51 protein-coding genes are annotated in these 55810 nt (G+C 70.9%); 29 read left to right on the top strand and 22 right to left on the bottom strand.

The genetic code is table 11. The annotated features are described in order from the left end of the window. Positions 1-327 precede the first annotated feature (327 nt). On the bottom strand, positions 328-744 hold the full coding sequence (locus ACWGIS_RS01975; RefSeq protein ID WP_453360472.1) for a carbohydrate-binding module family 20 domain-containing protein: 417 nt from the start codon (positions 742-744) through the stop codon (positions 328-330). Positions 745-1256: 512 nt separating this feature from the next. On the opposite strand from ACWGIS_RS01975, the gene ACWGIS_RS01970 reads away from it, so the two are divergent. Then, entirely contained in the window at positions 1257-1583 is a 327-nt protein-coding gene (locus ACWGIS_RS01970; protein ID WP_453360471.1) for an STAS domain-containing protein, read from the top strand. A gap of 75 nt (positions 1584-1658) precedes the next feature. Here ACWGIS_RS01970 and ACWGIS_RS01965 read toward each other — a convergent pair whose 3' ends face one another. Together ACWGIS_RS01965 and ACWGIS_RS01960 are read right to left on the bottom strand one after the other, a co-directional pair. Continuing rightward, on the bottom strand, positions 1659-3731 hold the full coding sequence (locus ACWGIS_RS01965; RefSeq protein ID WP_453360470.1) for a SpoIIE family protein phosphatase: 2073 nt from the start codon (positions 3729-3731) through the stop codon (positions 1659-1661). A 606-nt stretch (positions 3732-4337) separates the two neighbouring features. Next, entirely contained in the window at positions 4338-5675 is a 1338-nt protein-coding gene (locus ACWGIS_RS01960; protein ID WP_453360469.1) for a hypothetical protein, read from the bottom strand. A gap of 173 nt (positions 5676-5848) precedes the next feature. On the opposite strand from ACWGIS_RS01960, the gene ACWGIS_RS01955 reads away from it, so the two are divergent. From ACWGIS_RS01955 to ACWGIS_RS01945, 3 genes are all read left to right on the top strand, one after another. Continuing rightward, entirely contained in the window at positions 5849-6271 is a 423-nt protein-coding gene (locus ACWGIS_RS01955) for a DUF6325 family protein (protein ID WP_453360679.1), read from the top strand. Positions 6272-6299: 28 nt separating this feature from the next. Then, positions 6300-6605: an SHOCT domain-containing protein gene (locus ACWGIS_RS01950; RefSeq protein ID WP_453360468.1), complete on the top strand. Its 306-nt coding sequence runs from the start codon at positions 6300-6302 to the stop codon at positions 6603-6605. Between the two features lie 464 nt (positions 6606-7069). Further along, positions 7070-8203, top strand: coding sequence for a Rieske 2Fe-2S domain-containing protein (locus tag ACWGIS_RS01945; protein ID WP_453360678.1), 1134 nt, complete (start codon positions 7070-7072; stop codon positions 8201-8203). Between the two features lie 121 nt (positions 8204-8324). On the opposite strand, the gene ACWGIS_RS01940 is transcribed toward ACWGIS_RS01945, so the two are convergent. Beyond that, on the bottom strand, positions 8325-9932 hold the full coding sequence (locus ACWGIS_RS01940) for an FAD-dependent monooxygenase (protein WP_453360467.1): 1608 nt from the start codon (positions 9930-9932) through the stop codon (positions 8325-8327). Positions 9933-9987: 55 nt separating this feature from the next. On the opposite strand from ACWGIS_RS01940, the gene ACWGIS_RS01935 reads away from it, so the two are divergent. After that, positions 9988-10692, top strand: coding sequence for a TetR/AcrR family transcriptional regulator C-terminal domain-containing protein (locus ACWGIS_RS01935; RefSeq protein ID WP_453360466.1), 705 nt, complete (start codon positions 9988-9990; stop codon positions 10690-10692). Between the two features lie 216 nt (positions 10693-10908). Here ACWGIS_RS01935 and ACWGIS_RS01930 read toward each other — a convergent pair whose 3' ends face one another. After that, positions 10909-11946: a DUF6215 domain-containing protein gene (locus ACWGIS_RS01930; RefSeq protein WP_453360465.1), complete on the bottom strand. Its 1038-nt coding sequence runs from the start codon at positions 11944-11946 to the stop codon at positions 10909-10911. A gap of 356 nt (positions 11947-12302) precedes the next feature. Between ACWGIS_RS01930 and ACWGIS_RS01925 the strand changes: the two genes are divergently transcribed. Continuing rightward, a complete protein-coding gene (locus ACWGIS_RS01925; protein ID WP_453360464.1) occupies positions 12303-12725 on the top strand; it encodes a hypothetical protein in 423 nt (140 codons plus the stop codon). A gap of 155 nt (positions 12726-12880) precedes the next feature. On the opposite strand, the gene ACWGIS_RS01920 is transcribed toward ACWGIS_RS01925, so the two are convergent. Both ACWGIS_RS01920 and ACWGIS_RS01915 read right to left on the bottom strand, forming a co-directional pair. Beyond that, the gene (locus ACWGIS_RS01920) at positions 12881-13327 is read right to left on the bottom strand and encodes a GNAT family N-acetyltransferase (protein ID WP_453360463.1); all 447 of its coding nucleotides are present in this window, start codon (positions 13325-13327) and stop codon (positions 12881-12883) included. A gap of 158 nt (positions 13328-13485) precedes the next feature. Continuing rightward, the gene (locus tag ACWGIS_RS01915) at positions 13486-14307 is read right to left on the bottom strand and encodes an AfsR/SARP family transcriptional regulator (protein WP_453360462.1); all 822 of its coding nucleotides are present in this window, start codon (positions 14305-14307) and stop codon (positions 13486-13488) included. Positions 14308-14640: 333 nt separating this feature from the next. Here ACWGIS_RS01915 and ACWGIS_RS01910 point away from each other — a divergent pair, with 333 nt between their 5' ends. The 3 genes from ACWGIS_RS01910 to ACWGIS_RS01900 all read left to right on the top strand — a co-directional run bounded on the left by ACWGIS_RS01910 (position 14641) and on the right by ACWGIS_RS01900 (position 17969). Next, complete coding sequence (locus ACWGIS_RS01910; protein WP_453360461.1) at positions 14641-15321, top strand: hypothetical protein; 681 nt, start codon at positions 14641-14643, stop codon at positions 15319-15321. Positions 15322-15615: 294 nt separating this feature from the next. Continuing rightward, complete coding sequence (locus ACWGIS_RS01905) at positions 15616-16173, top strand: PadR family transcriptional regulator (RefSeq protein WP_453360460.1); 558 nt, start codon at positions 15616-15618, stop codon at positions 16171-16173. Between the two features lie 71 nt (positions 16174-16244). Further along, positions 16245-17969, top strand: a complete 1725-nt coding sequence (locus ACWGIS_RS01900) for an acyl-CoA dehydrogenase family protein (RefSeq protein WP_453360459.1) — start codon at positions 16245-16247, stop codon at positions 17967-17969. Positions 17970-18120: 151 nt separating this feature from the next. Here ACWGIS_RS01900 and ACWGIS_RS01895 read toward each other — a convergent pair whose 3' ends face one another. Continuing rightward, entirely contained in the window at positions 18121-18498 is a 378-nt protein-coding gene (locus ACWGIS_RS01895) for a fic family toxin-antitoxin system, toxin component (protein WP_453360458.1), read from the bottom strand. Next, positions 18498-18737, bottom strand: coding sequence for a hypothetical protein (locus ACWGIS_RS01890; RefSeq protein WP_453360457.1), 240 nt, complete (start codon positions 18735-18737; stop codon positions 18498-18500). The genes ACWGIS_RS01895 and ACWGIS_RS01890 overlap by 1 nt, the downstream gene beginning before the upstream one ends. Before the next feature lie 251 nt (positions 18738-18988). Between ACWGIS_RS01890 and ACWGIS_RS01885 the strand changes: the two genes are divergently transcribed. Then, positions 18989-20425 (top strand): FG-GAP repeat protein, encoded by a 1437-nt coding sequence (locus ACWGIS_RS01885; RefSeq protein ID WP_453360456.1) that lies wholly within the window; start codon positions 18989-18991, stop codon positions 20423-20425. 221 nt (positions 20426-20646) lie between these two features. Here ACWGIS_RS01885 and ACWGIS_RS01880 read toward each other — a convergent pair whose 3' ends face one another. Next, positions 20647-22590, bottom strand: coding sequence for a BTAD domain-containing putative transcriptional regulator (locus ACWGIS_RS01880; protein WP_453360455.1), 1944 nt, complete (start codon positions 22588-22590; stop codon positions 20647-20649). A gap of 111 nt (positions 22591-22701) precedes the next feature. Here ACWGIS_RS01880 and ACWGIS_RS01875 point away from each other — a divergent pair, with 111 nt between their 5' ends. Further along, positions 22702-23580: an alpha/beta fold hydrolase gene (locus ACWGIS_RS01875; protein WP_453360454.1), complete on the top strand. Its 879-nt coding sequence runs from the start codon at positions 22702-22704 to the stop codon at positions 23578-23580. A 63-nt stretch (positions 23581-23643) separates the two neighbouring features. Here the strand turns inward: ACWGIS_RS01875 and ACWGIS_RS01870 are convergent, their stop codons facing one another. Beyond that, complete coding sequence (locus tag ACWGIS_RS01870) at positions 23644-24675, bottom strand: DUF4331 family protein (protein ID WP_453360453.1); 1032 nt, start codon at positions 24673-24675, stop codon at positions 23644-23646. A gap of 550 nt (positions 24676-25225) precedes the next feature. Between ACWGIS_RS01870 and ACWGIS_RS01865 the strand changes: the two genes are divergently transcribed. The 3 genes from ACWGIS_RS01865 (at position 25226) to ACWGIS_RS01855 (ending at position 27564) form a co-directional block, all read left to right on the top strand. Continuing rightward, a complete protein-coding gene (locus ACWGIS_RS01865) occupies positions 25226-26242 on the top strand; it encodes a PP2C family protein-serine/threonine phosphatase (RefSeq protein WP_453360452.1) in 1017 nt (338 codons plus the stop codon). A 247-nt stretch (positions 26243-26489) separates the two neighbouring features. Next, the gene (locus tag ACWGIS_RS01860) at positions 26490-27134 is read left to right on the top strand and encodes a GAP family protein (RefSeq protein WP_453360451.1); all 645 of its coding nucleotides are present in this window, start codon (positions 26490-26492) and stop codon (positions 27132-27134) included. A 58-nt stretch (positions 27135-27192) separates the two neighbouring features. After that, the gene (locus tag ACWGIS_RS01855) at positions 27193-27564 is read left to right on the top strand and encodes a thiol-disulfide oxidoreductase DCC family protein (protein ID WP_453360450.1); all 372 of its coding nucleotides are present in this window, start codon (positions 27193-27195) and stop codon (positions 27562-27564) included. Between the two features lie 58 nt (positions 27565-27622). Here the strand turns inward: ACWGIS_RS01855 and ACWGIS_RS01850 are convergent, their stop codons facing one another. After that, positions 27623-28459, bottom strand: a complete 837-nt coding sequence (locus tag ACWGIS_RS01850) for a hypothetical protein (RefSeq protein ID WP_453360449.1) — start codon at positions 28457-28459, stop codon at positions 27623-27625. A gap of 314 nt (positions 28460-28773) precedes the next feature. Between ACWGIS_RS01850 and ACWGIS_RS01845 the strand changes: the two genes are divergently transcribed. After that, positions 28774-29223 (top strand): spore-associated protein, encoded by a 450-nt coding sequence (locus ACWGIS_RS01845; RefSeq protein WP_453360448.1) that lies wholly within the window; start codon positions 28774-28776, stop codon positions 29221-29223. A gap of 185 nt (positions 29224-29408) precedes the next feature. Here the strand turns inward: ACWGIS_RS01845 and ACWGIS_RS01840 are convergent, their stop codons facing one another. Continuing rightward, positions 29409-31130, bottom strand: a complete 1722-nt coding sequence (locus ACWGIS_RS01840) for an MOSC domain-containing protein (RefSeq protein WP_453360447.1) — start codon at positions 31128-31130, stop codon at positions 29409-29411. A gap of 251 nt (positions 31131-31381) precedes the next feature. After that, on the bottom strand, positions 31382-31843 hold the full coding sequence (locus ACWGIS_RS01835) for a MarR family transcriptional regulator (protein ID WP_453360446.1): 462 nt from the start codon (positions 31841-31843) through the stop codon (positions 31382-31384). Positions 31844-32108: 265 nt separating this feature from the next. Between ACWGIS_RS01835 and ACWGIS_RS01830 the strand changes: the two genes are divergently transcribed. Next, positions 32109-34961: a multifunctional oxoglutarate decarboxylase/oxoglutarate dehydrogenase thiamine pyrophosphate-binding subunit/dihydrolipoyllysine-residue succinyltransferase subunit gene (locus tag ACWGIS_RS01830; RefSeq protein ID WP_453360445.1), complete on the top strand. Its 2853-nt coding sequence runs from the start codon at positions 32109-32111 to the stop codon at positions 34959-34961. 93 nt (positions 34962-35054) lie between these two features. On the opposite strand, the gene ACWGIS_RS01825 is transcribed toward ACWGIS_RS01830, so the two are convergent. Beyond that, complete coding sequence (locus tag ACWGIS_RS01825; protein WP_453360444.1) at positions 35055-36200, bottom strand: TDT family transporter; 1146 nt, start codon at positions 36198-36200, stop codon at positions 35055-35057. Positions 36201-36603: 403 nt separating this feature from the next. Here ACWGIS_RS01825 and ACWGIS_RS01820 point away from each other — a divergent pair, with 403 nt between their 5' ends. Further along, positions 36604-37626 carry a GlxA family transcriptional regulator gene (locus ACWGIS_RS01820; protein ID WP_453360443.1) on the top strand — a complete coding sequence of 341 codons (1023 nt, stop codon included), beginning with the start codon at positions 36604-36606 and terminating at the stop codon, positions 37624-37626. A 178-nt stretch (positions 37627-37804) separates the two neighbouring features. After that, on the top strand, positions 37805-38383 hold the full coding sequence (locus ACWGIS_RS01815) for a DUF4383 domain-containing protein (RefSeq protein WP_453360442.1): 579 nt from the start codon (positions 37805-37807) through the stop codon (positions 38381-38383). 160 nt (positions 38384-38543) lie between these two features. Here the strand turns inward: ACWGIS_RS01815 and ACWGIS_RS01810 are convergent, their stop codons facing one another. After that, positions 38544-38723: a DUF6480 family protein gene (locus ACWGIS_RS01810; protein ID WP_355786206.1), complete on the bottom strand. Its 180-nt coding sequence runs from the start codon at positions 38721-38723 to the stop codon at positions 38544-38546. Between the two features lie 168 nt (positions 38724-38891). Beyond that, the gene (locus tag ACWGIS_RS01805; protein WP_453360441.1) at positions 38892-40316 is read right to left on the bottom strand and encodes a pre-peptidase C-terminal domain-containing protein; all 1425 of its coding nucleotides are present in this window, start codon (positions 40314-40316) and stop codon (positions 38892-38894) included. 331 nt (positions 40317-40647) lie between these two features. Here ACWGIS_RS01805 and ACWGIS_RS01800 point away from each other — a divergent pair, with 331 nt between their 5' ends. The 5 genes from ACWGIS_RS01800 to ACWGIS_RS01780 all read left to right on the top strand — a co-directional run bounded on the left by ACWGIS_RS01800 (position 40648) and on the right by ACWGIS_RS01780 (position 45967). Further along, positions 40648-41604: an ABC transporter substrate-binding protein gene (locus tag ACWGIS_RS01800; RefSeq protein ID WP_453360440.1), complete on the top strand. Its 957-nt coding sequence runs from the start codon at positions 40648-40650 to the stop codon at positions 41602-41604. Continuing rightward, complete coding sequence (locus tag ACWGIS_RS01795) at positions 41601-42563, top strand: amino acid ABC transporter permease (protein WP_453360439.1); 963 nt, start codon at positions 41601-41603, stop codon at positions 42561-42563. The genes ACWGIS_RS01800 and ACWGIS_RS01795 overlap by 4 nt, the downstream gene beginning before the upstream one ends. Further along, the gene (locus tag ACWGIS_RS01790; RefSeq protein ID WP_453360438.1) at positions 42560-43324 is read left to right on the top strand and encodes an amino acid ABC transporter ATP-binding protein; all 765 of its coding nucleotides are present in this window, start codon (positions 42560-42562) and stop codon (positions 43322-43324) included. The genes ACWGIS_RS01795 and ACWGIS_RS01790 overlap by 4 nt, the downstream gene beginning before the upstream one ends. Next, the gene (locus tag ACWGIS_RS01785; RefSeq protein WP_453360437.1) at positions 43321-44541 is read left to right on the top strand and encodes a M20 family metallopeptidase; all 1221 of its coding nucleotides are present in this window, start codon (positions 43321-43323) and stop codon (positions 44539-44541) included. Before ACWGIS_RS01790 ends, ACWGIS_RS01785 begins: the two co-directional genes overlap by 4 nt. Positions 44542-44677: 136 nt before the next feature. Beyond that, the gene (locus ACWGIS_RS01780; RefSeq protein ID WP_453360436.1) at positions 44678-45967 is read left to right on the top strand and encodes a cyanophycinase; all 1290 of its coding nucleotides are present in this window, start codon (positions 44678-44680) and stop codon (positions 45965-45967) included. A 125-nt stretch (positions 45968-46092) separates the two neighbouring features. Here the strand turns inward: ACWGIS_RS01780 and ACWGIS_RS01775 are convergent, their stop codons facing one another. Continuing rightward, entirely contained in the window at positions 46093-46968 is an 876-nt protein-coding gene (locus ACWGIS_RS01775; RefSeq protein ID WP_453360435.1) for a MurR/RpiR family transcriptional regulator, read from the bottom strand. Positions 46969-47322: 354 nt separating this feature from the next. On the opposite strand from ACWGIS_RS01775, the gene ACWGIS_RS01770 reads away from it, so the two are divergent. Continuing rightward, positions 47323-48555 carry a PP2C family protein-serine/threonine phosphatase gene (locus tag ACWGIS_RS01770; RefSeq protein ID WP_453360677.1) on the top strand — a complete coding sequence of 411 codons (1233 nt, stop codon included), beginning with the start codon at positions 47323-47325 and terminating at the stop codon, positions 48553-48555. A gap of 161 nt (positions 48556-48716) precedes the next feature. Here ACWGIS_RS01770 and ACWGIS_RS01765 read toward each other — a convergent pair whose 3' ends face one another. Further along, positions 48717-48962 carry a hypothetical protein gene (locus ACWGIS_RS01765; RefSeq protein WP_453360434.1) on the bottom strand — a complete coding sequence of 82 codons (246 nt, stop codon included), beginning with the start codon at positions 48960-48962 and terminating at the stop codon, positions 48717-48719. A gap of 189 nt (positions 48963-49151) precedes the next feature. Beyond that, the gene (locus ACWGIS_RS01760) at positions 49152-49574 is read right to left on the bottom strand and encodes a helix-turn-helix domain-containing protein (protein ID WP_453360433.1); all 423 of its coding nucleotides are present in this window, start codon (positions 49572-49574) and stop codon (positions 49152-49154) included. A gap of 356 nt (positions 49575-49930) precedes the next feature. On the opposite strand from ACWGIS_RS01760, the gene ACWGIS_RS01755 reads away from it, so the two are divergent. Genes ACWGIS_RS01755 through ACWGIS_RS01740 form a run of 4 tightly spaced genes read left to right on the top strand, consistent with a single transcriptional unit; the run spans position 49931 to position 52567 of the window. Beyond that, positions 49931-50521: a sigma-70 family RNA polymerase sigma factor gene (locus ACWGIS_RS01755; protein WP_453360432.1), complete on the top strand. Its 591-nt coding sequence runs from the start codon at positions 49931-49933 to the stop codon at positions 50519-50521. Next, a complete protein-coding gene (locus ACWGIS_RS01750) occupies positions 50518-51339 on the top strand; it encodes a BN159_2729 family protein (RefSeq protein ID WP_453360431.1) in 822 nt (273 codons plus the stop codon). The genes ACWGIS_RS01755 and ACWGIS_RS01750 overlap by 4 nt, the downstream gene beginning before the upstream one ends. Further along, positions 51336-51947 (top strand): WhiB family transcriptional regulator, encoded by a 612-nt coding sequence (locus tag ACWGIS_RS01745; RefSeq protein ID WP_453360430.1) that lies wholly within the window; start codon positions 51336-51338, stop codon positions 51945-51947. The genes ACWGIS_RS01750 and ACWGIS_RS01745 overlap by 4 nt, the downstream gene beginning before the upstream one ends. Then, positions 51947-52567, top strand: coding sequence for a hypothetical protein (locus tag ACWGIS_RS01740; RefSeq protein WP_453360429.1), 621 nt, complete (start codon positions 51947-51949; stop codon positions 52565-52567). The genes ACWGIS_RS01745 and ACWGIS_RS01740 overlap by 1 nt, the downstream gene beginning before the upstream one ends. 304 nt (positions 52568-52871) lie before the next feature. Here the strand turns inward: ACWGIS_RS01740 and ACWGIS_RS01735 are convergent, their stop codons facing one another. Together ACWGIS_RS01735 and ACWGIS_RS01730 are read right to left on the bottom strand one after the other, a co-directional pair. After that, the gene (locus ACWGIS_RS01735; RefSeq protein WP_453360428.1) at positions 52872-54230 is read right to left on the bottom strand and encodes a HEAT repeat domain-containing protein; all 1359 of its coding nucleotides are present in this window, start codon (positions 54228-54230) and stop codon (positions 52872-52874) included. Between the two features lie 243 nt (positions 54231-54473). Continuing rightward, a complete protein-coding gene (locus tag ACWGIS_RS01730) occupies positions 54474-54803 on the bottom strand; it encodes a WhiB family transcriptional regulator (RefSeq protein ID WP_453360427.1) in 330 nt (109 codons plus the stop codon). 457 nt (positions 54804-55260) lie between these two features. Between ACWGIS_RS01730 and ACWGIS_RS01725 the strand changes: the two genes are divergently transcribed. Continuing rightward, positions 55261-55719: a DUF4383 domain-containing protein gene (locus ACWGIS_RS01725; protein ID WP_453360426.1), complete on the top strand. Its 459-nt coding sequence runs from the start codon at positions 55261-55263 to the stop codon at positions 55717-55719. Positions 55720-55810 lie beyond the last annotated feature (91 nt).

The raw sequence follows: 55810 nt of genomic DNA, 5'->3' as shown, positions 1-55810 counted from the left end.
CGGACCAGGCCACGCTGTATCGCTGCCCGGCGGAAACCGTCGCGCCATCGGGCAACTCCCTCCGTCCTCAGCGGCTTTCCGCCCTTCCTCGGCGAGTCGACAAAGCGCCTTGTGGTCCAGGAGCGCCAACTCCCGGATCAGCACGCCCGCGAGGATCGGCGGCAGCGTCCCGTGGAGGTCGGCTGTGCGCAATGCGCGCACGAGCGACAGGCCGGCGCCCGCGATGACTGGCGAGGGGGGCCTGCCGTCTCACGGTCCTGGGCCGGTCGCCGTGGCCACGGTGGTGTGGGGCCGGGCAGCGAGCACGCCCGGCCCCCTTGCTGACGGTCAGTTACGGAACGCGTCGTGGGTGAGGTAGGTGCCGGTGGGCGGGGTGATCGTGGTGCGGTTGGGGCCGCTCTCCCAGACGACGGGGGCGTTCGGGGTCTTGACGATGTACTTGTACTCCACGCCGGTGTTGGCGGGCAGGACCACGGTCGCCGACCAGGTCGGGTATGCGGCCGAGGAGAGCGGCACGGCCTTGTCGGGGTTCCAGGAGCCGAGTTCCGGGCGGTTCCCGGTCACGTAGACCTGCTGACCCCATCGCGTGTACGCCGTGGCGTTGAACGTCGCGACGACTGAGTTCTCCCTCGCCGCGGCGGAGGGGGCGGCGAGCGCCGGCGGGGCGATGAGCGCCCCCAGAAGGAGCGCCAGTACGGCTGCGAACCCCAGACGCAGGCGGGTTCCGGAACGGGTGTGCGGCATGAGAAGCGTCCTTTCGGATGACGGTGTGAGGGTCTGTCGGTCCGACGGACGCCATCCTCGTGACGTGGACACACCTTGCGCAAATGGGTGAAGGAATTTTCAGACGTGGTGGAACAGTGAAGCAAGTTGCCTGTTCAGAGTCGCTTCATCGCGATGAAAGACTTGCAGGACAGTCCGCCGACATGTCGAGCCGCCGGCCCCACGCACAGGACCGACGGCGGTGCCCCCGCACTGCCTCGTGTCCCTATTTGCCCCGATGGAGCGGATCGGCCGCAGCGACCAGCGGTAATCACGTCGGCTGCCCGAGTCGACAGGCAATGTCTCAATGCGCGCGATGGCCTCTGCCGCACTGCCCGTTCGATGCGATGGCTCCGAGCTCCCTCATTCACCCCTGGGCCCCCGCCCGGCTCCCCGCTCAGGCTGCACCGCTCACCGACCGCCGGGCCCGCTGGCGCGAAGAGGCACACTGGAAGGACGTATGCAGCGAGTGGCGAATGGCGAAGAAGGTCACTATGGCAGGTGCATCCGAGTCTTCAGGGTCGAGCGTGATGATCACCGAACTGGACGACCGACGTGCCGAGGTGACCCTCACCGGAGATGTCTGCGCCCCGATGCTGCGCGAGATGGAGGGATTGTTCGCGGACCCGGGCTTGCGGGACGTCAAACAATGGGTGGTGGATCTGCACGCCGTACCGCGTATCGAGCTGGCGTGCGCCTACGCGCTGCTGGGGGCCGTCACCCGGCACTCCGGGACGTCCACGGTCCGCGGTGCGCGCCGCGGCGTGCTGCGTACGTTGCGGCATGCCGGCCTTGACCGGGCGGCGGTCATCGAGGAGTAGCGGCAGCACCGGCCCACGACGGCGGGGACGGCGTGATGCCCCGAGGTCGTTCCCGGCGCGTCAGGCGCCACCGCGTCACGTACCCGACGGCTGGGGGCTCAGCAGGAGCAGGGCGATGTCGTCGCCCGGCGCCGGGGCATGGCGGATGAGGGTGTCGGCCATGGCGTCGAGGTCGGTCGGGTCGGTGCCCGCCAAGAGGGCGGCGAGAGCCGTCGTCGCGTCGTCGAGGTCGACCCCGGGGGCTTCGACGAGCCCGTCGGTGTAGAGGGCGAGGACGCAGCCGGGAGGCATGGCGAACTCCCGGGTGGGATACCGGGCGGCCGGATCGATGCCGAGGAGCAACCCCGGTGGCACGCGCAGGAGTTCGGTGCGTCCGCCCGGGTGCCGCAGCAGGGGCGGCGGGTGGCCTGCGACAGCGACGCAGGCACGCCGGCGGCCCAGGTCGAGGTGGACGTAGGCGCAGCTGGTGAACAGTCCGGGGTCCAGGTCGGTCAGCAGACGGTTGGCGGCGGCCAGGACGTGGTCGGGGGGTGCGCCCACGGTGGCGTGTGCGTGGACGGCGGTGCGGACCTGTCCCATGAGGGCCGCGGCATCCACGTCGTGGCCCTGGACGTCGCCGATGGTCGCGGCGGCGGTGCGTTCGTCGAGGCGGATGAGGTCGTAGAAGTCGCCGCCGATGTCCAGGCCGCGCGCGGCGGGAAGGTAGCGGGCGGCCACCTTCAGGCCGGGGACGTCGGGGAGTGTGTGGGGCAGCAGTGCCGACTGCAGGCGGTGGGCGACGTCGTAGTTGGCGTCGTAGAGACGGGCGCGGTCGAGCGCCTGCCCGACCAGGCCGGCCAGGGAGACGAGCACGGCGCGTTCACCGGGCGCGAAGGTGTGGGGCCGTGCGTACGCGAGCAGCAGGGACCCGACGGGGCGGCCGGAGGCGATCAGCGGCAGGAAGGCCCACGCCGCCATCCCGTCCTCGTGGACGGTGGACGGATAGGCCCGCTGCAGCTCGGTGAAGTCCGCGAAGAATCCCGGGACGCCGTCGGCGAGCACCTTGACGCCGGGAATGTCCGAACTCAGGGGAACGGCATCGAAGTCGGCCAGCACATCCGCCTGGTACCCCCGGTGTCCGATGATCTTCAGGCGGCCTCCCTCCGCGGCCATGACGACCATGCCCTGCGCCCCGAGGGCAGGCAGCAGCTGGTCGGCCGTCTGCTGGACCACGTCCTGCACGCTGGCGGCTTCGGTGAGCGTGGCCGCCAGATGCATCAAGTGGTAGAGCACGGTGGCGCGGCCCGGCCCCGCGGCCGTCTCCGGGAGACGCACCTGAGCGCCGTCGTCCGCGGCGCCGGGTCTGATGCGGACGCTGACGCCGGAGGAGTCCGGATACAGCTCGAACGTCAGCCAGGCGTCCGGTGGCCGCACCACCGTGAAGACCTGGGGCCGGCGGCTGATGAGGGCGGCGCGGTAGCGGTCCTCGACCTGCGGGACGTCCATCCACGGCAGGACCTCCCACGGCAGCGCTCCCAGCAGGTCGTCCCTGCCGACACCGACGAGATCGGCCGCCGCCTGGGTGATGAAGGTGATGCGACCGTTGAGGTCCATCGCGCATGCGCCCTCGGGCAGGCGGTCGAGGAACGCGGCGACTTCGGTGGCCTCGCCAGGGGAAAGGCTGCGCCCGCCCGATGCGGGCAGAGCCCGGGGCCGGCCGGCGGGCAGCAGCGGCTCGCCGCGGTCCGCCTCCTCCTGCAAGCGGTTGCCCAGGCGGCGGCAGCCGGCCTCGATGACGTCCCGCTCGTGCGGACTGAGCTCCTGCGGCCTCGTGCCGGGCCACAGCAGCACCACCCCGCCCAGGACACCTGCGTCGCTGCTGAGAGGAGCGGCGGCCAGGGCGAAGTCGTACGGCAGTACGAGCGCCGGTCGCGGGTAGCGGCTCGCCATCGCCTCCTGCCCGCCGATCCACACCAGGCGCCGTTCCCGGACGGCGTCCGCCACGGGGATCGGATCAGTCAGGGCCACCCGTGTCCAGGGGGCGAACGTCTCCTGCGGCGCCCCCGTGGTCACCGTCAGCCACACAGCGTCGCCCTTCGGCGACAGCACATACAGCAAGGCCCCGGAAGCACCGCTTTCCCGCACCAGATCCAGCAGTGCCGCGTCCATCAAGGGCCTGCCTCGGCCAGTAGGGGCGGGGAGGACGGTGGAATGTCAGCCGCTGCGGGCCTGTCCGGCGGCCGCCGGGCCTTCCCCACCCGGCCGGAGCCGTCCCGGTCCGCCCACAGGATGCCTGCTGCGCGCCGACGTCGTCGCGTGCTTCGCGCCGCGCCCCGCAGTGCCGGCCGGCGCGACCGGCGGCTGCGCCACGCAGGTCCGGGCCGGGCCGCCCGACGACGACCACGCCGAACATCACCCATGGAACGGACGATACGCCCAGACGTTGGGGACGGCACGGGTGAACGACAGCAACGCGATGTCGGCTTCGGCACGGCCCCGGCCGCCAGGTCCGTCGTCGGCGGGCGAGCGATGCGGACGCGCCGGCCCGGGCTGCGCGGGGTCCTCCGGGCCCCGACGCAGGACACGCGCGCCGTGCACGTGTCGCGGCTCGGCCGGCAGACGGTGGATGACCGGCACGCAGACCAGCGTCGTGAAAAAGGGCCCGAACGGGTGCACCGGAAAGAAGATCGTCTGCCCGACGAGGCACAGCACCGCCGGACGGATGCCCGTAAGGCGCGACCCGCCGAACCGGCCCTGGCCGGAAACGGAGATCCGTCAGTGGGCGGCAGGCTCGACATGGGAGGCGGGCGGCCGTCCCGGACTGTCGTCCAGGAACTCACGGATCGCGAAGCACAGCAGGGTGATCGCCGCGGTCCACACCACGACCGCCACCGTCGGGTAGCTCCAGGTGAACAGCACGACGGCGGCGACCACCAGGATGACCACCCCGATCCAGCGCTTGAAGCGGTGGACGAACCGCCCGACCGCGCCGAGCCGCAGTCCCGCCGACGTCGCCGCGTCACGCACGGCACCGATGCCGGTGCGGCAGCCGGTGCGCGTGAGGACGGCGATCCGGGACGGCCCGGCCAGGAAGGCACCGGCGGCGGTGAAGAGGGCGACCGCCGCCAGCGAGCGCACCGCGGCCCGCAGGAACCTCACCAGCGCGTCGTACACGGATCCCGCCGCGGCCTGGGACGCTCCCGGAGGCAGGTGATCGAGGTAGATGTCGCGGGCGACGGTGAGACCGATACCGAGGACCAGCATGGCGAGGAACACGGCCAGCGCGGCCCCGATGAGCGCGTGCCGGCGGTGGAACGCCACGTATACGCCCGCTGCCGCAACCAGCAGGGCGATGAGGGGCAGCCAGCCGCCCAGGATCTCCAGCACGCGCACGTACGTCTTGATCTCGCCGACGTCCTTCGAGGCGAACACCACGAAGTCCGTGTGCACGGCCGGGATCTTCGCGGCAGGAGAGAAGCCGGCGTCGACCAGCTGGTCCTTCACCTGGGCGACGATCGGGCCGAGGTCGACGACGACCTGGTTGTCCTTGAGCTTGACCGTGCTGTCGGACTGGCCGGTCAACGCCTTGTCCAGCGCGGAGTGCGCCCTGCGGTTGGCGTTGACCCACACCGTCTCGAAGGCGCTGCTGGTCACCACTTTCTCCACGGTTCCGCTGACCAACCGCTTCAGGCCGTTGCTGATGGGACCGTCCAGGTCGCCCAGCAGCTTGGTCACCCGCGGTGGGACACCGTCCTGCTCGGCCGCCTGCGTCAGCTGCTTGACCAGGGCGTCCACGTCCACCTGCGCCAGCACCGCGTCGGTGACCCGGTTGGTGACCGCCTTCTGCACATCGGGGTCGCCGGCCAGCGGCTTGACGGTGTCGACGTACCGGTCGGTGTCCTGCACGATGCTGTCCGCCCACACCGCGACGACGGACAGCAGCGACAGCAGCCCGGCGAGAAGGATCAGCAGGACGGAACCGAGTGAGCGAAGCAGGTGATGCCGCGGCACCGGCGACGGCCCGGCATCCTCCAGGGCATTCACCCGCTGCCGCAGTTCGTTCAGCTCGTTGCGTTCCCCGGCCGAAAGCTGTCCGTCACCACTGTGGCTCATGGACCCAGCCAAGCGACCCGGCGGCCGGTCCGCGACCTCGGCGAACCATGTGAGTGAACGGCGCAGGTGCGCCGCCGGTGGTCCGATGATGCAATTGACACGACAGAGGCGGGGCGTGCCGGGGGACATTCGCAAGCACCCGAGGTGAGACCGTGAGCAGCGAATTCGAAGAAATGGGTCCGATCGACTACCTCGTCGTCGAGTTCCCCGGCAACCGGATGACAGGTGAGGGGTTCCCCCTCCTCGTCGACCTGGTGGATCGCGGACTCATCAGGATCCTGGATCTGATGTTCGTCAGGAAGGACGCCGACGGATCGGTGACCGGCATGGAGATCGCCGACCTCACGGGCGACGGTGAGCTCGACCTCGCCGTCTTCGAGGGCGCGTCGTCGGGGCTGCTGGGCCAGGACGACATCGAGGAGGCGGCCACCGCACTCGAGCCGGGCAGCTCCGCCGGCATCCTGATCTACGAGAACCGGTGGGCCGCGCCCTTCGCCGCCGCTCTTCGCCGGGGCGGGGGCCGGATGGTCGCCTCCGGACGGATTCCGATGCCCGACCTCGCCGCCGCACTCGACGCGATCGAGACACCTCTCTAGGGCTCAGCCCACCAGAAGGGACACAGTCATGCCAGGTCTCCTCCGCGGGGTCGCGCGCACCGCCGTCGTCGCCGGCACGGCCACCGCCGTCTCGAACCGCGTCTCCCGCCGACAGCAGGGCCGGTGGGCGGCGCAGGAGGGCTACGAAGCGCCCGCGTACCCGTCGCCCTCGTACGCCGAACCGCCGCCTCCTCAGGCCCCTCCGGCCCCTCCGGCGGTCCCCGACATGACCGACAAGATCGAGCAGCTGAAGCAGCTCGGTGAGCTCAAGTCCCAAGGGGTGCTGACCGAGGCCGAGTTCACGGAGCAGAAGCGCAGGATCCTCGAGTCCTGACCGCCAGCCTGCGCACGGCCGCGGCGGCCTTCCGAACCCGGCCGTGCGGGTTGTGCACGACCCATCCGCGCCGGTCGGCGACCGGCTCGCGCCGACGTGGACGAGGACCGCGGCGGACAGGCGGCGTGCCTTGGCCGCGCCGTTGCCGTGCCGCGCCTTGGGTGCGCCGCGCCTTGGCCGCACCGCACTTCTGCCGCGCCGAACGCATCACCGCGGTTGCCGCTCGCCTCTCCCCCGGCGAACGTGGGAACGGCCGACCCCGGCAGCGTGGGAACGGCCGTCCCGGCAGCGGGGCAATCACCCGCGGCCACGCACCGTTGCGCGCCGGCGGGCCGGGGATGCGCTGATCCGACCGCGGCCCCGGCCGCACACCACCCTCGTCCCGACGCAAGGGAGCACAGCCCATGACCGAGGCCCGGCCCGGCAGCCCCGGAGCGGACCGGCGCGTCGCCGACACCACCGCGATGTCGGCGCTTCCCCTCAGCGGCCCCAGCCTGTCGGCTCACGCCGGGGCGGCCACGGACCTGCGGCGGGTCGGCATCTCCCCCGACCACTGGTATCCGGTGGCGACCTCCCGCAGCGTACGGCGCAACCGCACCTTCGCGACCGCCTTCGCGGGTCAGCGGATCGCCCTCTACCGCGGGAGCAGCGGTACCGTCCACGCGCTGGAGGACCGCTGCGCGCACCGCCAGGTACCGCTGAGCATGGGCGTGGTGCAGGGCGAGATCCTGCGCTGCTGCTACCACGCCTGGGCCTATCGCGGCGACGGACGCATCTCGCAGATCCCCTACCTGCCCAAGGGGTGCGCACGGCCGCCGCGCGGCGTGCGCTCGTACCCGGTCCGCGAGGCGTACGGCCTGGTGTTCCTGTTCCCCGGAGAGGCGGCACTGGCGGAGGCCGCGCCGTTCCCCTCTCTGCCCGAGTACCACTCCCCCGCCCACCGGACCATGACGTTCTCCCGGACGGTGCGGTGCCACTACTCGTTCATGCACGAGAACCTCCTCGACATGAACCACCAGTTCCTTCACCGCAGTGTGCTGGGCCGGATCCAGCCCGAGTTGCTCGGGTACGAGACGGGCCCGCGGCACGTCGAGGCCCGGTACCTGTTCGTCCCGGCCGGGGGCCGCAAGGACCGGGGTGCGGGCCTGCTGTCGGCGGAGGGCATCGGCGGCAAGGACACACCGGACGTCATCACCATCCGCACGCAGTACCCGTACCAGACGCTGCGGGGTGTTCCCGACGGCACGGACACACCCGCGTTCTCCCTGTGGGCCGCCTACGTTCCGAAGGACGCCGAGCAGCGCGTGAACCACGCGTTCGGCCTCCTCACGATCGCGAAGCCGGCCGTGCCCGGAGTGATCCACCTCGCGTGGCCCCTCATCCGCCGGTTCACCGAGCGCGTCTTCGCCCAGGACCGCATGGCCGTCGAAGCCGAACAGCGCGCCTGGGACGAACAGGGCGAGGACCGCAACCACGAGGTCTTCCCGCTGATCCTGGACGTCCGCCAGGTGCTCCGCAGCAATGGCGTGCCACTGCGTCCGACCGAGGCGCTCGCGGGTCCCCCGTGCGGTTCCGCCGGGCCGGCTGGTCTCCCTTGACGTCTCCGGCAGGCGTCAATGCAAGCCCTGCGTTCAGCACACAGGCGAGGACCTAGCGGGGCCCCGAAAAGGCCGATCCGAACTCCGTCCCGCCACCGGCCGAATCGATGGCGCGAGAACATCAGCTGCCGACACCAGCGGCCTCAACGGAGGCTGGAGGCACCGGGACCGGCCTGTCCAGCACCTGGTCCAAGACCTCGGTGAGCAACCGCGCCGGATTCTCCGGGAGTTCAGTGGCGCGCATCGCGACGACGGCGTCCGGACGGACGAGCAGTGCCCCTTCGGCGGACAGCCACGGGACGTCGACGCGGTGCGCGGGAAGTGCGAGGTCCGCCGCGGCGCTGATCCAGCGCTCGCCGGCGACGCCCACCAGCAGGGTCCACCGGGACGCCACCAGGTCGAGCGTGGAGATCCCGTCGATCCACGCGTGGGGGACCCGTGACCCGGGCGATCCGTCCAGCACCAGGTCCACCGTGGACGGGAGTTCCGGCCGCGGATCGACGACCGCGGCGGAGTCGTACCGCTGGCCGAGGTGCACGACCGGCGCCGCCCACACCCCCGCCGCCGCCCTGGCGGCGTCGGCCTCGGGTCCGCGCCCCCAGTGCAGTTGAGGGTCGGCGAGCCTGCGCCTGGCCTGGTCCAGCGTGGCCGCCGCGACCGGCTCACGCTCGTGCGCGTACGTGTCGAGCAGCGCGGCACCGGCGTGGCCGTGGTGGACGGCGGCCAGCTTCCACGCCAGGTTGTGCGCGTCGGCGACCCCGGTGTTGAGGCCGAACGCGCCCAGCGGCGAGACGGTGTGCGCGGCGTCGCCCACCAGGAACACCCGGCCCACGGCGAAGCTCTCGGCCGCCGCGCTCCGAGGCCGCCACGGCAGCACGCTGCGTACCTCGACGTCGAGTTCGGGATCGCCGACCGCCAGCCGGACCAGCGCGGCGCAGCGCTCGTGGGTGAAGTCCTCGGGGCGTTCACCGCCGTCGACGTCGCACCGGACGTGGAAGACCCAGTCGGTCTCGCCGTCCACGGTGGCCAGCAGTCCGGGCGCCTCCGGCGTGGTGATCGTGCACGTGGCGAAGGACATGCCCCGCAGCTGCGGCCGCAGGTCGGCCCGGAACAGGATGTTGATCATCGACTTGCCCAGGTCGCCCGGCCCGGAGGTGGCCACGCCGAGCGCGGTACGGACGGTGCTGTGCGTGCCGTCGGCGGCGACCACGCGCGCGCACCGCAGCGAGTACGGGCCTTCGGGACCTACGAGTTCGACGTCGGCTCCGTCGGCGTCCTGCCTGATGCCGACCAGGCGGGTCGACCAGCGCAGGTCCGCCCCTCGGCGCGCCAGGTCGGCTGCCACCACGGCGTCGAGCCGGTCCTGGGCGCAGACTCCGCGGAGCCTGAACGGCGTCACGTCCAGCTCGTCGGCGGACGGCGTCGGCATCGGCACGGTCACGACGTCACCCGCGCCCATCTCGACGACGGTCCGCGCCACCGCCTTGCCCGCCGCGCCCCGGAGGTCGACCGCGACGGCGTCCACGGCGGTGTCCAGCCCGAGCTCGCGGAGGATCTCGACCGTGCGGGGCCCGATGCCGGTGGCGCGTGGGTGCACCGACGGCCCGGATCTGCGTTCCACCAGCACCACGGGGACGTCGTGGTGGGTGAGCAGTGCGGCGGTGAGCAGGCCGACGCTGCCTCCGCCGACCACGAGCACCGGCACTTCTGGGTACGCCGTATCCGTCATGGATACACCGTAGCCAGAAGGTAGGATGCGGGTCAACGAGAAAGGAAGCGCCGCGATGACCGAGCCCGTTCCCTCGTCGGTGTGGACCCGGCCGCGCCCCGAGCCCCGGCGACGGGCGCCCGGGGTGGACCAGTACGTCGCCGTGGCGCTGGCCGTCGCCGACGCCGAGGGACTGGCCGCGGTGTCGATGCGGCGGGTCGCCGGTGACCTCGGTTCCGGCACCGCCTCGCTCTACCGGTACATCGCCAGCCGGGACGAGCTGGTGGACCTCATGATCGACGCGGCGCAGGGCGAGGAGCCCTTGCCCGAGCCCACCGACGACTGGCGTGCCGATCTGGCGGCGGTCGCACACGCCTTGCGTGCGACGCTGCTTCGCCACCCCTGGCTGGCGGCCGAACTGGCGGGCAGGCCCGCGCTCGGCCCCAACTCCCTGCGCCGCTCCGAGTCCGCGCTGCGTGCCGCGGTCGCGCTCACACCCGACATCACCCTCGCCTCGCAGGCACTTGGCGCCGTGCACGCGTACGTACTGGGTTCCGTCGCCGCCCAACAGGCCGTGAAACGGGCGGAACAGCGCAGCGGGCTCAGCGAGGAGGAGTGGCAGCGCAGCGTCGGCCCCTACATCAGCGAGGTCCTCGCGGCGGGCGAACACCCGATGCTGGCCCGCCGCGTCCACGAAGCGGAGGAAGTCGACCCCGACGTCGCGTTCACCTTCGGCCTGGACTGTGTGCTCGACGGCCTGGCCGCCCGGCTGGACCGCTGAACCGGGACGCACGACGGGCGGGGGCCACGCCGGCTGTGGGCTGCTCCTCGGCGGATCGGTGCCTGCCCGGGCCTCAGCCGTCGGCGCGCATGGCCTCCAGCACGGTGCGCGCTCGCCTCACGACGGGCGGCCACAGGGATGGGGACCCCAGCGCGGCCACCACGTCGGCCCGTACGTGCGGTTACTTCACGTCGCCGCACACATGTCCGCGCGGCGTCAGCGGGCGAGCCTCTCGGGGATCGTCGGCAGAACCTTCTCGGCGATGGCGAGGAGGGCGCTGTCGTCGGGAAGGGCCCCGGACTCACTCCACACGGTGATGTCGCAGTAGCCACCCCTGTCGTGACGGTCCAGGGCCACGGACAGCGTCCTGGCCAGGGGGCCCTGCTCGACGGGGCCGCCAGAGGCGCTGGCTCCGAGGTCGATCTCGAACTTCATGGTGTGGTCCGAGGACAGCACGGCAGGCCGACCGAGGACCTTGAGGGTCTTGACGTCCCTCTCGTTCCCGTACTTCATCAACTTCACGTACTGGGCGGTCGACAAGCCGTTGTAGGTGGCCGAGACGTTCACCGTGTACGTGTCGAAGGCGACCTCGGCCTCCGGCTGGGCCACCCGGCCGTCCGTGAGTGGAGCGGTGTTGTTGGTGCCGGAGGCAGTCGTCGCGGTCTCTCCCGGCGTGCCGAGGAGCTTGGCCAGGTCCGGCCTGTTGAGCGCCTCGCACAGCTCGGCACCGGTCACAGGCCGGGGCTTGTCCTTGTAGGGCTTCGGAAGCTTCTCGTCCGCCTGGTCCGAACACGAGGCGGGCTGCGAGGCGTTGGCCTCGGACGGCATGAAGCGCGGGCCCGCCCACACCGCGACGCCGAGGGCCGCGAACACGGCCACGGCAGCGAGGGCCTGGCCCCACGCGTTGTGGTCCTTCTCCGGAGTGCGCGGGACAGCAGGCGCACCGGTTCCGGTCTGAGGCTGAGACGGCGGCGAGGACGAGAGCTGGGGCGGGGGCTCGGACGCCGAAACAGCGACCGCCGTCCCGTCCGCGGTGGCAACCGGACCCGGGTTCCGGCGTGCGCGCAGGGCCCGGACCACCCCGTGGACGCGTACGGCGGTGAACACGAGGAACACCAGACCGAGACCGGCCGCGGTCCAGTCACGATCGTGCACGGCGAGATACGAGATGCGTACGCCGAGGACCGATCCAAGTGCGATGAGCAGGGGCTCACGCACCCAGAAGGGCAGGAGACGGAGGAGGAAACCGAGCATCCGGTGATCTCATCAGGCCAAGATCGCATCCGCCGTGATGGAAGCCACAATTCCGGGCGCCCTCGGGTTTTGCCGCGACGCGGGACGAGAGGCCGACGGACGATCCCGGGTCCGGCTGCCGGGTCACAGCGGAAGCAGGCGCGGAACGGAGCGATGTCCCAGCGGAGTTCACTTCACCTCGCGGCCCGTTACTCCCTCACCCCGGCCGCGACCCTCGTGGCCTCCGGAGCTGGCCGCCGCAGACGGACCGGCGGGCTGGTCCACGCTCGGCACACGCCACGCGGGACAACCCCGACCTCAGAGGCTTCGTCCGCCGACGGCACGAACGCTTCGCTCGCCCGCAGCGTCATAGATGCATGAAGACAACGCGCCGCGCCGCCCTCCTGCTGCTGAGCACGGGGCTGCTCCTGTCCGGCTGCTCGGACTCGACCGGCATCGCCACCGGCTCACGGCGTACCGCGCCCACTCTGCCGGCCCGCACGGGGACACTCGACGATCAGCACGACGGCCCGGCGCACCCCAAGAAGCACAAGGCCTATCCGTACGACCTCTATACGCACTGCGGCATCAAGTGGGCCGAGTTCGGAGGGCATTGGTGGGTCCTCGACTCCGTTCTCCCCGGTCCCGAAAGGGTCAAGGGTGAGCCGCGGTGGCAGGAAAGCGAGACCCTGGCCGGGTACATGACCCTGACCGGCCCGGACACGGCGCACTTCGACGCCGCCGGCACACCGACACTGCTCTTCGTGCCGAGCAAGGTGGACCCACCCGGCTGCAAGTAGACCGTCTCCCCCACCAGCCCAGCCGCATTCATACGGCCAAAGCCTCCCACCAGTGCTCCCCTAGCGAGCCACGTCCGCGCATCGTCCTGGCCGCACACGGGCACACACCAGGACTCGCCCGGAAAGGCGACGACAGCCGACCGCTGTCCGGCCGGTCAGGCCAGGCGCAGGTCGATCCAGGGGACGGTGTCACCCTCGCGCAGCAGATAGCGTTCGAGTTCGACGAAGCCTTGGTGCAGGGCGAAGCGCAGCCCGTCGGCATTGGAGGCCAGTACCACCGTCTCGATCACCTCGGCGTCCAGTGCGCGGGCCTGGCCCAAGGCGCGCTCGTAGAGTCGAGCGCCGTGGCCGCGGCGGCGGTGTTCCGGCAGCACACGGGCGATGACCGTGGCGGTGCCGCCGTTGTCCTTGGTGGGCGGGCGCACGGTGGTGCAGCCGATCAGGACGTCGCCGAGGTACGCGACCTCCATGCGGTTGCGGCCGGTGCGGTCGCGGACGTCGTCGAGCGACAGCACGTCGCCGGGGACGATCAGGTTGTGGGCGTAGCGCCAGTCGCGGATCGAGTCGTCGTCGTCCACCGTCTGGATACGAAGGTCGTTCATCGGCCCAGCAAATCGGTGTTCGCGGTGGAACGTCAACCGGCAATGACGCGGGGGGACATGAGGTCCAGGACCCGGGAGACGAGGGCGGTCAGACCCCGTCGGTCAGGTGAGCGCGCTGTGCGGCGGCGTCGGCGACCGAGGGTGGCGCATGGCCGCAGTCAGGCCGCGAACAGGTCGAACGTCGAGGAGTGCCGCGGTCCCGCCAGCACGTCGAGCTGCGGGTCCACCGCCAGTACCGCCTGATGCATCCGCTGCAACTGCGGCGACGGCTCAACCCCCAGGTCGTCGATCAGCCGCATCCGCAGCCTGCGGTAGACCTCCAGCGCCGTCGCCTGCCGGCCCGCCCGGTACATCGCCAGCATCGCCTGCGAGTGAAGCCCCTCGTGGTGGGGATGCCGCGCCGTCAGCTCCGTCAGCTCGGCGATCAACTCCGAGTGCCGGCCCAGCCGCAGATCCGCGTCGATACGCCGCTCGACCGTCACCAGCCGGCTCTCCTGCAACCGCATGACCTCGATCTCCAGCACCGGCCCCAGCTTCACATCCACCAGCGGCGCGCCACTCCACAACTCCAGCGCCGCACCGAAACGGGCCGCGGACAACTCGTTGTCGCCCGCCTCGAACGCCGCCTGCCCCTGACGGATCCACTCCTCGTAGCGGTTCACGTCCACGCAGCCCTTGTCGATCTGCAGCAGATACCCGCCGTGCCGGGTGACCAGAACGTCCTTCGCCCCCGAGCCGGACCCCGGCCCGATCGCCGTCCCCAACCGCCGCCGCAGCTGCAGAATGTAGGTCTGCAACGTCGTCAGCGCACTCGCCGGCGGCTCACACCCCCACAGCTCCTCCATCAGCGTCGGAACCGGCATCACGCGCCCCGGATACAGCGCCAGCAGCGCCAGGATCTGCCGCGGCTTCCCCGCCGACGGAACGATCGACGCCCCGTTGACCTCGGCACTCAACGGACCCAAGACCTGAATCAGCATGGCGCCCTCCCCACCTCGTCGAGTTCGTGCCCCAGTTACCAGCCCGGCTGAAAAACACCGCCACCACGCACGCTAACGGCCCGCCCACGCCACCAACACGACCCTGTAGCCATCCTCCAGCGGCACTCCACACCACATGAGGTACCAGGCCGCTGAACTCGCCCTGTGCCAGGCGACCTTGAGTGCCGCGCATCCGTCGGCACGCCGGCGATGGTGGCGGTAGGACCACCCCCGATCGGGTGTTCAGCACCAGCGACCGGAAGCACCGAGAACGGCAGGATTCACACCACTGAATCAACAGGAGATGGCTCATACGAACCCAGGGGGACACCCATGCACGAAACCGTCGCCAGGCGCTTTGCGGGCCTCGCCGGCATCGCCACTGCTGTGGCCTTCATCATCGAAGTGCCTCTGTACTTCATCTATTCCGGTCCGCCGCCGGACGCGAACGTCCTCGCCAGGCTGTTGATCGGGATCTTCGCGCTGGCGTTTCTGATCGTCTTCGTGACGGCCTTCCGCGAGCTGGTCAAAAAGGCTGCCCCCGCCTCTGAATGGGTGGGTGCGTTGGCCTTCGCCGCGGGGCTGGTCTACGTCACGGTCACCCTGGTCTCCAGCGGGCTGGAAGCCGGTGCGGTCATCGCCGCCGACCATGCGATCGACCCGACCATCACCGTCGACGGCACCTACATCCTCTACGGGTCGATCGACCGCCTCGTGCTCGCCCTGTTCCTGACCGCCGTGGGCTACGGGATCTCCCGTACCGACCTGCTGCCGAAGTGGACCAGCCGCTCCGCGTTCGTCCTGGCCGGGGTCAACCTGGCCTTCGTGCCGTCTCTGTTCTTCGGCAACACCCCCGCGCACTTCTACGCGGCGAACGGCTGGGGCACCACCGCCCTGATGGGCGCGGTCTTCAGCTACTGGATGCTCGCGGTGGGCATCTCCCTCTGCCGTAGCGCCCCACGGTCGGCACCCGCTGACACGCCGGCTCCCGGGCGGGCACCGGCCTCGCCGTGAGCGCCTGACGCTGCCCGCGCCGGGCTGACCCGTCACGGCCGGGCGGGGACCGGCCGAGAACGCGGGTCACCTCCACCACGCAGGCGGGCCCGGGTACTGCCGACGCAGACCCGGACCCGCTGCAAGCTGCCCACCCGGGGAAAGGTGTGCTCACCGGGCGTCGACGGTCGGCATCCGACTCCCTCCGCCGGACATGCGGCCGCGGAGGGGTGACCTGCGCGACGCCTGCGCGGTGAGCGGCGTCTCACCGCCGCACCGTTGCTATGCAACGCGGTGCATAGCAAGATCGTGCCCATGGCGCTCGAGCACGCGATCCTCGTTTCCCTGCTGGAGAAGCCGGGCTCCGGCTATGAGCTGGCCCGGCGGTTCGAGCGGTCCATCGGCTATTTCTGGAACGCCACCCACCAGCAGATCTACCGCGTGCTCAAGCGCATGGAGAACGACGGCTGGGTCGACGTCCGGGACGTCCCGCAGTACGGGCGTCCCGACAAGAAGGAGTACACCGTCGCCGGGCCCGGCCGCACCGCGCTCTCCGCGTGGCTCCACGAGGCGACCCAGCCCGAGAACGTCCGGCACGACCTGGCGGTCAAGGTCCGAGGCGCCGCCTTCGACGATCCGACGGCCCTGATCAGCGAGGTCGAGCGGCATCGACAGGCGCACAAGGACCGGCTGGCCCATTACCTCGCGGGCGAGAAACGCGACTTCGCGGAGGCCCTTGCGAGCGGTCCGCCCGACGCCGAGCGCGAGCTCCAGCACGTCGTGCTGCGTGGCGGCATCGCGTACGAGCGAATGATGATCGCCTGGCTCGACGACGTCCTCACCACCCTCGCGGGCTTCACCACCGGCGACTGACCCGCCGGACAGCCCTCACACCCCGTATCCAGCGACAGACCCGTCCCCTCCCAGACGAAAGGCGGCACCCCGTGGCCGACGCGCTGCTGTTCAACCCGCGCACCTACAACCCCAGGCACTTCGACCAGGAGACCCGCAGGCTGCTGCGCGCCACCATCGACTGGTTCGAGGAGCGCGGCAAGCGCCGGCTCATCGAGGACTACAGCACCCGCGCCTGGCTGGAGGACTTCCTCGCCTTCGCCGCCCGGGAGGAACTCTTCGCCACCTTCCTCACCCCCGCCTCCGCCGCCGCGCCCGGTGAGAACGACAAGCGCTGGGACACCGCCCGCATAGCCGCCCTCAACGAGATCTTCGGCTTCTACGGCCTCGACTACTGGTACGCCTGGCAGGTCACCGTCCTCGGTCTCGGCCCCGTCTGGCAGAGCGAGAACCCCGCCGCCCGGGCCCGCGCCGCCGAACTGCTCTCCCAGGGTGAGGTGTTCGCCTTCGGCCTGTCCGAAAAGGCCCACGGAGCCGACATCTACTCCACCGACATGCTCCTGGAGCCGGACGGCTCCGGCGGCTTCCGCGCGAACGGCGCCAAGTACTACATCGGCAACGGCAACGCGGCCGGCCTCGTCTCCGTCTTCGGCCGCCGCACCGACGTCGAGGGCCCCGACGGCTACGTCTTCTTCGCCGCCGACAGCCGCCACCCGTCGTACCACCTGGTCAAGAACGTCGTCGACTCGTCGAAGTACGTCAGCGAGTTCCGCCTCACGGACTACCCGGTGAGCGAGGACGACATCCTGCACACCGGCCGCGCCGCCTTCGACGCCGCCCTGAACACCGTGAACGTCGGCAAGTTCAACCTGTGCACCGCGTCGATCGGCATCTGCGAGCACGCGATGTACGAGGCCGTCACCCACGCGCACAACCGCATCCTCTACGGCCGACCCGTCACCGCCTTCCCGCACGTGCGACGCGAACTGACGGACGCCTACGTGCGCCTGGTGGGCATGAAGCTGTTCAGCGACCGCGCCGTCGACTACTTCCGCAGCGCCGGCCCCGACGACCGCCGCTACCTTCTCTTCAACCCGATGACGAAGATGAAGGTGACCACCGAGGGCGAGAAGGTCATCGACCTGATGTGGGACGTCATCGCCGCGAAGGGCTTCGAGAAGGACACCTACTTCGCCCAGGCCGCCGTCGAGATCCGGAGCCTGCCGAAGCTGGAGGGCACCGTCCACGTCAATTTGGCGCTCATCCTCAAGTTCATGCGCAACCACCTCCTCGACCCGGTCGCCTTCGAGCCCGTCCCGACCCGTCTCGACGCGGCCGACGACGACTTCCTCTTCCGCCAGGGTCCCGCCCGGGGTCTGGGCTCGGTGCGCTTCCACGACTGGCGGCCGGCCTTCGACACCTACGCCCACCTGCCCAACGTCGCCCGCTTCCGTGAACAGGCGGACGCCCTCTGCGAGTTCGTCCGCACGGCGGCTCCCGGCGAGGAGCAGAGCAAGGACCTCGATCTGCTCCTCGCCGTCGGGCAGCTCTTCGCCCTCGTCGTCCACGGCCAGCTGATCCTGGAGCAGGCGGCCCTGACCGGCCTCGACGAGGACATACTCGACGAACTGTTCGCCGTCCTCGTCCGGGACTTCTCCGCGCACGCCGTAGAACTGCACGGCAAGGACTCCGCGACCCAGCAGCAGCAGGACTGGAGCCTGGGCGCACTCCGCCGTCCCGCCGTCGACGAAAAGCGTTCGCAGCGCGTCTGGCAGCAGGTCGAAGCGCTGTCGACCGCGTACGAGATGACGCCCTGAGCCCTGGCACCACGTCGGGTCGGCCCGCGTAGTACGACCACACTGGCCGTACTCCGCGGGCCCGGCGGTGAGCATGCGGCACCGCCACATCACCACTCAGTCGGCCAAGGCCCCTGAGACGCTGCCAGCGCGCGCAGCGGACCGCCCTGGGTCAGCTGGCGGTGGGCCAGGTCCGCAGCAGAGCGGCGATTTTCCCGGCGGTGCAGGCGGGATCCAGCAGGAGGTCCTTCAGGGCGACCGCATCCTGGCGGCCGGGCTTGACGGAGATCCCGGCGGCCTCCAGGTACATCACCCCGGACGCGGCGGCGACGGCCATGTTGGAGCGCTCCAGCCAGCGGCAGCGGCCCAGCGTGTGCACCAAGGCGGCGGCCTTGGCGTAGGGCCCGCTGTAGATCGGCTCCTCGAGCAGCTCGGCCCGGTGGCGAGCGATCGCTGAGACCGGGACGCCGTAGTCGTCGGGGGCCGGGTCGTTCGCGCCGGCCAACTCGGCGACCTGGAGGATCCAGGGAACGTCGATGTGCAGTTCCATCAGGCCGCGTGCGCTCCCCGAGCCGTCTGCTGGGCTTCCTCGGCGTCGTCGAAGACAGCCTGGTGGTCGGCCAGGAAGCGGGCCGCCGCGTCGACCGCGTGGGCGCGCAGCCCGCTGGCATCCTCCTGCACCAGTCGCGCGAGGTAGTCCCCGACCCCGAGCCCCAGATCCGCAGCACGCTTCTTCGCGAGTTCGGCAACGTCCTCGTCCACGCGTGCGCCCAGCTGTGTCTTGGCCATGCCCGCATGGTAACAGGTGTTACCAGGGCGGTCGAGCCGCGAGTGCCATCCCTCTGTTCGCGCGACGACACGCCACCTCATCGTCCGGGGCCGCGACAGCCGGCCCCTCACTTGCCGCCCGCGAGGGCGCGAGGCCGCCCTGCGTCACATTCACCAGGTGGCCACCTTCACGCAACCCTTCACACACCTCGCGAGTCACATCAGCGAAGGTCTTCGCCTTCAATCCCTTCTTCAACCACGGGAGTTCCATCGTGCGTGCACGCACCCTGGCCGCCACCGCCGCCGCAGCGGCACTCTCCGCCGCCGGTCTGACCCTGCCGCTCGCCGGGAACGCCGCGGCCGCCACGACTCCGCGATTCGACTTCAACGGCGACGGATACGCGGACATCGCGGTCGGCATGCCCGATGCCACCGTGGACGGCAAGGCCAAGGCCGGTTACGTCAGCGTGATCTTCGGCGGCCCGCAGAGCCCGAGCCAGTCCACCGGCGTCATCAGCCAGGCCGAGGCCGGCATACCCGGCACGCCCGAGGCAGGTGACCGCTTCGGCTCCTCCGTGGCACCCGTCGACGTGAACGGCGACGGCGTCTTCGAGCTCGTCGTCGGCGCGAACGGCGAGTCCCTCACCTCCGACCAGCTCAAGGACGAAGGCACCATCACCGTCCTGGACGGCTCGGGGTGGAACGTCGAGGGCGTCACCGTGGCCCGAGGCGTGTCCGAGTACAGCAACATCGGCCGCACCCTGGCGACCGGTGACTACGACGGCGACGGGGACACGGACCTCGCGTACGGCGAGAGCGACGAAGAGGGCGGCGCGCTCCGTTTCCGCCCGGGACCACTCACCGCCGACCCGGTGACCACCACCACCCTGCGCAGTTACGGCATGGGCGGCCGCACCCGGGACCTGGCCACCGGCGACTTCGACGGCGACGGACGTGACGACCTCGCCACCGTCTGGAAGAGCACGGAGAATGCCGGCACCTTCATCACGCGCTGGGACGAGCAGGGCAACCCGGCCCGGTGGTGGGGCGACCCCGACGGAGGCAGCGCACTGGCCACCGCGGACTTCGACCTGGACGGCACCGACGACCTCGCGGTCGGTCTCGTACAGGACAACCCCGAGTCGGAGACCACCCATTGCGAGGACCGGCTCGGTGGTGCGGTGCTCGTGCTCAAGGGCTCGACCACCGGGAACTTCGGGGACGACAACCAGTGCGTCAATCAGTCGAGTCCGGAGGTCGGGGGTGCCGCCGAGGAGGGCGACGACTTCGGCGCCGCGCTGGCCGCGGGCGACCTGAACGGCGACGGCCGCCCGGAACTGGTGGTCGGCGTGCCCGGCGAGGACGTGGGCACCGTCAAGGACGCGGGAGGGTACGTCACCGTGAACGGCACGGAGCACGGCCTCTACGGCGGTCTCGCCCGCAGCCAGAGCACGCCGAACATGCCCGGCACGGCCGAGGCCGGCGACCGCTTCGGCGCGCAGGTGGCGGTCGGCGACTACAACCGCGACGGACTGTGGGACACCGCGGTGAGCGCGCCCGGGGAGAACGCCGGTGACCCCAGGTCGGGCGGCGTCTGGTTCGCGCCGAGCAGCACCGAGGAGACCTATCCGCTGGGCAAGTCGCTGACCCCGTTCGGCTTCGCGCTGCCCAACGGGGCCATTGCGTACGGTCAGATAATGGAGTCCTAGGACTTGGACTTGTCCGGGCACCCGGCGGGTCCGCGTGTCGCCTGGTCACCGATCGCCTGGTCACCGGTGTCCGGGAGGCGTGTCGTGCCGGTCACGGACCGCCGCACGACTCGCCGGCTCGGTCCGCTGCCCGAGAACACACTCCGGCCGGAGCAGTGCGGGCAGCGAACCACCCGTGCAGCAAGCGGCTTTGACGGCCCGTCAGTTGACCTTCGTTGCCCTCAGTTGACCTTCGTGCCCGCGCATTCCTCCGCTTCCGCGACGTACACCGCGACCGGGCCCAGTGTCAGCAGTCCGCTGGCGGCACCGGCGTGCTCCGCGTGGGCATCGCGCAGGGCGGCCGCGGCCTGGGCGGCGACCTCCCGTTCGCGGAGGCGAACGGCGGCGCGGACGGTGAGGCACCACATGGCCTCCTGCATGTGGTCACGCGCCGGTTCCGGCGCCGACCGCAGGGCGGTTCGGGCTTCCTCGCCCCGGTTCTGAGCGAGCAGGACGAGCGGCCGCGCCCACGGCAGGTACGGGCCCCAGTCGAGGCGCGGGTCGGTGGGCGCGGGCCGGTCGTGCAGCAGGCGCAGGCCTAGGAGGGCGAGCGGGAAGAGACCTCGGTGCAGTCCTGCCATGCCGGCTGTCCTCAGCTGGAGTTCGGCGGCGCGGTAGTGCGCTGCCGCCGTGGCCGCGCTGGGGCCATCGGGTTCCGCGCTGCGGGCGGCGGTGGCCCGGGCTCGGTACCACCCGGTCAGCACGGGCACGAGGGACGCCTCGGTGCTCGCGGCGAGTTGTTCGGCCGCGTCGGCGTGCGCGGTCGCGGCGCCGAGGTCGCCGAGTGCCGAAGCGGACTGCAGCCGGACGAGTCGGCCGAGTACGGCGAAGTTCGGCAGGCCGTGGCGGGTGGCCAGGTCGAGGAGCTCGGCCCCGATACCGTCCCGCACGGCGGCGAGCCCGGGTCGGGCGAACGACTGGAGGTAGCGCCCGTTGAGAGCGAAGGCCAGAAGCGCGGGGTCGGCGAGGCCCCGTGCCAGCGCCTCGCTCTGCCGGGCCGCCTGGTGTGCGCGCTCCCGCTGGAGTGCGGACAGATCGGCGCTGCGGCTCTCGACGGCGACGGTGGCCAGGAGGCGGGCACTCAGGTCGGCGGGGCAAGCGGGACCCAGCGCCGTGAGCGTGCGTTCGGCGGCCTCGACGACGGCTCGTGACTGCTCCGGGTCGTCGGCCCGGCTCCACAGTGCGGGCACGTCGTAAGCGCCGATGACCCGGGCGGTCAGCAGGAGGTCACCCGTGCGGTGGGCGGCCTGGATGGCCGCGAGGCGGTCGCGCCGCGAGTGGACGAGGGCTTCCCCACCCGCCAGTGCAAGGGTGCGGGCCAGATCCACCGTGGTGCGCGGGCCGAGCCGTACACTTCGGCCGGGCCACGCGGTCCGGGTGTCGGCGGCGGACGGGGACCCCGTGAGGATCTCCGCCTCCAGGCTTCGCAGGGCCGGACCGGGGTCGAGCCCGAGTTGGCCGGCGAGCATCGCGCGGGCGCGGCGAAGGGTGGCCAGCGCGTCAGCCCTGCGGCCGGCGTGGTGGAGCGCGCGGGCGAGCAGCTCCCAGGCGGGTTCGCGCCAGGGGTGTTCGGCGGCATGGGCACCCAGCTCGGCCACGAGACCGGGCCCCTCGCCCGCGTCCAAAAGGATGCGCGCGCGCAGTTCCACCCCCTCCAGCCGCAGCTCCTCCAGCCGCGTCCGCTCACGCTGCGCCCATACGGAGTCGGCCACGTCGGCGTAAGCGGGTCCGCGCCAGGACGCGAGGACCGCTTCGAGGTCGGTCACCGCATCGGGGTGTTGCCGGGCTCGGGACAGGGTGTCCTGGAAATGGTGGACGTCGACGTCCTCACGGGGCAGCAGCAGCGCGTAGCCGGGCCCTTCGGTGACGATGACCCGCGGCGGGGTGCGCGGCGCACGGTCGGGTTCGAGGGACCGGCGCAGGGCGGCGACGAAGGTGCGCAGGGCGCCCACGGCGCGATCCGGCGGATCGGCCCACAAGTCACCGACCAGGGTGTCGGTGGTGACCATCCGGCCTTCGGCGGCGACCAGCCGCCCGAGCACCTCGCGATGGCGTGGTCCGCCCAGTTCGACGGGAGTGCCGTCATCACGCAGGGCTCGTACGGCCCCGAGCACGTCAATGCGCATGCCCCCATCCTCCGTGCCGGGAGGGGGCTACGCCCAGCCGTGCTGATCGGCTGCTCATCGGTTTCGCGCAGGCTGACGCCGTCAGTTCCCCACCCGAAAGGACGGCCTCCCATGGCCCTCACCATTCCCGGCTTCGACCTCGTCCGCGTGCCCGGCACGGACGGCGTGGACGTGGCTGCCGCTGTCGGCGGCAGTGGTCCCCCGGTAATCCTGCTGCACGGTTTCCCGCAGACCCACCTGATGTGGCGGCACGTCGCGAAGCGGCTCGCCGAACAGCACACGGTGATCTGTCCCGACCTGCGCGGCTACGGCGCCAGCGGCAAGCCGGAGGCCACCGACCCGGGCGTGTACGCCAAGCGCGCCATGGCCGCCGACGTCGTGGCCCTGGCCGCGGCGCTCGGCCACGAGCGTTTCGCCCTGGTCGGCCACGACCGGGGCGCCCTGGTCGCCTTCCGGGCCGGCTTGGACCACCCGGACACCGTCACGCACCTCGGACTCCTCGACATCGTGCCGACGCTCGACATGTGGAACGTCCTGCACGGCGCCCCGGCAGCGGTCGCGTACCACCTCTTCCTCATGGCTCAGCCTCCGCGCCTGCCGGAGACGATGATCGGCAACAGCGCGGACGCGTTCTTCGGTTCGTTCCTCGACGCCTGGACCGACGACCCGACCGCCGTGCCCGCGGACGTGCGTGCCGAGTACCTGCGGGCGAGTGCCGCGGCGGTGACATCGATCGTCGCCGACTACCGCGCCTCGGCGGGCATCGACGTCGAACACGACCAGGCGGATCTGGACGCCGGCTCGCAGCTGGCCATGCCCGTGACGGTCGTCCAGCAGGACTGGGGCACACGCCTGGGCTATGACGCCGCCGGCGTGTGGAAGGCGTGGGCACCCGACCTGGACCACCGGTTGACGCGGGCGGGGCACTTCATGGCGGAGGAAGCCCCGGACGAGATCACCGCGGCGATCCAGGACCTCCTCGCCCGATGACGCCCCTGACGGCGCCGGCCCGGCGTCCTGCTCAACCACGTCTTCCTCTGCGGACCGCACCCGTCAGATCGCGGGCGACACGTACGGGAAGAACGCGGTGGGAGGGGCGTCGACGGCGTCTTTGCCCAGGCCGACACTGAGGGCGCTGTTCGTGGTGAGGGAGAACATCACTTCGCCGGCGTTGTCGTTCAGCGCTCTCCCGTTGAACTCCGCGAATCCGAACACCGCCGGTGTGCCGACGGTGTAGGGGAGAGTGTTCGGGAGAATGCGGTCGGCTACCTCCCGGCCGTATTCCTCCGCGTCGGTGGCGGTCCGACGGGCGCCCACCACCGCGGCCACCCGGGCGGCGAACTCCTCGGCGAACGCTTCCGAATCGCCGGTCGGCGGAGTCTGGTTGAGCCGTTCGGCGAGGTCGTCGTCGAACTGCGCGAATATCGGGGAGACCATCGGAAGTCCGCACCGGTCGATACGGTGCCATCCGCCGGAGTCGGTCGCGAGGGCCGTGACCCCCCAGACGCGGATGTCGGGCCCGCTCGTCAAGGGCAGCAGGTCGGCGTCCGGTACCTCCAGGACGATGGACCACACCTTCTGCTCGGAGAACAGGCTCTTCACCGACGTCCCGTCCGGAGCCGGTACGTCGACGTCGGTACCGTGCTGGAACGCCTGGCCGACCGCTTGCACCACCACGGGGTTCATCCAGAACGGGTCGCCGGCGCGGCCGGTCCACACGCGCAGTCCCTCCGCACCGTCGAGCGTGTGCCCCGTCGTGCCGGTGGACAGCACCGTGCCGGCGGCCGCGTCGTCGGTGGCGTCCGCTCCGACGAGTCTGCGCAGTTCCACCGTCTGCGACCCGTCCGCGTCCGCGGTCCCGAAACGGAAGCGGTATGCCAGATCCTCGACGTTGTCGCCCGTACCGTCGACCTTGAACTCGTATCTGGCCTCCGGGTGGTACCCCTTCGGCGCACTCGGACCCGCGGATTCGGAGGCCACGTTCATCACGAAGACCGTGCCTCGTTCACCCCGGAACACGTAGAGGTCCGAAATGTTCAGGCGGGCATCGGCCCGGGCCGCGGGGGAATCCAGATGATGGGACATATCAGTGGCTCCACATGACTGCGGTAAGGGCGAACGCCTCTCTCGACCGCGAAACGCGTACGGTCACTGAAGCCGCCACCTGCACGACACCGTTTCGTGGCCAGGTACCAGCCCGAACGGATTCCAGAAGACGTCTCGAAGGCCGACGGCCTTCCTTGCATCTCCAGCCATTTTAATTGCTTTGCCTAATTCAGCCCTTTTTCGTGCCAAACGTGCGCCCGTGGGAGCTGCCGCAGCAGGAACCGGGTGCGCCCGTCCAGGTCGTCACCGCACCGGCATGCCCGAGCGGCTGTCACCGGTCGGCCGGCGCACGCAGGGGCGCATCGCGCAGTCGTCGATGCGGCGGGGCCACGGACTCGGCCGCCCACCGTCACCGCGACACTCGGGCAACCTCGCCCCGTCCACGGCCGAGGAGAGCCGGACAGACTGTGGCGCATCCGTCAGCCACCCGCTTCGTCCGCATAAGATCGGAATTGTGACCAGACCAGTACGGAGCCGACGTCGTCGGCGTCCCCTCGACGGACAGCGGCAGGCCATCACGCTGTCACCCGTGCTCGTCACCGTCCTCATCGCCGGCGTCGCCTTCGCCACCCCCAGAGAGATCGCCTTCAGCCGCCTCCTGCCCGCTGCACCCGCTCTGGCGGCAGCTCTGTGGCCCGTCCTGCCCACGATCCTGCTGGGGGCGTTCTGCTTCCTGATCATGATCTGCCTCAGTTTCGTCCACTCCGACCTCGGGACGCCGTACACGGCTGCGGCCATCGCCGCGGTCACTCTCGCGGCCGCCTACGCCAGCCATCTGCGACTGCAGCGCGAGGAGACGCTCTTCCAGGTCCGGCTCGTCGCCGACGCGGCACAGAAGGTGCTCCTACGGCCGCTGCCGCACCGCGTCCGGGACATCGAGATCGAGTCGCTGTACCTGGCGGCACAGGAGCAGGCGCGCATCGGCGGTGACCTCTACGAGGTGGCCGACACGCCGTACGGCCTGCGCCTGCTCATCGGCGACGTACGCGGCAAGGGCCTGTCGGCGGTGGGCGCGGCCGCGGCGGTGATCAACTGCTTCCGGGAGAACGCCTACGACCAGCCCGACCTGGAAGGCCTGATCAACCGGCTGCAGATCACCATGACCCGGCACAGCGCCGCCATTCCCGCCGACGACCAGCAGGAACACTTCGCCACCGCCCTGATCATCGAGATCCCGTACGGCGGCGGGCTCGTCCGGGTCCTGAACTGCGGACATCCACCGCCGGTGTTCGTGCAGAGCGGCGAGGTCCGCGTTCTCGAACCCACGGTCCCCTCGACACCGCTCAATCTCGCCGCGCTCCTCGGAAACAACTACTTCGTGGACACCATCGCCTTCGCGCCGGGCGATCAGATGCTGCTGTACACCGACGGCGTGACGGAGACCCGCGATCCCGGCGGCACCTTCTTCCCGCTGCCCGAGTGGATGCACCACCATCGCACGGAGGAGCCCCGGGAACTGCTCAACCAGCTCCACACGGACCTGCTCCGCTACAGCGGCGGACGGCTCGACGACGACATCGCCGCACTCGCCGTGCGCTACCGCTGACAGCCGCCCGGGATCACCGGCCCAGGCACGTGAGAGCGAAAAGGACGGGTCGCACGCCAGCCGGATCCGTGCGACGGCGGACACGGGGCCGCACGCCCGCACACCCGGTGCCGGGACACGGGCGTGACCTGCTTGACCCGCTGGGTCACCCCCTGCACAGTCGACATCACCAACAGGCGCGCCGCCGCCGTCCACGGCCTTCTGCGCAGGCGGCACCCGGCCCCGACACCCAGGAGCGACTGATCCCGTGGTCCTCGACCTGGTCCTGATCGGTACGGCCATCACCCTGGGCCCTTTGCACAACAGCGCCTTCATCCTGCTGCTCTCCTCACGGCACGGCGTACGCAAGGGCCTGGCCTTCGCCTTGTCCTGGCTGGCCAACCTGCTCGTGGTGATCGCGTGCGTCGCCCTGCTGACCGGCGGCCACCCACCGGCCCGGCACACCTCCCCCTCGACGGCCGCGATCGCGGTGAAACTCGCTCTCGGACTGGCCCTCGTCCTGTACGGCGCACACCGGCGCCGCAAGCCGCCCCGCCCTCACGGCCCGCCACGCTGGACCGCCAAGATCGACGACGCCTCCCTGGCCACCGCGGCCGGTCTGGCATGGCTGCTGCAGCCCTGGGCGCTGGTCGGCGCGGGCGCCGCGTCCGCCGTCAACGCGGACCTCTCCACGCCCACCGCCTGGCTGACACTGATCGGCTACTGCCTGCTGGCCACCCTCAGCCTCATCGTCATGGAGACGTACACACTCCGCGCGCCCTCGGCCGCGAACGCCCGGCTGAACGCCCTGCGAAGCGCGCTCGAAGACCACCAGGACCAGCTGGTCGTCACCCTCTCGCTCCTCCTCGGCCTGTGGCTGACGGCCCACAGCATCTACGAGCTGGTCACCTGACACGGGCGCCTCCGGCCCGGACGGCGCACGGCTCGGCCGAGTGCGGCACGATGGGGGAGTGCGTACCCGGCCCGTACTCGTCTTCGACGGAGACTGCGGCTTCTGCACCAGAGCCGTGGACATCCTCCGGAGGCTGGTGAAGCCGCGCTGTGAAGCGGTCCCCTGGCAGCGGGCCGACCTCGCGGCACTCGGCACCGACCGGCACCGGGCGCAGTACGAGGCCCTGTGGGTCACCCCTACCGGGACGGTGTACGGCGGTGTGCAGGCCGTGGCCAAGCTGCTGATGAGCGCCGGCGGTGGGTGGGCCGTCGCGGGCACCGTGCTGACACTGCCGCTGGTGCGCTGGATCGCTCACGGCGCCTATCGCGTGGTGGCCCACAACCGCGGCCGTCTGCCGGGGGGAACAGCGGCCTGCCGCCCCATCTTGTGACGGTGGGGTGGGGGCCAAGGCGGACCGGGGTCGGCGCCGCCGGACCGTCCCCGGCGCGTCAGGGACGCTCGAAGGCCTGCAGCAGCCCCCCGACGAAGAAGCACAGCGCTCCCGCGAGAGTGCCCCAGTTGGCGATGTCGACGTTCAAGACGCTTCCCGTGGCCGGCCTGGTGAAGTCGGCCAGCGCCGAGACCATGAAGAGCACGGAGCCGAGTTGATTGACCGCGACGATCCACCAGCCCAGGTCGCGTGGACGTACGCCCAACCGCCCGTGGCACACCTCGGCCAGGGCGAGGTGCCCCGAGATCAGGAAGAGGACGCAGCCGACCATGTCGGGGGCCCAGATCAGCCTGTTCGTCTGCTGCGTCGAGAGCCCCGTCAGCAGGGCGCTCACGAGGTTGATCCCGAAGACGAGCGTTCCCACGAACAGCAGGAAGGTGCTCAGCCAGTCGATGCGGCCGGGTTCGTAGCTCCACCACTTCCAGCTCCGCCCGCGCAGCGCCTCGGACGCGCCGTCCCGGCGCGGCGCGTTGATCGCCTGCAGCAGTGACGCGTAGCCGCCCGTGTTGAAGAGCAGACCGCCGGCGAAGTAGATCCAGACACCCGTCGTGCCGCCCGTGCCGAACTGCGCGAGCCCGGCTCCGACGGCGAAGAGACCCCCGCCGGCGGCGAAGGCGGCCGCGGCGACGGAGTTCAGTCTGCGCAGCCTGGTGATCGACACGCTGTCCGCACGTCGGGGACGGGGCGTCGGGCCGGGCGCGGGCCGTACGAGCAGCAGTCCTCGTTTGCGTGCCAGGCGCGACTCCCAGACAGCGGTGCCGCCGTCGTCGAGGACCCAGGTCAGCCGGGTGGTGAAGGGCCCCGCGCCCTCTGCGGTCTCCTCGGAGGTGCTCACCTGCCGACCGTAGCCGCCCGGTACCGCCTTTCCCCTTCTGCGACTCCGGCCCAGTTGCGCGACCCGGCTCGAACGGACCGGCACCGGCACCGGCACCCGGGTACGGGTACGGGTGCGGCCTGACGGTCGGCGCTTTAGGGCGACGCTTGGGGGGCGATGCTCAAAGGTGCGGCTCTCCCCCGCAGTGGGTCGGCCTTCCCGGATCGGATCGAGGCGAGGACCGGCTGGGACGACTCAGTTCGACCGCGTTGAAAGTGAGTGCCCTCGCGCACGTCCCAGGTGCAGACTCGGCATCTCCAACTCAAGGGGGAAACATGAGGTTCACCCGTTCCGTCCTGGGCGCCACCGCCGTGGCGGCCCTGACCGTCGGTGCCACGACCGCGCTGGCGGCACCGGCCTCCGCCGCGCCCAACACCACCCCGCAGAAGGTCTGCGGCAGCAGCTACAAGACCGTGAACTCGGCGCCCGTGGGCTCGCTGGGCACGATCTACCTGACGTACAACGCCTCGAACGGCAACAACTGCGTCGCGACCATCCGCAACAACCCGGGCACGGCCATGGACATGTCCGCCTGGGTCTACGTTCCCGACACCAACGCCTCGGACGAGGACTTCGGTCGGTACACGTCGTACGCCGGCCCGACCTACGTCTACGGCAAGAACCACTGCGTCGACTGGGGCGGCCAGATCGGCGGCATCTACGTGCAGGTCACCGGCTCCAACTGTGCCAGCCTCCAGGAGCACCGGGTGACCACCACCCGCTGACCCCCGGGCCGGACCGGCGCTTTCGGTGTCCCGCCGCTTCGTTCGGCCGGGGCATCGGCAAGCGCCGGCCCTCCTGCAGGGCCCGTCGCACTGGCACCAAGTAGACAGTCACGAGGTTGATTTGACTGTCCATCAGCTGAGCTTGACGCCCTCGTCACGGGTACAGGTCGGACCGATGCGCGCTTTCACATGTCGAGGACGATGTCGCCGTCCGGTCGGGCGCAGCAGATCAGCACCTCGCCCTCCGGCGGGTTCTCCAGCAGTGCGGGGGCGTAGGTGACCGCTCCGGACAGCAGCGGGGTGGTGCAGGTGTGACACACGCCGGTGCGGCAGCTCCAGCGGGTGGGGACGTCGCACGCGTCGGCGAGTTCGAGCACGCTGCGCCGGTCCTCGGGGAAGGGCGTGGAGACGCCGCTGCGGGCGAAGGTCACCTGCGGTCCCGTTCCGGGTGGGCCCGGGGGCTGGTGCGGCGACCCGGCCGCTGCGGAGGTGAGGCCGGGGTTGATGGCGGGCAGCGCCGAGAAGGCTTCGGTGCGGATACGGTCCGGGTCGACGCCGGTGGCCGTGAGGGCGTGCCGCATGTCGGTCATGAAGGCGTCGGGTCCGCACAGGTAGGCGGCGGCGTCGGCGGGCAGGTCCAGTGTCATGAGGGCCTCCCGGGTGAGCCGTCCCCGGGTGAAGTCGCCGTGGGGGTGGTCCTCGGCGGTGGCCGCGCTGTAGAAGACGTGCTCGTGTCCGTGCGGAAGGGCGGCGAGCAGCTCGTGCGCCTCGGCGGCGAGGGGGTGTTCCCGGGGGCTGCGGGCGCCGTGGATCCACCAGACCTCCCGGTCGCGGTCGTGGGCGGCGAGTTCGTGGAGCATGGCGAGCACGGGGGTGAGACCGATGCCGGCCGAGACGAGGACCACCGGTTCGCTGCCCTCGGTGAGGACGAACTCACCGCGGGGTGCCGCTACGTCGAGCAGGGCGCCGGGGTGTGTCCGGCTGGTCAGGTATCCGCTCACCGTGCCGTGGGGTTCGTGCTTGACGCTGATCCGGTAGCGGCCGTCGGCGAGCGTCGACGAGAGCGAGTAGCTGCGCACCGGCACCGGTCGCGCCGCCGAGGGGATCCGCAGCGTGAGGTACTGGCCGGCGCGGGGGTCGGGCAGTGGAGTGCCGTCGGGCGACGTCAAGTACAGCGAGGTGACGGAGGAGTTCTCGGCGACCACCTCGTCCACCCGCAGTTCGCGGAAGCCCGCCCAGGCCGGGCCACTGGGTGCCTCGGAGGGGTCGGCGGCGAGCAGGTCGCGGAAGGAGCCCTGCCACCCGGGGCTCAGGGCCGGGACGGACAGGGCCAGGCGCAGCTTGTCGGGGTCGCGGCCGGGCAGGTAGAGCAGGGCGTCGGTGTCGGCCACACTCAGCGCACCCGGCCCGGTACGGGTCTTGGTGATCGTGTCGCCGGCCCGGACATGGCCTTCGCGGATGACGCGCATGTAGAAGCCGGGCCGGTGGTGGCCGACGAGCAGGGCCGGCAGCTGCGGTTCGCCGACGCGCAGCCCCACGCGGTAACAGGTGACCCGGGGTTGGCTGACTTCGAACTCGGCGTCCCCGATGACGTAGCGGTCACCGATGCAGACCTCGTCGTCGCTCAGGCCGTCGACGGTGAGGTTCTCACCGAACTCGCCGTAGGTGAAGTCGTCCCGGCCGAAGTGCCGCTGCCGGTACCGGTAGGACTCCAGCTGGTAGACGAGGACAGCGCGCTGTTCGCCACCGTGCCCCGCGCGGTCGCCTTGGCCGTCCCCGTCGATATTGAGTCGGCGAACCATTGCCGCGCCCGGCACCGGGTACTTCCAGACGCCGGTGCGGACGGTTCTGCCCTGCCAGGTCACGTTCTGCGGCATGCCGACGTTCACCGACAGCAATGAAGGCATCCCCGGCTCCTCCCTGACGCGGGTCCTCGCCCACGCCGAGCGGCGGCGGAGCACCGGTCATGCGTGCACCCGTCACGCATCCGGTGGGACGCGGTGGGTCCTCTCCATTGTGTGAGCTGGAGGGGTGCCGTGCGAGGTCACCGCGCACGTGAACGCCGCCGGGAACGCTTCGGCCGCCGCTCGGTGACACCGGGCGGCGGTCGAGCCCATCCGCGCTCGGCTGCCAGTCGCCCACTCGCCGGCCGTCTGTCTCATCCCCGTCTCGCAGCGTCGCCCGTCGCGGGCAGCTCCTCCGGGCCGGTGTTCCCACCGCCCTCGGCGCCGGCGGACGCGGTTCTCACCCCGTACGCGAGGTGCCGGCGCAAGAGTGCCTGAGCGGTCTTCTCGGCATCGGCCCATGCGGCCCGTCCGGCATCCGTGAGGCTGACGTCGACCGTCCTGCGGTCCCGTTCCGCCCGGTCACGTTCGACCAGACCGGCCGCCTGGAGTCCTCGGAGTACGTAGGACATCCGGTCCCCCGATTCCCGCAGCGACGCCGTCAGCCGTGCGACGGGCATGGACCCGGTGGCGGCTTCGGCGAGGGTGCCGAGAGTGAGGTAGGCGTGGAGCGACAGGCCGTGCCGTACCCGCAGCTCGCCGTGCAGGACGCCCAGGGTCCGCAGGACTCGGGCGGGCTCCCACCGGGTGGCGGTCGGCGCATCGGCGATGTGCATGGTTCTCTCCCGAGGGTCGGGCCGCGGAGCCGCGGCGTGACGTCGACAACCGGGCTCACCGCCGGAGTGGTGCCCGACCGGTCGGACACGCAGCCCTCGGATCAGGACAGCGCCTCCCACCTCGGCTCTCGTCGACTCGGCACGTCAAAACCCCGATGTCCTGAAGTGAGGCTGTGGTGTCCCGGTCAGCCGCCGCCTCCGGCTCCAGGTCGTCCTACCGTCGGCAGCACGATGCGGTCGAACAGGTCGAATCCCGGCAAGCGGCATGAGTACGGGAGACACGGGACATACGTGTGGACGACGACACGGACCGCGTCCGGCAGCCCGACGCTCCAGACGAGGAAAGAAGGCGTTCTGCGCCGTGACGTCACAACCAGACACAGGCCGAGCCGTGCCCACCGCGGACTTCGGGCCCAACGCATGGGTCGTCGACGAACAGTGGCACCGCTACCGGCACGACCCCCGGTCGGTCGACCCGACCTGGCGCGACTTCTTCGCAGCCCACGCCTTCCCCGCTCCTCCGGCGGGCGGGCCGGCGGGCGCGGTGATTCCCGCGCAGCGTGGCGGAGGCGACGTGGCGATGCTCACGGCCGTGCGCGTCGCGGAGCTCATCGCCGCGTACCGCACGCGCGGCCATCTGGCGGCCGCCACGGATCCGCTCGCGACGGGGCCCGCCGCCGCTCGCCGGGAACTCGATCTCGCCGTGTACAGGCTTGACGGCGCGGACCCCGCCGGAAAGGTCGTCGTCGACGGCTTCGCCGGGCACACCACGATGGCTCTCCAGGACGTGGTGATCACCCTGCGGGAGTTCTACTGCGGCACGGTGGGCTTCGAGTACATGCACCTCACCGACGCCCGCGAACGGCGCTGGATCCAGCAGCGCGTCGAGGGCCCGCAACACCGGGCGGACCGGGCCGAGAAGCTGCAGGTCCTCTACCGGCTGGGAGCGGCGGACTCCTTCGAGGCGTTCCTGCAGAAGAAGTACGTGGGCCACAAGCGGTACTCGCTCGAAGGCGGCGAGTCGGCGATCGTGCTGCTCGACGCCCTGCTGCTGCGCGCCATCGACGCGGGCACGGCGGACGCCGTCATCGGCATGGCGCATCGCGGGCGGCTCAATGTCCTGGCCAACATCGTCGGGAAGAGCTGTGCCGAGATCTTCGACGAGTTCCTGGACACCGCCGACGTCCCCGGCCTCCGGGGCTCGGGAGACGTGAAGTACCACCTCGGTGCCGAGGGCACCTACCGCGCGCTGACCGGCGGGAGCATCGGCGTCTCGGTCGTGGCGAACCCCTCGCACCTGGAGATCGTCGGTCCGGTCGTCCAGGGAGTGGTGCGCGCCAGGCAGGAGCCCGCCGAGGAGGGCGGTGACCCGCGTTCCGTGCTGCCCGTCGTCGTCCACGGCGACGCGGCGTTCGCCGGGCAGGGCGTGGTCGCCGAGACGTTCAACATGTCGCGGCTACCGGGCTACCGCACCGGCGGCACCGTCCACGTCGTCGTCAACAACCAGCTCGGCTTCACCACCCCGCCCGCCGGCGGCCGTTCCGGCACCTACGCCACCGATGTCGCCCACGCCGTGGGGGCACCGGTCCTGCACGTCAACGGGGACGACCCGGAGGCCGTCGTACGCGTCGCGCGCCTGGCCTTCGACTACCGGCAGACGTTCCACAAGGACGTCGTGGTCGACCTGGTCTGCTACCGGCGCCACGGCCACAGCGAGGTCGACGACCCGTCCGTCACCCAGCCGCGGATGTACGACCGCATCGGTGCCAGGCCCTCGGTGCGCGCGCTGTACGCCGACTCGCTGATCCGTCGCGGGGAGCTCACCGTGGCCCAGGTGGAGGGCGCGCGCCGCAACTACCAGGAACACCTCGAACGGGCCTTCGCCGAGACCCGGACGACGCCGGCCGCCCCACGTTCCGCCGAAGGTCCGCGCCGCCCCGATGCCGAGCTGCGGGCACGGCGGCCGGTGGCGACGTCGATCGACGAACCCACCGCCCGGCGCGTCATCGCCACCCAGACCGACCTGCCGCCCGACCTCACGGTGCACCCCCGCGTGCTGCCGCAGCTCACCCGCCGTGCGGCGATGCTCGACGACGGCACGATCGACTGGGCCACGGCCGAGACACTGGCGATCGGCTCCCTGCTGCTGGACGGTGTCCCGGTGCGGCTGACCGGACAGGACTCCCGCCGGGGCACCTTCGGCCAACGCCACGCCGTGCTCACCGACCGGCACAGCGGCGCCGAGTACACACCGCTGAACCACCTCGGCCCGCGCGCGGCCCGCTTCTCCCTCCACGACTCGATGCTGTCCGAACTGGCGGCCCTGGCATTCGAGTACGGGTACGCCCTGGCGCGGCCCGAGGCCCTGGTGCTCTGGGAGGCGCAGTTCGGTGACTTCTCCAACGGCGCGCAGACCGTCATCGACGAGTTCATCGCCTCGTCCGACCAGAAGTGGGGACTCCGCTCGGCCCTCACGCTGTTGCTGCCGCACGGACTCGAAGGACAGGGGCCGGACCACTCCTCCGCCCGCATCGAGCGGTTCCTCCAGCTGTGCGCCCAGGACAACATGACCGTCGCCCTGCCGTCCACGCCGGGCAACTACTTCCACCTGCTCCGCCGGCACGCGTCGGACGCCGGCGGCACACCCCTGGTGATCTTCACTCCGAAGTCCATGCTGCGGTCGAAGGCGGCCACCTCCGCCCTGAACGAATTCACGCGGGGGGAGTTCCGCCCGGTCCTCCCGGACCTCGCTGCTGACCCCGCGCGGGTCACCCGCGTGCTGCTCTGCTCGGGGAAGGTCTACTACGACCTGGACGCCCGTCGCAGGAGCTCGGGGTCGGCGGACACGGCGATCGTCCGCCTGGAGCGTCTGTACCCGTTCCCGGAGCGGGAGCTCGCGGCGGAGATCGCCCGCTTCCCCGGCGCCGTGGACGTGCGCTGGGTGCAGGAGGAGCCGGAGAACCAGGGACCCTGGTCCTTCGTCGAGCCGCGTCTGCGCCCTCTGGTGAGTGGCCCGGTGGAATGCGTCAGCCGCCCCGCGTCAGCCGCTCCCGCCGTCGGCTCCGCCCGACGGCACGCTCAGGAGCAGGAAGCCCTGGTGACCTCGGCCTTCCGCTGAGCAGCGGTTGCAGCCGGGGCCACCAGTGCGGGCCGGACGCGAGACGGGCGGAAGCGGCCTCCTAGTTCCCCGCCTCGTAGGGGCGGGCGGGCCTCAGCCCCGTCCTCGCAACCGGCCGGCCGCGTGGCGCAGGGAGTGCCAGGCGACCACTGCCCACGCGGCGAAGAGCACGGCGTAGAGGCCGACCGCGCTCCACACGAACAGCTGTGAGCCGGTGAGGGCGGCAATGGCCCCGGTGCCTGTCACGCAGGCGCCCAACGGGAAGATGAAGGACCACCAGGTGGGTGCGAAGGGCAGGCCCCGGCGGATCTCCCGCACGGTCAGCGCCGTGGCGAGCACCAGCCACAGCAGCGCGAAGCCCCACACCCCGACCCCGCCCAGGATCGCGGCGACGGCGATGCCGTGTGCGTACGGAGCGGGCAGCGCGCTCGGCGCCGCCGTCGACAGCGCACCCAGCGCCGTCACCGCCTGGTCCAGCGCCCCCACCGCGATCCACACGGTGGGCACCACCGCGCCGATGGGTGCGTCGTGGTGGACGAGGCGGCTGTAGACCATCGCCAGCACGACCAAAACGGCCATCAGCCCGAGCCCGAGCATCGCGCAGCAGCTCAGAAGCATGGCCAGTCTCAGCTGCCCGGCCGGGGCGTGCGGGACGAGCAGCGCGCCCGTCGCGGCGGAGACCAGCGGCGGTACGACCGGCAGGAGCCACCCGCCGGACGCCGCGTCCGCTGAGAAGCGGTGACGGGTGATCATCAGGTAGGGGACGGCGCAGGCCGCACCGAGACCCAGGAAGGTCCCGGCGAACCACAGCACCCAGTCCACGTCCAGCGCGACCCGTGCGCCGAGGACCCGCTCGCCCAGCAGCAGGGACCCGGCGCCGACGGTGAGCAGCGCCATCGGCGGCGCCCCGAAGAACTGCGCCAGCACCGGGTCCGCGGCGTGCACGCGCACCGCACGCCTTCGTACGTAGCCGATGATCAGGGCGACCAGCAGCACCGCGGCCCCTGCCCAGACCACCGTGGCGGCGCCCCGCAGCCCGGCGAAGCTCCGGGGCAGGGTGGCCGCGGCGTTGGCGACGATCCCGGTGCCCATGACGGCCGCGAACCAACTGGGGCTGAGCAGCGCACGGCTCCGGGCGTCCCCGTCGCGCCGTCGTGCGGCACGGGCGTCGGCCGGATGTTCCGTGCCCGTGCCGTCCTCTGAGGGCAGGGCTGATGTCGTGCTGGTGCGGGGTGTCACGGTGCGATGGGCCTTGTCTTCTCGGAGCGGTCACACCGTCGGTGACCGCCACGACCGGTCGGCCGCCGTACGGAAGCTCACAGTCGCGGCCGACCCCGTCAGCGCGTAGATCTCGAAGCTAGGGCGGCACCCCTGCGGCATCACACATCAGCGCAGGCCACGCCGCCCTCGCTCCAGGACACGAGATCCGCCCCGCACCGGCGACCCGCCTTCCCGCCGGTCGATGTCCGCGACCGAGGGTCCCGTGTCCGGTTGTGCGGGCATGACGAGGGGACTGATGGTCGTTGTAGGCGAGTGGACCGGTGAGCACCGGAGGTGACGGGACCCATGCCCGGCATGCGCCCCAAGCACCCCGACTCACCTGGTGATGATCGAACCCGTACAGCCACGCAGGAGGCTCCCCATGACCGACAGGTCGCCCGGCCGGAAGCCGCTGCTGGTGACAGTGCTGGTCTTCCCGGGCGTACGCCTCCTCGACGTCACCGGGCCGATCGAGGTGTTCGCCTCGGCCAACGAGTTCGGCGGCCGCTACCGGGTACGCACCGCCTCACCGGACGGCGCCGACGTGGTCACCTCGGCGGGCACCGGACTGAGCGTGGACCTCTCCGCCGCGCAGGTGCCGTACACCAGCGACGTCGTCCTCGTCCCCGGCGGCCCCGAATGGCCGTCCCTGATGAAGGACGACGCACTGCTCGGTGCCGTCCAGGCACTGGACGCGCACAGCCGCCTCACCGCGTCCGTCTGTACGGGCGCCTTCCTCCTCGCCGCTTCCGGGCTGCTCGACGGGCGCAGGGCGACCACCCACTGGCGCTTCACCGACCAGCTCGCGCTGCGGTACCCGCGGGTGAGGGTGGACCCCGACGCGCTGTTCGTCCGCGACGGCCGCATGATGACGTCCGCGGGCGTCAGTTCGGGGATCGACCTGTCGTTGGCCCTGGTGGAGGAGCAGCTGGGGGTGGACGTCGCCCGGGCGGTCGCCAAGGACATGGTCGTCTTCATGCAGCGTCCGGGCGGGCAGTCGCAGTTCAGTGTGCGCACCAGCAGCCCGCACACCAGGCAGGACATGCTGCGCAGGGTCCTGGACTCGGCCACGGAGGACCCCTCGGCCGATCACAGCCTCGCGGCCATGGCACGACGAGGGGGCATCAGCACCCGCCACATGACCCGGCTGTTCCGCGAGGAGCTCGGCACGACGCCCGCCCGCTACGTCGAACAGGTCCGCATGGAGGCCGCCAAGGCCATGCTCGAAGGCGGTGACGACCCCATGGCCTCGGTCGCACGGCACAGCGGCTTCGGCTCACCGGAGTCCCTGCGCAGGGCCTTCGCACGCAACCTCGGCATCACACCAGGAGCCTACCGAGCGCGCTTCCGGACCACGGGCGTCACGGCCAAGGCCGCACGCATGACCCACTCCCCCGCGGCCTGAGCACCTCCCGGGGCGGATACACCAGTCCCTTTCCACTCCCCTGGTTCCCTTCGCGGGGATTGTCACCCGTTTGCCTGCAACCGTCCGCGACGGCACGGGCGAAGAGGAGACAGCGCCGCCGCAGCACGGGCGCAGCCCCCTGGCGGGACACGACGTCCCCGCTCCGGAGAGGACCGATATGAAACTCAGTGACGAGTTCCCCGTCGACCACAGACTGGCGACGGTCTACCGCTACAGCGCCGCCGCCTGCGGCCTGATCGTGCTCGCCTTCGGCATTCTCGGCTTCGCCGACCAGCTCAGCCCGTTCGACACGGACGGGCAGCAGATCGCGGGCATGTCGACCAACGGCGTCCTCAGTCTGATCTCCGTCGTCGTCGCGCTGGCACTCATCGGCGGTGCGGTCGTCGGAGGCAACTTCGCCTCGACACTCAACATGGTGATCGGCGCGTTGTTCCTGGTGAGCGGCTTCGCCCACATCTTCGTCCTGGACAAGCCGGCCAACGTCCTCGATTTCGGCATGACAAACGTGATGTTCAGCTTCGTCATGGGGCTCGTCATCCTCACCTGCGGGATGTACGGCCGGGTGTCGAGCAGGCTCTCCCACGACAACCCGTACTGGCGCCGCCGCCACGCCCGCCAGGCCGCCAAGGAGTCCCTGGCCAGGCGCAGGGCGGCGCAGTCACCCGCCGCGCTGCCCACCGGCGGCGGCCGGACGCTCACACCGCCCGCAGCCGCGCCGAACGAGACACAGGCGTAGAGGCCGAAATACGCGACCTGGCCGGGCCCGCGCGACGTGCTCGCCGCGGGCTCGGCGGGTCCTGGATCGACCCCACTGTCGGCCTTCGCCGTTCCGCCGCCCCCGATCGTTCGGCACGAGGTCGTGCGACGGCGCGCGGAAGGAGGTCGCGTGAGGGCGTTCAGAAGGACGTGATGCGAGCGATGAAGTAGCCCGCGACCAGCACGGCGCCGGCGATGATGAGGCAGATCCAGAGCACGGGGTGTTCCCACGGCCCGCCATCAGCCAGTTCCTGATGGGCTTCGGCCGTGGAACCCTCGACCGGTGGTGTCTCTTCGGGAGGGACGAGTGGATCCGTCATGACTCCAGCTTGCGGGACGCACCGGCACCGTGCACCTGCGCGCGCCGTGCCGCACTCGGGCCCACGGACCGATGACTACCCCCGATGCCCCTGAGCGGGGACCGGGGGTCAAGCTGCCTGGCCATCGGCCGACGGACATCCGGTGCTCGCCGGCCGCGGCGCCGCAGGTCAGCTCTTGGTCAGGGTGCAGGTGTACGGAGAGGTGCCGGATCCGCTGTAGGACTCGGCGTCGATGTAGTAGGTGCCCGTACTGGAGGCGGTACGGGTGAAGGTGAGGGCTTCGTCGGTGCCGGCCCCGTCATTCGCGGAGCGCTCCAGGGTGTTGCCGGAGGAGTCGAGCCAGTACAGGTCCGCGTCGTAGGCGGCGGGTATCGAGCAGGTGAGCGAGGCGGTCTGCCCGGAGGCCAGGGAGACCCGGAAGTAGTCGCGGTCGCTGGTGACCTGCATGGCGCCGGTGATGGTGGCGGGTGAGGCGACGGTGGTGGCGTCGTCAGCGGTGTCGCGGGTGTCGTTCGGCTCGCTCTCGGCCAGAGCCGCGCCACCCGTCCGGCCGCAGTCGGTGACAGGTGTGCCGGTGTAGAGGCCGGCATCAGGCACGCCGTCGGTGACGCTGCGCAGGTAATAGCCGCACGTGGGACGGTTTTTGAAGTCGAAGCCGGTGCCCGGCGTCAGGCGCCAGATCTTGAAGCCCGAGTACGTCAGTGGCTTGCGGTCGACGGCCTGCTCGGGCTGGTGGTCGCCCAGGACGACGTAGGCGTCCTTGCCGTACTGCGTCCCCTTGCCGTCACGGTCGATGAACAGGGAGCCGCCCTCTTCGACCCCCACACCCCAGGCCGCGCCTCCGCTGGTCAGACCGTCCTTCACCGCCCTCGCGACGAACGCCATGGTGCGGCCCATACGGTCGCGGGTCACGAAGTGGGAGTCGTTGATCACGGCGCCGTAATCGGCCCACTGGAACATGCCGGTGGTGAAACTGGCCGCTCGGTCGTAGGGGTTGGCGAGGGCCTGTGTGCTGGTGACGCTGCCGTTACAGGCGTCGTAGACGACCGGACTGTTGATGTGGTGGCCCGCGCTGCCGCCGCCGGCTCCACCGCCCTTGGCCACGACGGATTCCACCGAGGCCTCCAATGGTGTGCCCTTCCAGGCGGCGTAGCGGCACTGGTCACCGCCGGCGAAGTAGACGAACTCGGCGTTGCGGACGTCGGTGTTGACCTGGCTGTTGCTGCCGTCACTGGCGGCGGTGAGGGTCCAGGTCGTGCACGAGTTGACCCCTGGAAGGGTCATGACGGTGTCGCACTCGGGCGTCGCGCTGCCCGAGGTGGGCGCGGAGCCGGCGAGGACGACGACGTCGAGGCTTCCTGTACCGCCGCGGATGTCGTCGACGGCCCGGCTCATCGAGGCCGCCACCACGCCGCCCGCGCCGTTCATCGTGAACGCGGGACCGTTCCAGGCGGTGCGGCTCGCGTCGTTGGCGCTGCCGAGTCTGATCCGGTTGGCGGCGGCGTGCGCGGGCTGGACAACGGTCAGCGGCAGGGTCACAGCGCACAGCGTCACGGCGGCGTAGACGGTTCTGCGGGCATGACGGAACGTCATGAGGGCTCCAAGGGCTGGGGAGTCGGCGACGCACCCGGCGGATGGCGCGTCCGTCATCGCCGGAAGGCGGGGCCTGGAGATGTTGGTAGCGGACGATACAAGTCGGAACGTCGTTCGGGTAGATGTACAGCCGCTCACCGTCTTCTGCGCGTACACACTCTCGACATGCCGCCGCAGGTGGGCCAGATACAGCGCCCGCGCCCCCTCCGTACCGCGTTACGTGAAAGTAACGCTCGATACATCTAGCCATTGTTCCGTTCTATCTGTAACTTCCTGCAGTGTCGCCGATGGCAGGGGTCCGTCGGCAGAAATGATCGAGAGGTCCACCACGATGAACACTCGTCCCGCCCGGCGTGCGGCGACCGCCGCGACAGCGGCCCTGGCGTTCACCACGCTCTCCGCCTGTCAAGACAGCGCCGACGACCCCGCGCCCGCGGCGAGGGCGAGGGTCTCGGTCGCCGGAGTCCAGGTCACCAGGGATCAGGCCCTGCACGACATGCTCCCGGAGAAGATCCGGAACGCCGGAAAGGTACGGGTGGCCACCGACGTGCCCTACCCGCCGTTCGAGATGTTCGTGAAGGAGGGCGAGAGCGAGCTGACCGGCCTGGACCACGACCTGGGACAGGCGCTGGGCGGAAAGCTCGGGGTCACTTTCGCGTTCACACCACAGAAGTTCGACGGCATCGTCCCGGCCATACAGGCCGGGAAGTTCGATGCCGCGATGTCGGCCATCACCGACGACAAGGAGCGCCAGCAGGTCGTCGACTTCGTCGACTACTCCCAGTCCGGGTCGGGCATCCTGGTCGCCGACGGCAACCCGGCCAAGATCGGCGACCTGGACGGACTGTGCGGACAGAAGGTCGCCGTGCAGGCCGCCACCAACCAGCTGAAGCTGCTCAAGTCCCGCCAGGCCGACTGCTCCGCCACGGGCAAGGGCAAGATCGACATCCAGACCTTCCCCAAGGACTCCGACGCACAGCTCGCCCTGCGTTCCGGCAAGGTCGTCGCGCAGGTCCTGACCAAGCCCGCCGCCGGCTGGGTGGCCAAGACCGCGGACCACGGCAAGGCCTTCGACCTGGTGGAAGACCCCGAAGCCCCCGGTGGCTACAACGCCTCGCCCAACGGCATCGCCGTCAGCAAGCAACTGCCCGAACTGACCGAGGCGATCCAGAAGGCCCTGCAGGCACTGATCGACGACGGCACCGTGACCAAGATCTACACCAAGTACGGCGTGGCCTCGATCGCCGTGAAGGAAGCCACCAGGAACGCGGCGGTCGACCAGGGATGACCGACATCAAGGACACCATCGAGGCACCACCGGCCGGCGGCCCCGGTCCACTGGAGCTCCACGTGGTCCCGGTCCGCAACTACGGGCGCTGGATCGCCGCCGTGGCCGGCGTGCTGGCGCTCATCGGGCTCACCGGCTCGCTCGCGAAGAACGACAATCTTCACTGGGACGTCGTCGGCCACTACCTGTTCGCCGACCTCATCTTCGACGGCCTGGGCACCACACTCTGGCTCACCGCCGCCGCCATGGCACTCGGTCTGGGACTGGGCACCCTGATCGCCGTCATGCGGCTGTCGTCCAGCCCGGTCCTGTACGGCATCGCCACGGCGTTCGTCTGGGTCTTCCGCGGCACTCCCTTGCTGGTACAGATCATCTTCTGGGGGTACGCGGCCGCCCTCTACGAGTACGTCAAGATCGGTGTCCCCTTCACCGACATCACCTTCTTCCAGACCGAGACGAACGCCCTGCTCACCCCGGCGGTCGCCGCACTGCTCGCCCTCGGCCTGAACGAGGCCGCCTACGCCTCGGAGATCGTCCGTGCCGGCATCCAGTCCGTCGATCCCGGCCAGACGGAGGCAGCCCACTCACTGGGCATGCGGCCGGCGCTCACCATGCGCCGGATCGTTCTGCCCCAGGCGATGCGAGTCATCATTCCGCCGATGGGCAACGAGACCATCAACATGCTGAAGATGACCGCTCTGGTCTCGGTCATCTCCGCCCATGACCTGATGTCCAACATCCAGGACGTGTACGCCCAGAACTACCAGGTCATCCCCATGCTGGTCGTGGCCAGCCTCTGGTACCTGGCGCTCGTGAGCGTGCTGAGCATCCCCCAGGCGTGGCTGGAGCGCCGCTACGGACGCGGCACCGCGAACGGCGGGCACACCTCCCCTCTGCGGCGGTTGGCCGGTGGCGCGATGGGGCTGTTCGGCACGAAGGACAAGGAGGAGGGCCGATGACCCCCGCGATGGTCCGGGCCGAGGGCGTGCGCAAGCACTTCGGCGGACTCGAGGTACTCAAGGGCATAGACCTGACCGTCGAGCGGGGACAGGTGTGCTGCCTGCTCGGCCCCTCGGGTTCCGGAAAGTCGACCTTCCTGCGGTGCATCAACCACCTGGAGAAAGTCGACGGCGGCAAGCTCACCGTCGACGGTGAGCTCGTCGGCTACCGGCAGCACGGCACCAACCTGCACGAGCTGCGCGAGCGGGAAGTCGCCCAGCGCCGACGCGACATCGGCATGGTCTTCCAGCGCTTCAACCTCTTCCCCCACATGACGGCGCTGCAGAACATCACCGAGGCCCCCGTCAATGTCGGCGGTGTCCCCAGGGGCGAGGCCCGGGAGCGGGCGCGGCACCTGCTCGAACAGGTCGGTCTGGGGGACCGCGGGCACCACTATCCCGCCGAACTGTCCGGAGGCCAGCAGCAACGGGTCGCCATCGCCCGCGCTCTCGCCATGAGACCCAAGCTGATGCTCTTCGACGAGCCGACGTCCGCTCTGGACCCCGAACTGGTCGGCGACGTACTGGACGTGATGCGCCGGCTGGCAGCGGACGGCATGACGATGGTCGTGGTCACCCACGAGATCGGGTTCGCCCGGGAAGTCGGCGACACCGCCGTCTTCATGGACCAGGGCGTCGTGGTCGAGGCCGGTGATCCCCGCCGTGTTCTCGTCGAGCCGGAACAGGAACGCACCCGAGCCTTCCTGTCCAAGGTCCTGTGAACGCGGCGACACGTCAGCAGGAACTGGCCGCGGACCTGCTCGACCTGGCTAGCGCCCATCGTGCCCGCTATGTGGAGGATCTTCGAGAGCTCGTCTCCATCGATTCGGGGTCCTACGATCCCGAAGGCGTCAACCGAGTGGCCGACTGGGTGCAGAAGCGTCTGGAGCGGATGGGATTCTCCGTCGAGCGTGTACGGTTCGCCGCCGACGGAGCCCGTCAAGCCGGCGACGCTCTGGTCGCCCGCAAAAGGGGCACGTTCCCGGCGGAGGAGGGCGGCCGCAGAATCCTCCTCGCCGGGCACATGGACACCGTCTTCGACCGGGGAACCGCTCTGGCCCGGCCGTTCACCGTGCAGGGATCCATCGCCCACGGACCGGGCGTGAGTGATGACAAGGGCGGTCTGCTGGCGGGACTGACGGCGCTCGGCATCCTCGGCGAGCACGGCTGGACGGCCTACGACGAACTCGTGCTCCTCGCCACTCCGGACGAGGAGATCGGCTCCCCCGCCAGCCGCCCCCTCATCGAGCGCACGGCCCGCGGCATGCACTACGGACTGGGCCTGGAGTGCGCCCGCGAGAACGGCGACATCGTCATCGGCCGCAAGGGCGTGGCCGACTTCCACATCACCGTGACCGGCCGGGCCGCCCACGCCGGCATCGAACCCGAACGGGGCGCCAACGCCGCTCTGGCCGCCGCCCACCTGATCGTCGATCTGCAGGCCCTCAACGGCCGGTGGGACGACGTCACCGTCAACGTGGGAACGGTCAGAGCCGGCAGCCGGCCCAACATCGTCTGCGCCGACGCCGAACTTCGCCTGGAGGTACGGGCCACCAGCACAGCCGACGTCCGCCGGGTCGAGCGGGCCATTCGGGAGACCGCCGACCGGCCCGCCGTCCCCGGCACCACCGTCACCGTCGAACGACTCGACCTGTGCCCTCCCATGGAGGTCACCCCCGCCTCCCGCCACATGCTCGACCTGGCACGAGAAGCCGCCAAGGCCGTTGAGGTGAGGCTGGGGGCCACCACCACCGGCGGAGTGGGCGACGCCAACCTCATCGCCGGAGCGGGGGTGCCGACCCTCGACGGGCTGGGACCCGTGGGCGGAGCGGACCACACCCCCCAGGAGTGGCTCGACATCACGAGCGTCCCCCAGCGCATCGCCGTGCTGGCCGCTCTCGTGGCAGCGCTCGGCCAGGTCGCCGACCCCTCCGTGTAGCTCGACGCCACCAGGCCCACCGTGCGCGGCGACCTTTTCAACGCCCCAGTGCCCGTACGCGCCCGCACCGACCTCAGCAGCCGGGCACCGCCCTGAGCGGCGGCCGGCCCTGCCCCGCCCGACGACTGGAGAACCCATGCCCTCACATCACGGCCTCACCCGCCGCGCCGCCCTCGCCGGCAGCATCGCCCTCACCCTCCTCGCCACGGCCCCCGCAGCGCAGGCCGCCACCGGCAGCTCCGCCACCCACGACGGTTCCCTGGTCCTTGTCGGTGGCGGCCTCAAGGAGGACAACACGGAGGTGTACGGGGAGATCATCAACCGCGCGGGCGGAGCCCACGCTCGCGTCGGTGTCATCACCGCGGCCTCCGTGCCCGAGAGCCAGGACCCTCATGCCGCGGACCCCGAACGGTGCAGCAACTCCGCCTGCAACGGCGCCTATTACGCCGGCCTGTTCGAGAAGCACGGCGCCGCCGACGCCCAGTGGATCCCCGTCGACCTCGACCATGTGGCCAACGCCGACTCCGACGCCGTAGTCGCCCAGGTCAACTCCATGACCGGCTTCTTCTTCGGCGGCGGCGACCAGTACCGCTACATCCAGACAATGCTGCGCGGTCCCGGCCGGAAGGACTCCAAGGTCCTGGCCGCCATACGCGCGAAGCTGGCACACGGCGCGGTCGTCGCCGGGTCCTCGGCCGGCGCGCAGATCGCCTCAGGACCCGACATGGTCAGCGGAGGCGAATCGTACGAAGGGCTGCGCGACGGCAGCGCCCCCGGCTACTTCGACGACCCCACCCGCCTCGGCTACATCCCCCGGGGCGGGTTCGGGTTCCTGCGCTCGGCTCTCATCGATACCCACACCGGATCCTACGGGCGCGAGGGCCGCGCCTACCGCCTGGCGTCCGACACCGGACACGACCGGGTCTACGCACTCGAGGAGAACACCGCCCTCGTCGTCGACCACCCCGGGAGCAGCCACGAACAGCTCGCCGTTCTGGGCCCCAACGGCGTGGCCGTCCTGGACCTGCGCCGTGCCTGCGCCGAGCCGTCATCGTCCGGCTGGACCCTGCGGGGCGCCCGCTACAGCTACCTCACGGACGGCGACCGGTACGCCGCACGGACCTGGCGGGTCCGCCCCGCACCGGACAAGTACCCTCTGACACCCACCAGCAGCGCTCCCCCGGCCGCGAACACGGACGTCTTCCACTCCGTCGCCAACCCCGAAGGCGCCGCCTACTCCTTCCGCGCCACCGCCCGAGCACTGGCCGAGTCACGCACCCACAACACCGCGACCGCCACCACGTTCGAGGCCGGTCCGCGGTTCGGTGTCACCTTCGGCAAGTCCGCCGCCTTCGCCGCCTGGAGCAGCGACGGCACCACCGCTCAGACCCTCGTCGGTCTGCGTATCACCATCGCCCCTCGCTGACGCCACCCACGACGCGAGCCCTCCGCGCGAGGGCAGGGCGCCGCGTACCCGCGAACGCGGCGCCCTGCCGCGCTACGGCGTCGGCACGGTTCCGCCGCGGTGCCGGTAAGCGTCACGGTGTCCTGTCACAGAAGGCCCGCCCGCCGGGCGATGTCCTCGCCGTCCTTCATCCGCTGGTGCGCGTCCGTGCCGAGTCGGTCGAGGACGGCCGAGATCAGCGTCTCGATGAGCGCGACCGTGGGAGTGAGGCTGTCGTACGGGGAGCCGGACGCGACCTGGCTGATGAGCACGACGTCGGCGTGCGCCGACGCGGGCGAGAGCCAGGGGTCCGTGAAGACGACGACCTTCCCGCCCCGCTCCCGCGCGAGTTCGGCGATGACCGTCATGTCCTCCTCGTAGCGCCGGTAGTCGAAGACGACGGTCACATCGCGGCGCGTGAGCTGGGTGAGGAACGATGTCCTCTCGACGTCCCTGTCCGGCAGAAAGGACACCTGGTCGCGCACCTGCATCAAGTGCAGGCCCAGATAGCGCGCCAGCAGGTGCGTGAAGCGCCCGCCGGCGAGGTGGACTCTCCGGCGAGGATCGCCCAGGAGCTGCGCCGCCGTGTCGAAATCGTGCGCGGACACCTCATGGAAGGTCTGGGACAGCGCCTGCTGCAGCACGGCCAGCCGCGGCTCCATGCGCGCCTCACCGGCCACGGCTTCGCCCGATCCCGCCTCCGGCACGGGTTCCGTGGACTCGTAGAGAGTGATGGGCGAGGCGTTGCGGGCGTCCAACTCGGCGCGCAGCGCTGCCTGCAGGTCCGGAAAGCCCCGGTAGCCGAGTCGGGACGCACAGCGCAGGACGGTCGGAGTCGACACCGCGGCACGCTCGGCGATGGTCGCCACGGTCTCGAAGACCGCGGCGGGATACCCGGCGAGCAGCACCCGGGCGACCTTGCGCTCCGCCGGGCTCAGGTCACCCAGTCGGCTGCGGATCTCGTCGGCCAGCGTGCCAGTCATGCTGCGGGTCCTCCCCAGAGGCGTCAGGTCGTAGCATCCCCGGTGCCCCTCAAGCAGCGCGTCAGCTCACGCCAGACAGTACAACAGGGCAGATGCCGGTACGCAATGTACTGCCTGTTACGCCACTGGGAACTCGGCCTCCAGCGCGAGACAGCCGGCACGCGGAAAGCCGAGCCGGCGACTCGCACACGACGCCCGGCACCGTTGCCCGCGAGAGGAAGCAGCCGACCCGCGCGCGGGGCACCGTGACGACGGGGCCGCTCAGGTGACTGACGTGGCGGAACCCGGCTCAGCGGCGCGTTCGCTCCTATCGTGAAGCAGCACACGAACGACCAGCGCAGAGGCGGGCAGCACATGAGCAAACCGCGCATCGACTACGGGGCGGTGTTCCACGCCCTCCCCGGCATGGTCGCGCTGCTGACTCCCGACCTCGTCTACGCCGATGCCAACGACGACTTCCTCCGGCTGGCCGGGCGCACCCGCGAGCAACTGATCGGCCGCTACATCTTCGACGTCTTCCCCGAGAACCCCCATGAGCCGGCCGCCGCCGGCATGCGCGAGACCCAGGCGTCGATGCTGCGCGTGGTGGCCACCGGCGAACGCGACACCATGGCGCTGCTGCGCTACGACATCGAGGACCGCGAGCGCCCCGGCCGCTGGGTGGAGCACTTCTGGAGCCCGGTCAACGCCCCCGTTCGTGACCTGGACGGGAACGTGGTGCTGATCGTCCACCGGGTGGAGGAGGTCACCGAACTGATCCGCGCCCGGGAGGGCGCGGACAGCGAGAGCGGCCGGGCCCGTGTGCTGGAGGCCGAGCTGTACACCCGCGCCCGCGAGCTGCAGGACATCAACGAGCGGCTGCGCCGGGCCCAGGCACGCGATCGCGAAGTCGCCCTGGCCCTCCAGGCGGCGATGCTTCCCCCGCCCACGCCGGTTGGACACCACCGGGCAGCCGTCCGCTACCGGCCCGCCGCCGGCAACCTGAACGTGTGCGGCGACTGGTACGACCTCGTGGACCTGCCGGGCGACCGCATCGCCATCGCGGTCGGTGACGTCGTCGGTCACGGCCTCCGGGCGGCCTGCGTCATGGGGCAGCTGCGCAGCGCGCTCAGCGCCGCCGCCCGGGTCGCCGACGGCCCGGCCCAGGCGCTGGAAGCGCTGGGGTTGTATGCCCGTTACGTCGAAGGGGCCGAGTCGAGCACCGCGGTCAAGACCTTCATCGACTGGGCCACCCACACCATCACGTACAGCAGCGCGGGGCATCCCCCGCCCGCGCTGCTCCACCTCGACGGCACCGTGGCCTTCCTCGACCAGGCGACCGATCCGCCTCTCGGCGCCCGCCCGGAACACGTCCCACGTCCGCAGGCCGGTGTGGCCTTCACGGAGGGCGCCATCCTGGTGCTGTACACCGACGGATTGATCGAGCGGCGCCACGAGGACATCGACGTCGGTCTGGCCCGCCTCGCCGACTCCCTCGTCCGCCATGGCCGGTCCGACCCCGAGGTCTTGGCCGACGCCCTCCTGAGCGACCTCCTCCCACCGGAAGGGAACAACGACGACACGGCGCTGGTCATCATCCGCCTGTGACCGGCACTGACGCCCTCAGGCACGCTTCGAGCCGCCTCCACCGCCCGGCTGTCGCCGAGCCGCCGTCGGCGAGGTGACATCTCCCGAGCAGGGAGGGCGGTTGGGCGACCGCGCGACGCCAGGCCTCGAAAGCCCGCAGCACACGCAGGACTGTCGACGTGTCAGCTCGCCTCGGCCGAGACAACGCATGAGGTCAGTTCGCGGGGAAGCTCGACGCGCATCCCGCAGAAGCAATGCAGGAGCCCTCCACGCGAGGCTGGGGCTCCCAGATCGATCGTCAGGATGTCCCGGACTTCTTTGAGCGCATCGGCCACCCGGGAGCCTCTGGCGACACGGATGCTCACCTCGTCGGGGTCCCAGCGTGCGATGGCCGGCAGATCGTCCACCATGGAAATGCGAATGCACACGACGTATCTCCCCAGGGATGCACAACATCACGATGTGATCCGCTCCGGGAGGTCAGCGGCTGACTGATGGTACCTATGACGCTCGGCACTGTGGGGCCCTTCGTCATATTCATGCGTCGCAGCCGAGGCGTCGCACCCGCCCCTAGGCTGGGTACTTTCACAACGTCCGTCGGCCAAGGGGCGTTGACCTCAGGTGATGCGGCTGACCTGGAGCATCATCTCGGCGTCCTTGAGCAACGCACGCTGACGTGCCTCCGGCAATTGCCTGTACAACATCAGAAGCCGCGCCTCGCGTTCGTCGGCGCTGGGGCCGGGCACGGGACGTCCGGCCGCCTCGAAGAACTCCCTCGGCGTCGTTCGCACGCCCCATCCCCGGAACACCTCGACCATGGACCGCAGTTTCTCCGGGGCGATGCGGGAGGTGCCGCGCGTGCGGTTCATCCAGGCGTTCAGGGTCGGATAGGAGATGCCGGCCGCAGACGCCAGATCCTTCTGAGTCCTGCCCGGGACCTGCGCCAGAAGACGTTCGAGCAGAGCCGCCAGATCCTCGCCCCTGGGTGGGCGATCGTGGTCGGCTTCGGTGTCCCGTGGGGCGCGTTGCGGGTTCGTCACGCACAGAGGATCTGTCACGGAATCTACAAGCGCAAGTAGATCGCAGATCAGGGACGACACCTTCGGGAGCACGCCGGGGTGCGGGAAGGGTAGCCGGACCGCCGCGCACGCCGTGCACGCTCGACTGCCCCCACTCAACGGGCCACGCCAGGAGCCCTTTTGAGCCTGACGCTCCGTGGACGGCTTGACACTATCTGCATCTACACGAAGACTGTGGACCGATTCGACAGCCACCGCGCAAGCTCGTTGCGCGCCGCCCAGTTGAGCGCTGACTTCGAATCTACATCTACATGCGTATCGGAGATGGCGGGGCGGAGTCCTCGCGCCTCCACATGACATCGACGGGAGCACCGACCGTGTCCGTTCCTCACCACGTCCCCACCACTCCGGACAGTCCGGAACCCGAGCTGCTGGCCCGGGCCCGCACAGGCGACCGGGAGGCGTTCGCCGCTCTGTACGACCAGCACTACCGGCAGGTGTACGGCTACCTGCTCGTCCGCACGCACAACAAGCACGTGGCGGAGGACCTGACCCAGGAGGTGTTCACGCGCGCCCTGCGCCGCATCGACTCCTTCACCTGGCAGGGCACGGCATTCGCCGGCTGGCTGGCGACGATCGCGAAGAACCTCTATCTGGACGAACTCAGCCTGGGCCGCAACCGGTTGGAGACGTCCGTAGCCGAGTTCCACGAGACACACGGTCCGGGCCCGGGCACCGAGTCCCTCGCGCTGCGCGAACTGGACGCTGTCGAGGCCCACGAGACACTCCACACCGTCCTGCACACACTCAACGTCCATCAACGGCACTGCCTGGAGCTGCGCTTCCTCGGGGAGATGAGCGCGCAGGAGACCGCACTGGCGATGGGCCGCAGCGTCGGCGCCGTCAAGACGCTGACGTACCGCGCGCTGCGCAATCTGCGCGACGTCACGCAGGCGGTGCCCGCATGAACGGCAACCTTCCCCATGCCGCCGGAGTGATCAAGGCGGTACTGGAATCCGTCCGCTCCGAGCAGGCGACGGTCGCCGCGTACGCACTGGACCGGGCCCGGCTCCTCGTCGACCCCGAGCGCTCCTTCGGCACAGTGCTCCACCGCACGCCACAGGGGCGCTGGACTCGCGTTCCGCAACCGGTCACCGACCTGGAGCACCAGGCGCTCGCCTGGGACGCCTCCTGCGCGCGGGCCCGTGAGGTGGCGCGCGTCGTCGAGCGCCACCTCGCCGACCACGCGGGTCCGTACGGGATCCGGGTCGACGGCGACCGGGTCCGGATCGTGCTGCGCGTGAGCGATCACGCCCAATGGGCCCACTGGCGGGCGTACTTCGGCTTCACGACCGTCCAGCGGACCCGCGCGCACGCGGTGACCGCGGAAGGACAGCGCGAGGGCGTCCCGGTGACGGTCGTGGCCCACAGCCCCGTCCCGGCCGCCCCGCCCACACAACCCGCGGCGCCGGCTCGTCCGTTCCGGCTCGGCGCGATCACCTACGACCTGGCCCTCCCGCTGCGCGACATCCACGGGGACATCTGGTACTTCCACGGCTGCCGCAACCGCGAAGGCATGCCGTTGCTGTCCATCGACGGTCGCCCGGAGCGGTGCTCCCTCGCCAACGTGGCCGAGCATCTGGGACCTCTGTCGCCGGTACGCCCCTCCACGCCCGTGCGGTTGCCGGACGCGGGACCCGGAAGCAGCGACACCGATGCACCCGCTCCCTCCCCCTCCGGTCCGCCGCCGACACCGGCCGGGAGCCCGGCAGGGCCGGCCCGGTGAACGTCCGACGGGGCGGCCCGACCGCCGGCGGAGAGGGATGGGCCGCTGTAGCAGGTGAAGGCTCGCGGGCCTGGGAGTCTGCTGGCTCATGCCGACACCAGGATGCGGACCTGTGGTTCTCCCGCGCCACCAGGCCGGCTGCCATGGCCATCTGCTCAACCTGTCCCGTACTCGAAGCCTGCCGAGACGCAGTCCTGCGGCGAGAGAAAGGGCTTCCGCGGTGCCGACGCAACGGTGTCATCGCGGGCCTGACCGGACCGCAGCGCTACGCCCTGGACGGCCGCGCGGGCCAGCCGGAAACCCGGCAGCCCGAGCCTTCGGCACCCGTTTCCGCCGGACCGTCCGCGACCCCCGACCGGTCCCGCCCGGCGGCCACCAAGCCCCCGCCCTGCGGGACCCGCGCCGCCTACCAGCGGCACCTGCGACGACGCGAGCCCGTCGACGAGGCCTGCCGTGCCGCCAACTCCCGCAGCGCAGGCCGATACCGGCGCACCGGCTCCACCACCGCCCCGAACCACGCAAGTCCCTCGCACGACCACGGCGGAGCCGAGCCGACCGGTACCGGCGTCACGGAGCCGTCCCCCGCTCACCCTCACCGGAGCATGTGATGCCGCCACCCCCGAACAGCCTTCCCGCGGACCCCGCCCCCGAGAGCCCGCGGTCCAGCCGGCCCCGACCGACCGGCCCGCTCGGCCGGACGGCCGCCGCCCTCCTGTTCGTCCTGTGCCCGCGCGGTCGCGGGACCCGCCGCAGACCCGCCGACGCCGACCGTCCGCGCACCGAGCCGAGGCGCCTCCTCGCGCGCGACCTGGACGACTGCCGCCAGGAGCGGGACCGCTGGCGACGCCACGCCGACTCCTACGAGCGGGAGCTCACCCTGGTCTCCCTGGAACGCGCGCACCTGCTGGCCTGGCTGGCGGCACTGCACCCCTCGACCGCTGTCATCACGCCGGCCACCGAGCCCAGGACCCAGGGCACGTACCTGCTGCGGCTCGTGACCGGGAGCCGCCAACTGTCCTGGCAACTCTCGCTCACCGAGCTGTCACTGTTCACCCACGTCCCCTACGTGGAGAAGGCCACGGATCCCTCGCCGGAAGCCGCTCACTCCGCCCGGGACCAGGCGGCCCACATCCGCAGGCACACTCACCTGCTGACCGTCGAAGCCTCCTTGCTCGGCATCCCCGGTCCCGCCGAAGGGCAGCCGCAGGAAGAGTCCGGCCGCGACTGAGCGCACCCTCCAGACTCCGGTCGGCAGGCTCGGGAGGCACGTCGGCCGGGCCCCGCGTCCCCCTGCCAGGACCCCGCAGGGGGACGCGTCCGCGCACACACTCGGCGTCGGCAGCGGCGGCTGCCACGGGGCGTGCATGCTCCGAAGCGGCCTCGGCGCGGTCGACGGCTCGGCCGGCCGCGGAGGAGGTCGGGGCGTGAGCTGGACCGTGGTCTCGTGGGGCGATACACCTCCGCCTCGTCCCTGCAACGCTCATGCCCCGCGTACCCGACGCTCGTCCCGGGAGCGATCGCGCCCTTGAACATCACGTGTCATCGGGGCCGTTACGCCACTTGTAGCGCCAGCGCTCGGCCACTCGTTCGTCGTCCTCGAAACCGGGGCCGAGCGGGCCGACTCGTTCGTATGCCTCATCGGTGCGCGGGTCGTCGCGGCGTGCGAGGGCGCAGGCGGCCTCCAGGCGGAGGAGCTGGTCCTCCTCGTCCAGCAGGGCGGCCAGTGCCTCCGTGACCGCGGCCGTCCGGTCGTGGGATGTCGAAAGGGACGCCGCCGCGGCGGCCCGGACGCCCGGGTGAGGGTCCCGGAGCAGGGTGAGCAGCATGTCGCGGATCGCCGGGACCAGCTCGCGGGGGAACGCGAAGGACTCGGCGACGACGGTCCGGACCCCCGGGTCACGGTCCCCCGCCAGGGCGAGCAACGCAGTCATCACGTCCTCGTTCGGCGGAATCTGAGACCGGTTCAGGCAGTACGGCACCTCGCGGCGCACACGCGGGTCCTGGTGGTCCGCGTACCGGAGGCCGATGGCTTCCTTGCCGGGGTGCTCCTTGCCCGTGTAGACGTCCAGGACCCTCGCGAGCACGTGGCCGTCCGGCTCGTCGAGCGCCCACGCCGCCAGGAACGCGGCGTCCTGCTCGGTGTCCTGCCTGCCATGGATGCCGGTGAGGAAGTCGCGGCTCCACAGGACACTCGCGAGGAACCGGCGGTGGACCGGGTCGGGGTGGTGGCGCAGGTCGGACAGCGTGGACCAGGCCTGCGGACTGCGGCGCTGCGCGAGGACGTAGCCGGCAATGGACCAGTTGACGTGCGTCTCGTCCGGATGAGGAACGGCGCGCGCCACCACCTCCGCCACGGGCCGTGAGACGCCGAAGGCCCGCTCAAGCGAGGTGAGGACGGCGGCGTGGCCGGCCCGGACGGTGAGGCCGCCGAGCGCGACCTCCTCGACGACGGTGTGCTCGTCGTCCCTGATCAGGCGCCTGACGGCGGGCCCCGCAACACCGGTGCGGCGGCGCAATTCCTCGGTCTCCCCCGTTTCGTACCAGTGCCGTGCGAGGTCCAGGAGGCGTTGCCGGGCGGCTTCGGCGATCCGCAGCCGGGGATCCTTGCCCAGGACCGCGTCGACCAGCGCCAGGGAGCCGCGGTCGACTGCCCGCAGGAGCGGTGTGGTGCCGTCCGGCAGCTCACGATCGGAATCGGCTCCGGCTTCCGTCAGGGCTTCGGCGGTCTCGTGATCGAACCCGGCCACGGCGGCGCAGAGCAGCGGGAGGCCGTCGGGGCCCGGGACGTCCGGATCGGCGCCCTCCGCCAGACAGGCCCGCACGGCGCTGACGTCCTGTGCGATCACCGCTGTCACCAGCCGGGCGTCCACGTCATGTTCCGGTGTCGGCATCCGTCCCCCATTGAGTGCTGGGTGACCACGCTACGTGCATAGCTCGACCGGGGCTCACGCTTTTCCCGACGCGTCGTCGGACGTCCGTGTGGCCATCCCGGCGCCGGCACGGTCGACGAACTGCGCCTTCACGCCGGCCGACATCCGCACGTCCGCGGCTCCCCTGCCACCACGACGGTGGGAGGGGGTCCCTGAGCACTCGGCGGCAGGCACCGGCGGTGTCCCCCGGGCGACCGGGGCCGATCAGGCGGTTCGCTTCTCCTCGCCTGCGTGAGCGGGGAGCGGTCGGGCCGCCCTCTCCTGCTCGGTGCGAGCGGTCTCCAGCAGCAGACGCCAGGAGGTGACGGTCGGGCGCCGCCGCAGCAGGCTCCGGCGTTCGCGCTCGGTCATGCCGCCCCAGACACCGTGCTCGATACGGTTGTCCAGCGCGTGCGCCAGGCATTCCGTCCGGACCAGGCAACCGCTGCAGAGGGCTTTCGCACGGTTCTGGGCCGCGCCCTCGACGAAGAGCTCATCGGGGTCGGCGGTGCGGCACTTCGCCTGTGTTTCCCACTCGCGCTCGACCCTGCTCATCCGGCGCCGCCTCCCTGTACAAGTCCCGTTCCCCCACCTCGTAAAAGGGGTCTGCGCAGACCATATGCCCAGTTGTCGCGGAACATGACGTCGCCGGGAGTTCCAACTCTTACGGGGGACGGCCCCGTTGACAGCGCAGTCGGCCCTACTTCACAGGAAGGGCCCCGCATTAGGCCACTTCTTGCGCGAGGCGATCGACTGCGTTCACCAAGATTCGCTACGGGCGAGCCGGGTGATTTTCCGAGCGGCCGGCGACAAGGCGGATCCCTGACAGCGGTCCGGCGAAGCCGACGATGTGCAGCTCCGCAGGAACGGTATGCGGCTGCGCAGAAAGCGTGCGGCTGCGGCCGATTGTTCGGCGCCGCGCGTTCATTGTTCGGCTCGAAAGGGGTACTGGCGGTGTCACCACACATCCACCGGCCACCCACGGCCTGGCGCGAGACGAAGAGGGCAGCTCATGACCACGCACGCACACCCCACGGCTTCCCACCGCACGAACGTCCAGAAGGCGGCGCAGCTCGTCGGCGCCGTCTTCCTCCTCGTCGGCATTCTGGGCTTCGTCCCCGGCATCACCACGCACTACGACACCATGGAGTTCGCCGCGCACCACTCCGAAGCCAAGCTCCTGGGCATCTTCCAGGTGTCGATCCTGCACAACCTCGTCCACCTGCTCTTCGGCATCGCCGGTCTGGCACTGGCGCGTTCCGTCGGGACCGCCCGCAACTACCTCGTGGTCGGCGGCGCCGTCTACCTCGTGCTGTGGCTGTACGGCCTGCTCATCGACCACTCCAGTGACGCCAACTTCGTCCCCGTCAACACCGCGGACAACTGGCTGCACTTCTTCCTGGGCATCGGCATGATCGCCCTCGGGTTCTTCCTGACCCGCGACACCGCGACCGCGCGCACGCGCCGGTGACCTTCCGGGCGTCCGACCCAGTGAGCAGCGGGAATTCGGCGTCCATCCCAGCACCACGGTGAACGGCGGTGTGCCGGGCGGCTGTTAAGGC

Source organism: Streptomyces sp. NPDC054842 (assembly GCF_053611025.1).
This window is presented reverse-complemented; position numbering and strand designations above follow the sequence as displayed.

Coding starts and splice junctions, on each gene's coding strand:
- ACWGIS_RS01930 (WP_453360465.1), bottom strand. CDS start 11,946: ATGCTCGGTTTCCTCCTCCGTCTCCTGCCCTTCTGGGTGCGTGAGCCC.
- ACWGIS_RS01805 (WP_453360441.1), bottom strand. CDS start 40,316: ATGACGTTCCGTCATGCCCGCAGAACCGTCTACGCCGCCGTGACGCTG.
- ACWGIS_RS01955 (WP_453360679.1), top strand. CDS start 5,849: ATGGGTCCGATCGACTACCTCGTCGTCGAGTTCCCCGGCAACCGGATG.
- ACWGIS_RS01945 (WP_453360678.1), top strand. CDS start 7,070: ATGTCGGCGCTTCCCCTCAGCGGCCCCAGCCTGTCGGCTCACGCCGGG.
- ACWGIS_RS01810 (WP_355786206.1), bottom strand. CDS start 38,723: ATGACGGATCCACTCGTCCCTCCCGAAGAGACACCACCGGTCGAGGGT.
- ACWGIS_RS01910 (WP_453360461.1), top strand. CDS start 14,641: ATGCACGAAACCGTCGCCAGGCGCTTTGCGGGCCTCGCCGGCATCGCC.
- ACWGIS_RS01875 (WP_453360454.1), top strand. CDS start 22,702: ATGGCCCTCACCATTCCCGGCTTCGACCTCGTCCGCGTGCCCGGCACG.
- ACWGIS_RS01905 (WP_453360460.1), top strand. CDS start 15,616: ATGGCGCTCGAGCACGCGATCCTCGTTTCCCTGCTGGAGAAGCCGGGC.
- ACWGIS_RS01925 (WP_453360464.1), top strand. CDS start 12,303: ATGAAGACAACGCGCCGCGCCGCCCTCCTGCTGCTGAGCACGGGGCTG.
- ACWGIS_RS01975 (WP_453360472.1), bottom strand. CDS start 744: ATGCCGCACACCCGTTCCGGAACCCGCCTGCGTCTGGGGTTCGCAGCC.
- ACWGIS_RS01940 (WP_453360467.1), bottom strand. CDS start 9,932: ATGACGGATACGGCGTACCCAGAAGTGCCGGTGCTCGTGGTCGGCGGA.
- ACWGIS_RS01770 (WP_453360677.1), top strand. CDS start 47,323: ATGAGCAAACCGCGCATCGACTACGGGGCGGTGTTCCACGCCCTCCCC.
- ACWGIS_RS01750 (WP_453360431.1), top strand. CDS start 50,518: ATGAACGGCAACCTTCCCCATGCCGCCGGAGTGATCAAGGCGGTACTG.
- ACWGIS_RS01935 (WP_453360466.1), top strand. CDS start 9,988: ATGACCGAGCCCGTTCCCTCGTCGGTGTGGACCCGGCCGCGCCCCGAG.
- ACWGIS_RS01840 (WP_453360447.1), bottom strand. CDS start 31,130: ATGCCTTCATTGCTGTCGGTGAACGTCGGCATGCCGCAGAACGTGACC.
- ACWGIS_RS01890 (WP_453360457.1), bottom strand. CDS start 18,737: ATGGCCAAGACACAGCTGGGCGCACGCGTGGACGAGGACGTTGCCGAA.
- ACWGIS_RS01815 (WP_453360442.1), top strand. CDS start 37,805: ATGAAACTCAGTGACGAGTTCCCCGTCGACCACAGACTGGCGACGGTC.
- ACWGIS_RS01790 (WP_453360438.1), top strand. CDS start 42,560: ATGACCCCCGCGATGGTCCGGGCCGAGGGCGTGCGCAAGCACTTCGGC.
- ACWGIS_RS01730 (WP_453360427.1), bottom strand. CDS start 54,803: ATGAGCAGGGTCGAGCGCGAGTGGGAAACACAGGCGAAGTGCCGCACC.
- ACWGIS_RS01775 (WP_453360435.1), bottom strand. CDS start 46,968: ATGACTGGCACGCTGGCCGACGAGATCCGCAGCCGACTGGGTGACCTG.
- ACWGIS_RS01880 (WP_453360455.1), bottom strand. CDS start 22,590: ATGCGCATTGACGTGCTCGGGGCCGTACGAGCCCTGCGTGATGACGGC.
- ACWGIS_RS01960 (WP_453360469.1), bottom strand. CDS start 5,675: ATGAGCCACAGTGGTGACGGACAGCTTTCGGCCGGGGAACGCAACGAG.
- ACWGIS_RS01740 (WP_453360429.1), top strand. CDS start 51,947: ATGCCGCCACCCCCGAACAGCCTTCCCGCGGACCCCGCCCCCGAGAGC.
- ACWGIS_RS01965 (WP_453360470.1), bottom strand. CDS start 3,731: ATGGACGCGGCACTGCTGGATCTGGTGCGGGAAAGCGGTGCTTCCGGG.
- ACWGIS_RS01725 (WP_453360426.1), top strand. CDS start 55,261: ATGACCACGCACGCACACCCCACGGCTTCCCACCGCACGAACGTCCAG.
- ACWGIS_RS01835 (WP_453360446.1), bottom strand. CDS start 31,843: ATGCACATCGCCGATGCGCCGACCGCCACCCGGTGGGAGCCCGCCCGA.
- ACWGIS_RS01895 (WP_453360458.1), bottom strand. CDS start 18,498: ATGGAACTGCACATCGACGTTCCCTGGATCCTCCAGGTCGCCGAGTTG.
- ACWGIS_RS01820 (WP_453360443.1), top strand. CDS start 36,604: ATGACCGACAGGTCGCCCGGCCGGAAGCCGCTGCTGGTGACAGTGCTG.
- ACWGIS_RS01915 (WP_453360462.1), bottom strand. CDS start 14,307: ATGCTGATTCAGGTCTTGGGTCCGTTGAGTGCCGAGGTCAACGGGGCG.
- ACWGIS_RS01970 (WP_453360471.1), top strand. CDS start 1,257: ATGGCAGGTGCATCCGAGTCTTCAGGGTCGAGCGTGATGATCACCGAA.
- ACWGIS_RS01950 (WP_453360468.1), top strand. CDS start 6,300: ATGCCAGGTCTCCTCCGCGGGGTCGCGCGCACCGCCGTCGTCGCCGGC.
- ACWGIS_RS01845 (WP_453360448.1), top strand. CDS start 28,774: ATGAGGTTCACCCGTTCCGTCCTGGGCGCCACCGCCGTGGCGGCCCTG.
- ACWGIS_RS01870 (WP_453360453.1), bottom strand. CDS start 24,675: ATGTCCCATCATCTGGATTCCCCCGCGGCCCGGGCCGATGCCCGCCTG.
- ACWGIS_RS01735 (WP_453360428.1), bottom strand. CDS start 54,230: ATGCCGACACCGGAACATGACGTGGACGCCCGGCTGGTGACAGCGGTG.
- ACWGIS_RS01780 (WP_453360436.1), top strand. CDS start 44,678: ATGCCCTCACATCACGGCCTCACCCGCCGCGCCGCCCTCGCCGGCAGC.
- ACWGIS_RS01795 (WP_453360439.1), top strand. CDS start 41,601: ATGACCGACATCAAGGACACCATCGAGGCACCACCGGCCGGCGGCCCC.
- ACWGIS_RS01920 (WP_453360463.1), bottom strand. CDS start 13,327: ATGAACGACCTTCGTATCCAGACGGTGGACGACGACGACTCGATCCGC.
- ACWGIS_RS01830 (WP_453360445.1), top strand. CDS start 32,109: ATGAGTACGGGAGACACGGGACATACGTGTGGACGACGACACGGACCG.
- ACWGIS_RS01800 (WP_453360440.1), top strand. CDS start 40,648: ATGAACACTCGTCCCGCCCGGCGTGCGGCGACCGCCGCGACAGCGGCC.